The organism is Streptomyces sp. VRA16 Mangrove soil (assembly GCF_017377775.1).
Classification (GTDB): Bacteria; Actinomycetota; Actinomycetes; order Streptomycetales; family Streptomycetaceae; genus Streptomyces.
This window is the reverse complement of sequence record NZ_JAFVLN010000011.1, coordinates 224,368-282,038: the sequence shown is the minus strand read 5'-3', so window position 1 is coordinate 282,038 and position 57,671 is coordinate 224,368. Positions and strand designations below refer to the sequence as shown.

General features: G+C 72.4%; 44 protein-coding genes, 1 pseudogene and 1 riboswitch (2 of these 46 only partly in view). Of the genes and pseudogenes, 16 read left to right on the top strand and 29 right to left on the bottom strand.

The window, feature by feature from the left end; translation table 11 throughout:
* The 6 genes from sucC to J3486_RS28285 all read right to left on the bottom strand — a co-directional run.
* A protein-coding gene (sucC, locus tag J3486_RS28310) for an ADP-forming succinate--CoA ligase subunit beta (protein WP_207825189.1) crosses the window boundary here: on the bottom strand, nucleotides 1-21 show its beginning. The gene continues 1,158 nt to the left of window position 1, outside the view; 21 of the gene's 1,179 nt are visible here — the first part of the coding sequence; it begins with the start codon at nucleotides 19-21; the stop codon falls past the left edge of the window.
* 462 nt (nucleotides 22-483) lie between these two features.
* A complete protein-coding gene (locus J3486_RS28305) occupies nucleotides 484-1,671 on the bottom strand; it encodes a hypothetical protein (RefSeq protein ID WP_207825187.1) in 1,188 nt (395 codons plus the stop codon).
* Between the two features lie 107 nt (nucleotides 1,672-1,778).
* A complete protein-coding gene (locus J3486_RS28300; RefSeq protein ID WP_207825185.1) occupies nucleotides 1,779-3,008 on the bottom strand; it encodes a hypothetical protein in 1,230 nt (409 codons plus the stop codon).
* 72 nt (nucleotides 3,009-3,080) lie between these two features.
* Nucleotides 3,081-4,268, bottom strand: coding sequence for a VWA domain-containing protein (locus tag J3486_RS28295; protein ID WP_207825184.1), 1,188 nt, complete (start codon nucleotides 4,266-4,268; stop codon nucleotides 3,081-3,083).
* 179 nt (nucleotides 4,269-4,447) lie between these two features.
* Nucleotides 4,448-6,835: a DUF5682 family protein gene (locus tag J3486_RS44405; protein WP_229378691.1), complete on the bottom strand. Its 2,388-nt coding sequence runs from the start codon at nucleotides 6,833-6,835 to the stop codon at nucleotides 4,448-4,450.
* Nucleotides 6,832-7,953: an AAA family ATPase gene (locus J3486_RS28285; RefSeq protein ID WP_207825182.1), complete on the bottom strand. Its 1,122-nt coding sequence runs from the start codon at nucleotides 7,951-7,953 to the stop codon at nucleotides 6,832-6,834. Before J3486_RS28285 ends, J3486_RS44405 begins: the two co-directional genes overlap by 4 nt.
* A 230-nt stretch (nucleotides 7,954-8,183) precedes the next feature.
* On the opposite strand from J3486_RS28285, the gene J3486_RS28280 reads away from it, so the two are divergent.
* A complete protein-coding gene (locus J3486_RS28280; protein ID WP_207825179.1) occupies nucleotides 8,184-9,563 on the top strand; it encodes an SWIM zinc finger family protein in 1,380 nt (459 codons plus the stop codon).
* Between the two features lie 371 nt (nucleotides 9,564-9,934).
* Entirely contained in the window at nucleotides 9,935-11,509 is a 1,575-nt protein-coding gene (locus tag J3486_RS28275; protein ID WP_207825177.1) for a DUF5691 domain-containing protein, read from the top strand.
* A 277-nt stretch (nucleotides 11,510-11,786) separates the two neighbouring features.
* Here the strand turns inward: J3486_RS28275 and J3486_RS28270 are convergent, their stop codons facing one another.
* Nucleotides 11,787-12,203 carry a cobalamin B12-binding domain-containing protein gene (locus tag J3486_RS28270; RefSeq protein ID WP_207825175.1) on the bottom strand — a complete coding sequence of 139 codons (417 nt, stop codon included), beginning with the start codon at nucleotides 12,201-12,203 and terminating at the stop codon, nucleotides 11,787-11,789.
* A 440-nt stretch (nucleotides 12,204-12,643) separates the two neighbouring features.
* Between J3486_RS28270 and J3486_RS28265 the strand changes: the two genes are divergently transcribed.
* Nucleotides 12,644-13,552, top strand: a complete 909-nt coding sequence (locus tag J3486_RS28265; RefSeq protein WP_207825174.1) for a triacylglycerol lipase — start codon at nucleotides 12,644-12,646, stop codon at nucleotides 13,550-13,552.
* Nucleotides 13,553-13,763: 211 nt separating this feature from the next.
* Entirely contained in the window at nucleotides 13,764-15,308 is a 1,545-nt protein-coding gene (locus J3486_RS28260; protein ID WP_307804965.1) for a peptidoglycan DD-metalloendopeptidase family protein, read from the top strand.
* A 19-nt stretch (nucleotides 15,309-15,327) separates the two neighbouring features.
* On the opposite strand, the gene pcrA is transcribed toward J3486_RS28260, so the two are convergent.
* Nucleotides 15,328-17,826, bottom strand: coding sequence for a DNA helicase PcrA (pcrA, locus tag J3486_RS28255; RefSeq protein ID WP_207825170.1), 2,499 nt, complete (start codon nucleotides 17,824-17,826; stop codon nucleotides 15,328-15,330).
* A 428-nt stretch (nucleotides 17,827-18,254) separates the two neighbouring features.
* Nucleotides 18,255-18,423: riboswitch (cyclic di-AMP (ydaO/yuaA leader) on the top strand.
* Nucleotides 18,424-18,430: 7 nt separating this feature from the next.
* On the opposite strand from pcrA, the gene J3486_RS28250 reads away from it, so the two are divergent.
* Nucleotides 18,431-19,627, top strand: coding sequence for a C40 family peptidase (locus J3486_RS28250; RefSeq protein ID WP_207825168.1), 1,197 nt, complete (start codon nucleotides 18,431-18,433; stop codon nucleotides 19,625-19,627).
* A 153-nt stretch (nucleotides 19,628-19,780) separates the two neighbouring features.
* Nucleotides 19,781-20,068 carry a hypothetical protein gene (locus J3486_RS28245; RefSeq protein ID WP_207825166.1) on the top strand — a complete coding sequence of 96 codons (288 nt, stop codon included), beginning with the start codon at nucleotides 19,781-19,783 and terminating at the stop codon, nucleotides 20,066-20,068.
* On the opposite strand, the gene J3486_RS28240 is transcribed toward J3486_RS28245, so the two are convergent.
* Nucleotides 20,046-20,399: a hypothetical protein gene (locus J3486_RS28240; RefSeq protein ID WP_207825165.1), complete on the bottom strand. Its 354-nt coding sequence runs from the start codon at nucleotides 20,397-20,399 to the stop codon at nucleotides 20,046-20,048. The genes J3486_RS28245 and J3486_RS28240 overlap by 23 nt on opposite strands.
* Nucleotides 20,400-20,722: 323 nt before the next feature.
* On the opposite strand from J3486_RS28240, the gene J3486_RS28235 reads away from it, so the two are divergent.
* A complete protein-coding gene (locus tag J3486_RS28235; RefSeq protein WP_307804964.1) occupies nucleotides 20,723-21,817 on the top strand; it encodes an NlpC/P60 family protein in 1,095 nt (364 codons plus the stop codon).
* A 10-nt stretch (nucleotides 21,818-21,827) separates the two neighbouring features.
* Here the strand turns inward: J3486_RS28235 and J3486_RS28230 are convergent, their stop codons facing one another.
* From J3486_RS28230 to J3486_RS28205, 6 genes and pseudogenes are all read right to left on the bottom strand, one after another.
* A complete protein-coding gene (locus tag J3486_RS28230) occupies nucleotides 21,828-22,604 on the bottom strand; it encodes a class I SAM-dependent methyltransferase (RefSeq protein WP_229378690.1) in 777 nt (258 codons plus the stop codon).
* Between the two features lie 71 nt (nucleotides 22,605-22,675).
* Nucleotides 22,676-23,116, bottom strand: coding sequence for a hypothetical protein (locus J3486_RS28225; RefSeq protein ID WP_207825162.1), 441 nt, complete (start codon nucleotides 23,114-23,116; stop codon nucleotides 22,676-22,678).
* 136 nt (nucleotides 23,117-23,252) lie between these two features.
* A pseudogene (locus J3486_RS28220) lies at nucleotides 23,253-23,977 on the bottom strand (phosphotransferase).
* On the bottom strand, nucleotides 23,974-24,615 hold the full coding sequence (locus tag J3486_RS28215) for a LysE family translocator (protein WP_207825160.1): 642 nt from the start codon (nucleotides 24,613-24,615) through the stop codon (nucleotides 23,974-23,976). The pseudogene J3486_RS28220 and the gene J3486_RS28215 overlap by 4 nt, the downstream one beginning before the upstream one ends.
* A 108-nt stretch (nucleotides 24,616-24,723) precedes the next feature.
* Nucleotides 24,724-25,422, bottom strand: a complete 699-nt coding sequence (locus J3486_RS28210) for a response regulator transcription factor (RefSeq protein ID WP_207825158.1) — start codon at nucleotides 25,420-25,422, stop codon at nucleotides 24,724-24,726.
* Nucleotides 25,419-26,729 (bottom strand): ATP-binding protein, encoded by a 1,311-nt coding sequence (locus J3486_RS28205; protein WP_207825156.1) that lies wholly within the window; start codon nucleotides 26,727-26,729, stop codon nucleotides 25,419-25,421. Before J3486_RS28205 ends, J3486_RS28210 begins: the two co-directional genes overlap by 4 nt.
* Before the next feature lie 164 nt (nucleotides 26,730-26,893).
* Here J3486_RS28205 and J3486_RS28200 point away from each other — a divergent pair, with 164 nt between their 5' ends.
* Together J3486_RS28200 and J3486_RS28195 are read left to right on the top strand one after the other, a co-directional pair.
* Nucleotides 26,894-28,180 carry a PspC domain-containing protein gene (locus tag J3486_RS28200; protein WP_207825154.1) on the top strand — a complete coding sequence of 429 codons (1,287 nt, stop codon included), beginning with the start codon at nucleotides 26,894-26,896 and terminating at the stop codon, nucleotides 28,178-28,180.
* Nucleotides 28,134-28,382 carry a hypothetical protein gene (locus tag J3486_RS28195; protein ID WP_207825152.1) on the top strand — a complete coding sequence of 83 codons (249 nt, stop codon included), beginning with the start codon at nucleotides 28,134-28,136 and terminating at the stop codon, nucleotides 28,380-28,382. The genes J3486_RS28200 and J3486_RS28195 overlap by 47 nt, the downstream gene beginning before the upstream one ends.
* A 221-nt stretch (nucleotides 28,383-28,603) precedes the next feature.
* On the opposite strand, the gene J3486_RS28190 is transcribed toward J3486_RS28195, so the two are convergent.
* Together J3486_RS28190 and J3486_RS28185 are read right to left on the bottom strand one after the other, a co-directional pair.
* Nucleotides 28,604-29,140 (bottom strand): DoxX family protein, encoded by a 537-nt coding sequence (locus J3486_RS28190; RefSeq protein ID WP_207825150.1) that lies wholly within the window; start codon nucleotides 29,138-29,140, stop codon nucleotides 28,604-28,606.
* 84 nt (nucleotides 29,141-29,224) lie between these two features.
* Nucleotides 29,225-30,496, bottom strand: coding sequence for a hypothetical protein (locus J3486_RS28185; protein ID WP_207825148.1), 1,272 nt, complete (start codon nucleotides 30,494-30,496; stop codon nucleotides 29,225-29,227).
* A 174-nt stretch (nucleotides 30,497-30,670) separates the two neighbouring features.
* On the opposite strand from J3486_RS28185, the gene J3486_RS28180 reads away from it, so the two are divergent.
* Complete coding sequence (locus J3486_RS28180; protein ID WP_207825146.1) at nucleotides 30,671-31,549, top strand: DUF4429 domain-containing protein; 879 nt, start codon at nucleotides 30,671-30,673, stop codon at nucleotides 31,547-31,549.
* Nucleotides 31,550-31,564: 15 nt separating this feature from the next.
* Here the strand turns inward: J3486_RS28180 and J3486_RS28175 are convergent, their stop codons facing one another.
* A complete protein-coding gene (locus J3486_RS28175; RefSeq protein ID WP_207825144.1) occupies nucleotides 31,565-32,365 on the bottom strand; it encodes a class II aldolase/adducin family protein in 801 nt (266 codons plus the stop codon).
* Nucleotides 32,366-32,504: 139 nt separating this feature from the next.
* Between J3486_RS28175 and J3486_RS28170 the strand changes: the two genes are divergently transcribed.
* Nucleotides 32,505-32,984 carry a pyridoxamine 5'-phosphate oxidase family protein gene (locus J3486_RS28170; RefSeq protein WP_207825142.1) on the top strand — a complete coding sequence of 160 codons (480 nt, stop codon included), beginning with the start codon at nucleotides 32,505-32,507 and terminating at the stop codon, nucleotides 32,982-32,984.
* Between the two features lie 56 nt (nucleotides 32,985-33,040).
* Here J3486_RS28170 and guaA read toward each other — a convergent pair whose 3' ends face one another.
* A complete protein-coding gene (gene guaA / locus J3486_RS28165; protein ID WP_207825140.1) occupies nucleotides 33,041-34,621 on the bottom strand; it encodes a glutamine-hydrolyzing GMP synthase in 1,581 nt (526 codons plus the stop codon).
* A 447-nt stretch (nucleotides 34,622-35,068) separates the two neighbouring features.
* Here guaA and J3486_RS28160 point away from each other — a divergent pair, with 447 nt between their 5' ends.
* Complete coding sequence (locus J3486_RS28160) at nucleotides 35,069-35,368, top strand: chorismate mutase (protein WP_207825138.1); 300 nt, start codon at nucleotides 35,069-35,071, stop codon at nucleotides 35,366-35,368.
* Nucleotides 35,369-35,979: 611 nt separating this feature from the next.
* Here the strand turns inward: J3486_RS28160 and J3486_RS28155 are convergent.
* The gene (locus J3486_RS28155; RefSeq protein WP_207825135.1) at nucleotides 35,980-36,705 is read right to left on the bottom strand and encodes a hypothetical protein; all 726 of its coding nucleotides are present in this window, start codon (nucleotides 36,703-36,705) and stop codon (nucleotides 35,980-35,982) included.
* 287 nt (nucleotides 36,706-36,992) lie between these two features.
* On the opposite strand from J3486_RS28155, the gene J3486_RS28150 reads away from it, so the two are divergent.
* A complete protein-coding gene (locus J3486_RS28150) occupies nucleotides 36,993-38,000 on the top strand; it encodes a peptidase (RefSeq protein WP_207825133.1) in 1,008 nt (335 codons plus the stop codon).
* 69 nt (nucleotides 38,001-38,069) lie between these two features.
* Here the strand turns inward: J3486_RS28150 and J3486_RS28145 are convergent, their stop codons facing one another.
* The 8 genes from J3486_RS28145 to J3486_RS28110 form a co-directional block, all read right to left on the bottom strand.
* Entirely contained in the window at nucleotides 38,070-39,860 is a 1,791-nt protein-coding gene (locus J3486_RS28145; RefSeq protein ID WP_207825131.1) for a GMC family oxidoreductase N-terminal domain-containing protein, read from the bottom strand.
* A 49-nt stretch (nucleotides 39,861-39,909) separates the two neighbouring features.
* On the bottom strand, nucleotides 39,910-41,526 hold the full coding sequence (locus tag J3486_RS28140; RefSeq protein WP_207825129.1) for a succinic semialdehyde dehydrogenase: 1,617 nt from the start codon (nucleotides 41,524-41,526) through the stop codon (nucleotides 39,910-39,912).
* A 159-nt stretch (nucleotides 41,527-41,685) separates the two neighbouring features.
* A complete protein-coding gene (locus J3486_RS28135; RefSeq protein WP_207825127.1) occupies nucleotides 41,686-43,359 on the bottom strand; it encodes a serine/threonine-protein kinase in 1,674 nt (557 codons plus the stop codon).
* Between the two features lies 1 nt (nucleotide 43,360).
* Nucleotides 43,361-45,025, bottom strand: coding sequence for a serine/threonine-protein kinase (locus J3486_RS28130; protein WP_207825124.1), 1,665 nt, complete (start codon nucleotides 45,023-45,025; stop codon nucleotides 43,361-43,363).
* A 79-nt stretch (nucleotides 45,026-45,104) separates the two neighbouring features.
* Complete coding sequence (locus tag J3486_RS28125) at nucleotides 45,105-46,718, bottom strand: serine/threonine-protein kinase (protein ID WP_207825122.1); 1,614 nt, start codon at nucleotides 46,716-46,718, stop codon at nucleotides 45,105-45,107.
* A 58-nt stretch (nucleotides 46,719-46,776) separates the two neighbouring features.
* Nucleotides 46,777-48,372 (bottom strand): serine/threonine-protein kinase, encoded by a 1,596-nt coding sequence (locus J3486_RS28120; RefSeq protein WP_207825120.1) that lies wholly within the window; start codon nucleotides 48,370-48,372, stop codon nucleotides 46,777-46,779.
* Nucleotides 48,373-48,507: 135 nt separating this feature from the next.
* Entirely contained in the window at nucleotides 48,508-50,775 is a 2,268-nt protein-coding gene (locus J3486_RS28115; protein WP_207825118.1) for a protein kinase, read from the bottom strand.
* Between the two features lie 173 nt (nucleotides 50,776-50,948).
* A complete protein-coding gene (locus tag J3486_RS28110; RefSeq protein ID WP_207825116.1) occupies nucleotides 50,949-52,919 on the bottom strand; it encodes a serine/threonine-protein kinase in 1,971 nt (656 codons plus the stop codon).
* 136 nt (nucleotides 52,920-53,055) lie between these two features.
* Between J3486_RS28110 and J3486_RS28105 the strand changes: the two genes are divergently transcribed.
* Complete coding sequence (locus J3486_RS28105; RefSeq protein WP_207825114.1) at nucleotides 53,056-54,060, top strand: serine hydrolase; 1,005 nt, start codon at nucleotides 53,056-53,058, stop codon at nucleotides 54,058-54,060.
* Nucleotides 54,061-54,184: 124 nt separating this feature from the next.
* Nucleotides 54,185-54,658, top strand: a complete 474-nt coding sequence (locus tag J3486_RS28100; protein ID WP_207825112.1) for a hypothetical protein — start codon at nucleotides 54,185-54,187, stop codon at nucleotides 54,656-54,658.
* Nucleotides 54,659-54,670: 12 nt separating this feature from the next.
* On the opposite strand, the gene J3486_RS28095 is transcribed toward J3486_RS28100, so the two are convergent.
* Nucleotides 54,671-55,600 carry a DUF4231 domain-containing protein gene (locus J3486_RS28095; protein WP_307804963.1) on the bottom strand — a complete coding sequence of 310 codons (930 nt, stop codon included), beginning with the start codon at nucleotides 55,598-55,600 and terminating at the stop codon, nucleotides 54,671-54,673.
* 434 nt (nucleotides 55,601-56,034) lie between these two features.
* On the opposite strand from J3486_RS28095, the gene J3486_RS28090 reads away from it, so the two are divergent.
* Nucleotides 56,035-57,671, top strand: the 5' portion of a protein-coding gene (locus J3486_RS28090; RefSeq protein ID WP_207825110.1) for an FxsB family cyclophane-forming radical SAM/SPASM peptide maturase. It continues 436 nt past the right edge of the window; the window shows 1,637 of its 2,073 coding nt (coding positions 1-1,637); the start codon lies at nucleotides 56,035-56,037; its stop codon lies off the right edge, out of view.

Sequence of the window (57,671 nt, the reverse complement as noted above, 5' to 3'; positions counted from 1 at the left end):
CTGGTACTCGAACAGGTCCACGCGCGTCCGTCCCTACTCAGTGATCTCGCGGTTCTGCGGATTGCTGTAGCTGCTATCTGCGTGGGCGTGCCGCGAAGGGCAACGTGACTCCGCTGTCACAAGGGAGGCGTACGAGGCGTACACATGCGTGGCCGGTACGCGGCATGTCCGTCTCGCAGGTTATCGCCGCTCAGCGACGGCTTCTAAATCGCAGATCACACCTGAGCGGTGATACCGGTCACAGAGCGCTTTTCCGGGGTGCCGTTTTTCTCGGTGTTGTCGGGTTCCTCGCGGCCTCACCGTGCGGGGGTACGCACGGTGAGGCCACCCGAAGGGCCCGGTGGTGCCGTGGTGATGCAGGTCCGGGCCCGGGGCGGGCCGCCCGTCCCCACGGGCCGCCCACCCCTGCGCCGGAGTACCGCCCGGACGAGGCCGATGGCTTTCGGCCGTCCGGGTTCCCCGGCGTCGGTCTCATGGGGTGTCTCAGATACCGGCCACGTAGCTGGGGGTGACGGCATCCGCGACGCCCTGCGCGCCGGTCACGGCGTTGCCCGCGAGCGGCTGCGCGTCGGCGGCGACGGTGCCGGTCAGGTCCCGCGCGAACGGGGTGACCTGGCCGGTGACCCCGGCGGCCAGCGGCGCCACGCCGTCACCGACGACGGCCTGGGCGAACGGGGCGACGTTCTCGCCGACGACTCCGTACGCGAACGGCGTCACGTCGCCCGTCACGCCCTGCGTGAGGCCGTACGCGCTGGTGGCGACGCCGCCGACGACCGGCTGCACGTGGTCGACGACCGTCTGCACGAGCGGCTGCACGGCGTCGACGACGCCGCCCGCGAACGGCTGCACGTCGTCGCCGACCAGCGCCTGCGCGAACGGGGTGACCTGGCCGACGACCCCGCCGGCCAGCGGCTGGACCTGCCCGGTGACACCGGTGGCGAAGGGCGCCACGTCGCCGCCGACGAGCGTCGTGGCGAACGGGGCGACGTCGCCCGCGACCGCGCCGTCCGCGAGTACCGTCACGTCACCGACGGCCCGGCCCACGACCGGGACCACGCCGTGCACGGCGGTGGCGGCGACGGGCGGCAGCACGGCACCGGTCGTCTCGTCGACGACGGGGACCACGGTGTTCTGGACGACCCCGGCCACGTTCTCGGGGTGCTCCGCGTACACCTGCACGAACTGCTCGGTGGTGGTCACCTGGTCGCGCAGCTGCTCCTGGAGCTCGGGAGCGAAGTCGGAGAGCGGGCCGAAGAGGTAGTCGATGTCCTGCTTGGCGGCCTGGGTGGCGGTGGCGGTGGCCTTGGTGGTGGCGGCCTGGGTGGCGGCGGCTTCGGCGGTGGCTTCGGCGGTGGTCCTGGCCGTCCGGGTCGCGGACTTCGCTTGGGTGACGGTGGCGTGGGCGGTGTCGGCGGCCTCGGCGTGCCGGACGGTGTCGGCGGCCTTCTCCGTCACCTGGTCCGTCACGCGGCCCGTGACCTGGTCCGTCACGTTTTCCGTCGTCACGTGTTCCGTCGTCTGCTGCACGTCGGCGACGGTGTCGGCGGCCACGTCAGGTACGGAGACCGAGTGGGCGGGCAGCTCGTCGGCGCTGGCCACGGCGGAACCCAGTGCCCACGCACCGGAGACACCGGCGGCTATGACGATCGAGCGGCGAATGTTCTTGTTCATGCGTACGTGATTCCTTCGAATTCCGGCGATGCGCCGGTGGTTTCCGGGGTGTAGGGCAGACCTGTTCCGCCCCCGCGCGGCAGGTCACGAGCGGGGAACGGGCTGCCCTAGCCGGGGAATTCGGGAATCTCGCGCAGCCGGTCGGCCACCGGCGCCGCCGGCCCCGACGCCGTGGCGCCGGGCTGCAGCAGTACGGGCACGCGGCTGCCGAACGCCGCCGCGTGCAGATCGCCGTGCCGCGTCGAACCGCCGTCACTCATGGACGCGTTCGCCACGGGGGCACCGTCGGGGTGCCCCGGCACGGAGGGTGCGGCGGGCCGCGCCTCGGTGTGCGGCGCACCCTCCTGCGGGTGCGCGCTCATGCCGGACACGCCGCCGCACGCTGCGGGGGCGGTCACCTCGGCACGGTCGGCCGGCCGCGAGTGCCGGGACGTCTCGTGCGCGGGCTCCGTCGCAGGGACGGCGCCGACCCCGGCGGACGCGGCCGGGGGCTGGGATCCCGCGCCGGCCCCGGGCGGACCGGAAGGCGTGGGAAGACCCGGGAGGCCCGGGAGACCGGGCATCTCCGACGGCAACGGTCGCACCACCGCGGTGACGATCTCGTCACCGACCTCGCGCACCTCGCCGACCAACGCGCCCACCCGTTGGACGACTTGTTCGGCGACTTGTTCGGCGACTTGTTCGACGACTTGGTGCACCGCGATCTCGACCGTGGTCGTCACCGTCGTCACCACGGTCGTGCGCATCGTGGTGCCGACCGTGTCGGTGAGCGGCCGCACGACGCGCTCGTTCAGCGAGTCGACGACGGCCTCGCGCACCGCGGGGACGGCGAAGGAGGAAACGGCGGACCGGCTGTGCGCGGGTCCCGCGAGACCGTCCTTCGGCGCAACGGGCTCCTGCCGCGCGGCCTTTCCGGGAACGCCCGCCGCACGCGCGTCCGCCCCGTCCGCCGCGCCCACAGTCTCTTCATCCACAGCCTCTTCGCGCACGGCCGTTCCATGGACGGCGTGCGCATGCGCGGCCTTCGTGGGGACAACGTGCGCGTGCGCAGCGTTCGTGTGGACGGCCTTCGCCTGTACGGGCTTCTGGTGCGCGGTGCGGAAGTCGTGCTCGACGGATGCGTCCGGCAGTCCGGTGGCCGCGGCACGCAGTGAAGGCACGACCGGGACACCGCTGTCGGACGTGCCGGACGTGCCGGCCGCCTGGGCCCGGCCGCCGCACAGGAGGCCGAGGGCGATCAACCCGCCGAACAGCAGCACCAGTTGCAGCGCACGCCTGCCGCCCACGGCGCGCAGCAGGCGCGCGGTGGGGGCGAGAGGCACGGCGGGGGAAGTCACGGTCCGCCGATCCTCGCACGGGACTCGGGAGGCTGCGCAAGCCCCGTGGGAGCCCTTGTTACCGATGGGTACTCATATCCGGTTCGCCGCCGCTCCGCCGGTTTCCGCCGTGGCGTCCGGTATCGGCAGGGGCCTCTTCTCGATGGCCGCGGCCATGACGTCGGGGAACAGATCGGGGGTGCAGGCGAAGGCCGGGGCGCCGAGCGCGGCGAGGGCCGCGGCGTGCTCCCGGTCGTAGGCGGGCGCGCCTTCGTCGGAGAGCGCGAGCAGCGTCACGAACTGGACTCCGGACGCCTTCATCGCGGCGACCCGCTTCAGCATCTCGTCGCGGATGCCTCCTTCGTAGAGGTCGGAGATGAGGACGACGACCGTGTCGGCGGGGCGGGTGATCTGCGACTGGCAGTACGCGAGCGCCCGGTTGATATCGGTGCCGCCGCCGAGCTGGGTGCCGAAGAGGACGTCGACCGGGTCGTCGAGCTGGTCGGTCAGATCCACGACGTTCGTGTCGAAGACGACGAGGCGCGTCGAGATCGACCGCATGGAGGCGAGCACCGCGCCGAAGACGGACGCGTAGACGACGGACGCCGCCATCGAGCCCGACTGGTCGATGCAGAGGACGACCTCCTTCTTCACCGACTGCGCGGCCCGGCCGTAGCCGATGAGCCGCTCGGGGACGATCGTGCGGTACTCGGGCAGGTAGTGCTTGAGGTTGGCCGCGATCGTGCGGTTCCAGTCGATGTCGTGGTGGCGCGGGCGGCTGACGCGGGCGCTGCGGTCGAGGGCGCCGGTCAGGGTGGCCCGGGTGCGGGTGGCGAGCTTCTTCTCCAGGTCCTCGACGACCTTGCGGACGACGGCCCGCGCCGTCTCCTTCGTCGTCTCCGGCATCGCCTTGTTGAGGGAGAGCAGGGTGCCGACGAGATGCACGTCCGCGTCGACCGCCTCCAGCATCTCCGGTTCGAGCAGCAACGCGGACAGGCCGAGCCGGTCGATCGCGTCGCGCTGCATGATCTGGACGACGGACGACGGGAAGTACGTCCGGATGTCGCCGAGCCAGCGGGCGACGGACGGGGCGGACGCCCCGAGCCCGGCGCTGCGGCTGCCGCCCGCGGGTTTGTCACGGCCCGGCCCCGAGCCGTACAGCGCGGCCAGGGCGCCGTCCATCGCGGCGTCCTGCCCGCCGAGTTGGCATCCGGTGCCGTCCGCACTGTCGCCGCCCAGCACCAGCCGCCAGCGCCGCAGCCGTTCGTCGTTACCGGTCATCTCTCAGCCTCCGTGGTGTCGTACGTAACGCGGACTCGTCGGCGGGTGGGTGGGGGTGGGGGCGCCGGTCGCCCTGTTCCCCGCTCTCCGGGCGAGCGCAGCTCGCTTCAGGGGCGCGGGGACTGCGCGGGAAGGGACCACGGCCCGCACCCGGCACCGCACCCCGGCCACCCCACCCCTCATCCGCCGCCCCCCGCACCCGCACCGGCACCGGCACCGGCACCGAGCAGCAGCCGGACGACAGGCCTGACAGCGTCGGCCCGCTCGGCGTCCAGTTCCTCGGCGAACCCGGTGAGCCCCCCGGCCGCGACGGACGCCGCCGCCGTGCCCGGCCCGCGCCGGACCAGCTCGCCCAGCGATCTGCGCACGCCGGGCTCGTACGCCGAGAACGTGCGGCGGAGCAACGGCAGTACGTCGGTGAACGCGTCGCCCGACACCCCCGTGAGCCACCCGTCCACCAGGGCGAGCAGCCGCTCGTCGTGGACCAGGAGCAGGCCGCCGCCCGAGCTGCCGCCGACGAACCCCTCGATCCAGGCGGCGGCGTCGGCGGGCGGTGTGCCCGGCGACAGGGCGAGGCCCATGAGCCGGGCCGTGTCGTCGTCGGTCAGCTCGCCCTCGTCGAGCAGGATCCGCGCGCACCGGCCGCGGATCACCCCGGCCACGGTGTCGCGCCCGGCGAGGGTGCGCAGCACGGCCCGCCAGCGCCCGCGCAGTCCGTCGTCCTCCAGCAGGGCGACGGCCGCGTGCACGGCGTCGACATGGCCGCGCAGTTCGCCGGCCGCCTCCGCGTCGAGGCCCACGCACGCCGGGGGCAGCCCGACGAAGACCCGCTCGGCGAGTCCGGCGGCGACCCCGGCGAGCGCGGTGGTGTCGGTGCCGCGCACGTCCCCGTAGCGCAGGGCACGGACCAGGGCGGGCAGCGCCTGCGCGAGGTGGCCGACGTCCGTGTCCAGGGCAGCGCGGTCGGCGAGGACCGTCATGACCGTGGGCAGCGCGTCGGAAAGACCCGCCAGCAGACACTGCTCGGCGAGCGCGGTGACATCGGCGAGGGCGCGCGCGGCGACCGCGTCGGCCTCCGCCTTGGCCGTCGCCGCGGCGAGCACGGTCGTGCCCCAGATGCCCGCCTCGGCGACCCGCACCGACAGTTCCGGCTCCCAGCGCAGCCGCCAGGTCTCCCGGAAGGTGCCGGTGGAGCCGCGCGCGGACCTCGCCGGTTCACCCCAGCCGATGCCGAGCAGCCGCAGCCGGTGCAGCAGCCGGCTGCGCGCCGCGTCGGTGTCCCCGCGCAGGTCGAGGTCCAGCTCCTTCTCCAGCGCGGCCGGCTTGAGACGCAGGGAGCGCTGCTGCTTGGTCAGGTCGCGCTGCAACGGCACCGCGGGCGCCCCCTCCGGCACCTCCCCCAGGACGTCACCGACCACCAGCTTGTCGTGGATCAGCGCCAGCGGGACGTCGGAGCCCTCGCAGAGCACGGCCCGCACGGCGTCGGTGGTCTCGGTCAGGCCCGCCAGCGGCCTGCCCCGCATCACCGCCAGGGTCTCGGCGAGCCGCACCGCCTCGATGACGTGCGCGGACGACACGATGCGGTCCTCGTCGCGAAGCAGCCCCGCGACCCTGGTCAGCCAGCGCTCCACGGGCCGGTCGGGGGCGCTGAACAGATGCCCGTACCAGCCGGGCGACTCGATCCCCGCGCCGTAGCCGCTCGTACGCGCCAGGCGCCGGTGGGTCCACGGCACCCAGGTCATGTCGACCTTCGCCTTGGGCAGGCCCTTGAGGAGGGCGCGGTCGGCGGCCACGGTCTTCCTCTGCCGCAGCGCGGGCACGTGCCACGCCCCGCACACCACCGCGACCTCGCTCCCCGTCCCGAACTCCCGCTGCGCCGAGCGCACTTGAAGCCTCATGTACGCCTCGCGCACCAGGTCGCGGTCGTGCCCGCCGTCCCCGTACGACTCCCGCAGCGCGGTCATCGCCTCGCCGAGCGCGGCGAAGGCGTCGCCCTCGCGGTGCTCCACGACGTCCTCCCACCAGCGCTCCGCGTCGTCGTACCCGGCGGTCTCGGCAAGAACGCCCAGCGGGTCGATCCGCACGGCCTCCTCACGCGCGTCCCCTGGCTCCCCCGACTCCCCCGACTTCCCTGGCTCCCCCGGCTTCCCTGGCTCCCCTGGCTCCCCTGACTTCCCCGGCTTCCCTGACTTCCCCGGCTCCCCTGGGTCCTGCGTCGCGGTCTCCGCGTCGCGCAGGGCCAGGCTGTGCGCGGCCGGCAGGTCGATGAAGCGGACCTGCGCCCCGTGCTCCAGGGCCCAGCGGATCGCGACCCACTCGGGCGAGAACTCGGCGAACGGCCAGAACGCCGACTTCCCCGGCTCGTCCACGACATGGGCGAGCAGCGCGACCGGTGGCCGCATGCCCTGCTCGGCGGCGAGCGGCACCAGGCCGTCCGCCTCCGGCGGGCCCTCGATCAGCACGGCGGCCGGACGCGCCTCGTCCAGGGCCCGGCCCACGGCCCGCGCCGAACCCGGCCCGTGATGGCGCACCCCAAGGAGCAGCGGCCCGCTGTCCCGCCCCGTCATGCGCTGACCTCTCGGCAGGCCCGGTAGAAGTCCTTCCACCCGTCCCGCTCGCGGACCACGGCCTCCAGGTACTCCTGCCACACCACCCGGTCCGCCGCCGGATCGCGCACCACGGCACCGAGGATCCCGGCGGCGACGTCCGAGGGGCGCAGCACGCCGTCCCCGAAGTGGGCGGACAGCGCGAGGCCGTTGGTGACCACGGAGATCGCCTCCGCCGTCGACAGCGTCCCGCTCGGGGACTTCACCTTCGTACGCCCGTCCTCGGTCACCCCGTCGCGCAGCTCGCGGAAGACGGTCACGACCCGGCGGATCTCGTCGATCCCGTCGGGCGTGGTCGGCAACTCCAGCGAACGGCCGACCTGTTCGACCCGGCGCGCGACGATGTCGACCTCCGCCTCCACGCTCGCGGGCAGCGGCAGCACCACCGTGTTGAAGCGGCGGCGCAGCGCGCTCGACAGGTCGTTGACCCCGCGGTCGCGGTCGTTGGCCGTCGCGATGAGATTGAAGCCGCGCACCGCCTGCACCTCCTGCCCCAACTCCGGTATCGGCAGGGTCTTCTCGGACAAGATCGTGATCAGCGTGTCCTGCACATCGGCGGGGATCCGGGTCAGCTCCTCGACCCGCGCCGTCATCCCCTCCGCCATCGCCCGCATGACCGGGCTCGGCACCAGCGCGTCCCGGCTGGGGCCGTGCGCCAGCAGCTGCGCGTAGTTCCACCCGTACCGGATCGCCTCCTCCGGCGTACCGGCCGTGCCCTGCACCAGCAGCGTCGAGTCCCCGCTCACCGCGGCCGCGAGGTGCTCGGACACCCAGGTCTTCGCGGTGCCCGGAACGCCCAGCAACAGCAGCGCCCGGTCGGTCGCCAGCGTCGTCACGGCCACCTCGACGATGCGCCGCGGGCCCACGTACTTCGGTGTGATCACCGTGCCGTCCGGCAGCGTGCCGCCCAGCAGATACGTGGCCACGGCCCACGGCGACAGACGCCAGCGGGCCGGCCTCGGCCGGTCGTCCTGCGCGGCCAGCGCGGCGAGCTCGTGCGCGAACGCGTCCTCCGCGTGCGGCCGCAGCGCCTGATCCTCCGCGCCGGCCCCGGTCTGCTCCTCGACGGAAACGGTCATGGCAGTCCCCCTCCAACTCACCCTGCATCGCTGTGAATCGCCGTCAATCACTGGGTGTGGCTGTGTGTCGCCCAGCTCGAACCAGCACGACGGAAGGCTTCGACCGCCCTCGCCGCGCGTTGGATTCCACGGTGCACCACGCCACTGACAATCGATCTTCCGACCGCGATCGGTGCAGGTCAGAGCCGTTCCCGGAGGGATTGTCAGTGGCGGGATCTACCGTCGAAGACATGACTCAGCAGGGGGTGCGCTGGACGACGGACCAGGTGCTGGCACTGGCGCCTGACGCGTCGTCACGCAAGGCGGGAAGCAAGCTCGGGGCAGCGGGGCCCTGGTCGCAGACCGGGAGTTCGGACGAGGGGGCGGTGTGGGGACAGTGCAAGGGCAGCGGCAGCAAGCCGTACCAGACCATCGTGGACACGGGGGCGGGCGGTGGCGCGGGCCCCGCGTACAAGTGCACGTGCCCGAGCCGGAAGTTCCCGTGCAAGCACGCGCTGGGGCTGCTGCTCCTCTGGGCGGGCGGGGAGCAGCAGGTGCCGGCCGGGCAGGAGGCGCCGGAATGGGCGGAGCAGTGGCTGGCCGGGCGCAGAGAGCGGGCGGCGACGAAGCGGACCGCGCAGGCGGCGCCCGGTGCGGACGCCGGCGCGGCGGCGGCCGATCCGGAGGCCGCCCGGCGCAGAGCCGAGCGGCGCGCGCAGCGGATCACCGCGGGCGCCACCGAGCTCGAACAGCGTCTGACGGACCTGCTGCGCGGCGGGCTGGCCCAGGCGGAGCAGTCGGGGTACGGGCTGTGGGAGGAGACGGCGGCCCGCATGGTCGACGCGCAGGCACCCGGACTCGCCGCGCGGGTGCGGGAGTTGGGGGCGATACCGGGTTCGGGGCCCGGCTGGCCGGTGCGGCTCCTTGAGGAGTGCGCGCTGCTCCACCTGCTCGTTCAGGGCTGGCTGCACCGGGCCGAGCTGCCCGCGGATCTGGCGACCACGGTCCGCTCCCGCGTGGGGCTTCCGGCGTCGGCCTCGCAGGCCGCGGTGCGGGACGACTGGCTGGTGCTGGCCCAGTACGACGCGGCGGACGGGCATCTCACCACGCGCCGCATATGGCTGTACGGCACGGGGTCGCGCCGCACCGTGCTTCTCCTCTCTTACGGGGCCGCGGGGCGCGCTCCGTCCCTGGCCCTGCCGGCCGGGCTGACCGTGGACGCCGTGGTGTCGGGGTATCCCGGGGCGCGGACGTTGCGGGCGGAGCTGGGTGAGCAGTTCGGGGCGGCGCGGCCGATGGGCCCGCGGCCGACGGGAGTCGATGTCGCGGCGGGGCTCGCGGCGTACGGGGAGGCGCTCGCGGAGGATCCATGGCTGGAGTCGTGGCCGGTGACGCTCGCGGATGTCGTGCCGGCGCGGGATCCCGACGGTGGGGGGTGGCAGCTGGCGGACGCCGAGGGCAAGGCGGCGCTTCCGCTGACGTCGCAGGCGGTGGGGGCGGCCGGGTTGTGGCGGTTGGTGGCCGTGTCGGGGGGTGGGCCGGTGACGGTGTTCGGGGAGTGCGGGTTCCGGGGGTTCCGGCCGTTGGCCGTGTGGAGCGGGGAGGCGGGGGAGGTCGTTTCGCTGTGCTGAAGGGGGCTGCGCGGTGGGGAGTTGGGCGTGCCTGGGCGTGGGCCCGATCCGTGCTCGCCCGGGGCCGCGGTTCTGGTTTCGGGGCCGTGGTTCTGGTTTCGGGGCCGTGGGCTGGGGCCCACTGGAGCGCCTGCCCGGCGCCGGGGTGCCGCCTTGCCCACCCTGCCGCCCTTGGCGGCAGATTGCCCAAGGCGGGTGGGGGCGGGCGGCGGATTGCCCGAGGCGGGTGGAGCGGGCGGCAGATTGCCCGAGGCTTCGGGGATCGCGGCAGATTGTCCGAGGCGACAGGGCGGAGATGCGCATCACCCAAGGCCGGGGGACGGGGACAGGCGGGATGAAGTGGGACGGGTGTTGGATCGGAGGGGGATGTCATGGCTGTGAGTTGGGATGAGCTGGTCACCGCCGCGTTGCTCGGGACCGAGCGGCGGGGGGCCGTCACGCCGCGGGGGCTGCTCGACGAGGCCGCCGCGCAGACCGTGCGGCGGCGTGCGGGGCTGCGGCCCGCCCCGGCGCCGGCGCCGCCCGAGCCCGCCGGGGACGATCCGCGTACTCCGCTGCCCGCTGCAGCGCGGCGGCGCCTCGCGATGCTGCTCACCGACCGGCCCGGTACGGGCACCACCCGCCGCGGGTCGACCCCGGATCTGCTCGAACTGCTCCCGCAGTGGCTGGCCACGGCCAACGCGTACGGGTACGCGCCGCCGCCCGAACTGCTGCCCGCCCTCCTTGACGCCGCTCGAGGACGCACCGATCTGCGGCCGCAGGCGCTCACCTTCGCCGGGCCGCGCGCCCTGTGGCTCGGCCGGCTCAACCCGGACTGGAAGTTCGCGCTGCGGGCCACTCCCGGCGCGGGCACCGCGCTGCCCGCGCCCGAGGAGACGGAGCAGGTTCAACTGCTGTGGGCGGAAGGGCTGTTCGCGGAGCGGGTGGCACTGCTGGCCACGGTGCGGGCGCACGATCCCGAGGCGGCCGGCGCGCTGCTCGCCGGGACCTGGGGCACCGAGCGCGCCGAGGACCGGCTGATGTTCCTCGACTCGCTGCGCACCGGGCTCAGCGACGCGGACGAGCCGTTCCTGGAGCAGGCACTCACCGACCGCAGCAGGAACGTACGGGCGACGGCGGCCGAGCTGCTGTCCGCTCTGCCGCGTTCCGCGCTGGCCGCGCGCATGGCGGACCGGGCGCTGTCCTGCGTGGCGTTCGACCGTGCTGCGGGGACGATCGCCGTCGAGGCACCGCACGAGTGCGACGCGGCGATGGAGCGCGACGGGGTGGTGGCGAAACCTCCGGCGGGCCGGGGCGAGCGGTCGTGGTGGCTGGGCCAGTTGGTGGAGGCGTCGCCGCTCGACCGGTGGCCGGAGCGGTTCGGCGGGCGCTCGCCCGAGGAGATCGTGGCGCTGCCGGTGGCCGACGACTGGCGCAGCGAGCTGCACGCCGCCTGGTGCAGGGCCGCGGTGCGGCAGCGCGACATCGGATGGTCGCGGGCGTTGCTCGGACCCGCGACGGCCGCAGGTGCCGAGGGGCCGGGGGCGGTGTCGCTCGCGGAGCGGGCGAAGCTGCTCGCGGCGCTGCCCGCGCAGGAACGGGCCGAGTGGGTCGGGGAGTTCATCGCGTCGCACGGTCTGTCCGAGGCGTTCCAGCTGCTCGGGGTCTGTGCCACGCCGTGGGCGGTGCCGCTCGGGCGGGCCGTCGTCGACGCGCTGAACATCGCGCGGGACGCGGGGAGTTATCCGTGGAGTTTCAGCGGGGTGATGGGGCTGGCGGAGCGCTGCCTGGACCCCGGCGAGGCCGTGCGACTCGAAGGGCTCACGGCCGCCGTGGAGGAGCCGGAGGGGGCGGCGCCGGGGGCCGGGGGGTACTGGGCCGAGGCGTTCCAGCGGCTCGTCGGGACGTTGCGGCTGCGGCACGCCATGCGCGAGGAACTAGCCCCGGCCGGGCCCGGGGCGTCCTGAACCGCACCCGGGGTCGGGATCGGCCCCGCCAGGGGCGCGGGAAACTGCGCGACCGGCCACGACGAAAGCCGCACCCGACACCACACGGACAAGCCCACGGCGGCACGCCGACCCTGGCACCCGACACCGCACGGACAAGCCCCCGGCTGCGCACCGCCCCTGGCACCCGACACCGCACGGACAAGCCACCGGCGGCACGCCGACCCTGGCACCCGACACCGCACGGACAAGCCCCCGGCGGCACGCCGACCCTGGCACCCGGCGATCCCCGGAGGGGTTACGCCCCCGCGGGCTGGCGGACGTTGGCGTTGACCCAGTCGACGATCGACGCCGTGGTCGCGCCGGGCGTGAAGATCTCCGCGACGCCCTTCTCCTTCAGGGGCGCGATGTCGGCCTCGGGGATGATCCCGCCGCCGAAGACCTTGATGTCCGCGGCGTCCCGCTCGGCCAGCAGCTCGATCACACGGACGAAGAGGGTGTTGTGCGCCCCGGAGAGGATGGAGAGACCGATCGCGTCGGCGTCCTCCTGGATCGCGGTGTCCACGATCTGCTCGGGGGTCTGGTGCAGCCCCGTGTAGATGACCTCCATACCGGCGTCGCGCAGCGCACGCGCGATCACCTTGGCTCCGCGATCGTGGCCGTCGAGCCCCGGCTTCGCGACGACGACGCGGATCGGACCGGCTGCCACACCCATCACTGCCTCCCTGAAGTGACTGACCCCCGGGGCCCGGTGCCTCCCGGCACCTCCGGGTTCCGGATATCCCCTCGCGGATAACCGAAGTGAACGAACGTTATCGACAGCATCCCGCAACCGGCCGTTTCGCGGTGCGGAGGGAGGGGGAAATCACACGGTGGGACACGTTCGCTGCGCGCCGCACCCCCATGAGGTGGCTCATCCGCCGCATCCGGGACAGGCGCGAGGGGAGCCGCTACGAGATCGCCGCGCCACCGCGCCGACAGCCGCACGGCACGGTGGCACGGTGCTTTCGTCGTCGTGCGGACCGACTCGCACGGGGCGAAGGACACGAGTCGATGAATCGGCGCATCGGCCCGACCACCGCCAGACCGGCCGGCTCCCCATGAGTGCACACGGGGGACAGAGCAGCCCCCCGCGTGCCGACGGGAGGTCGGCCGATGAAGGTCACGAGGGCGCTGCCCTTTCGCCCGCTCTGCCCTCTACTGCCCACCAGACTGGCCGGTCTCTCGATCGCGCTGCTGAAGGCGACCGCACTCGAACTGGCCATCCTGGCCGGGCATCTCCTCCTCTATCCCTCGGGCATCCTCCCCGAACGACGCAGGCCGCCGGCGCTCCCCGCGGGACCGTCGCAGGACGCGGGGCCGCTGCCGGAGGACCTGGAGCCGCTGGCCGACGCCCCCAGGCTGCCGGCGCCGGCGAAGCCGCCGGTGCTGCTGCTGCACGGCTTCATCGACAACCGCTCCGTCTTCGTCCTGCTGCGCCGTTCCCTGACCCTGCACGGCAGGCAGCAGGTCGAGTCCCTCAACTACTCGCCCCTGACCTGTGACATCCGCGCCGCGGCCACACTGCTCGGCCGGCACGTGACGCAGCTGTGCGAGCGCACGGGCCAGGACCGGATCGACATCGTGGGGCACAGCCTCGGCGGGCTGATCGCCCGGTACTACGTGCAGCGCCTCGGCGGCGACCAGCACGTGCGCACCCTGGTCACGCTCGGCACCCCGCACGCGGGCACCCGGGTCGCGCCGCTCGCGGACGCGCACCCGATCGTGCGGCAGATGCGTCCGGGCTCCACGGTGCTGGAGGAGTTGAGGCAGCCGGCGCCCGGGTGCCGTACGCGCTTCGTCAGCTTCTGGAGCGACCTCGACCATCTGATGGTTCCGCTGGAGACGGCCTCCATCGACCACCCGGACCTGCTCGTGCAGAACGTGCGGGTGACGGGCATCGGTCATCTGGCGCTTCCGGTGCACCCGGCCGTCGCGACCGGCATCCGGCAGGCTCTCGACGCCGACCCCTCGGTGGAAGGAGCGCGCGCCGCCGACTCGGTCGGCGGTCTGACGGTGGCGTGATTCCACGTCCCGTCCGGCACACCACACGGCGCTGAGCTCGAACGCTTCTCGAACTCAGCGCCAAAGGTATGCCCACAGTCCACCGAAACACGGCCGATTGCCCGTTTCCGCTGGGCCTGAAACCTGCGGAAGATTGTCGTGCCCTCGTACTGCCGGGTACAGTCGCCGCACTGCTCTGGCAGCCCCTGTTGTCGAGGCGAAAGAGAAGTTGGTGAACGACCGTCATCCGTCGGGGACCGCGCACTACGCGGCGTACGACGGTTACTCCACGACCAGCTTCGCCGCCGACCCGCTCTTCGGTGACATGCCGGGAGACGACCCGTACGACACCGGTTCCTCTCCGACGTCCCACACGACGTCCGCTGCGACAGCGGCGACCACCGCGGCACCGGGCGGTTACGACACGGGTTCCTACGAGACCGGCCAGTGGTACACGGACCCCCAGTTCCAGCAGCCGTACGCGGATCCGTACGCGGCCTCGTACGACACCGGCGGCTACGACACGACCGCCATCTGGGGCACGGCCGGACACGAGCAGGTCATCGACATCCCGGCGCAGGCCGGAACGGCCGGACAGCACACCGGCCACACCGGCCACACGGGCCAGACCGGCCAGTGGGACACCACCGCGTACGCCACGCAGACCTTCGATTCGCCGGTCTTCGGCACGACGGTGTACGACACGAGCGCGTACGACGCGACGCAGTGGAACTCGACGGGCGTCGGCGCAGGCGACACCGGCGAGCTGACGACCGTCCACGACCACGCCGCGCACGAACATGCCGTGCACGACCACACCGTGCACGAACATGCCGTCCACGAACACGCCGTGCACGAGCAGATGATGCACGAGCAGACTCCGGACCCGTACTACCCGTCCGAACCCGATACCGGATCCGGATCCGGGGCCGGATCCGGGACCGAGGCCGAGGCCGACACCGGATCCGAGGCCGGGGAGCACCCGGAGCCCGAGCCCGAGCCTGCGCCCGCGCGCCCCTCGCGCGCCGCCGCACGCTCCTCCCGTTCCCGGCGCCGCACCCCCGCCAAGCGTTCCGCGCTGCTGACCGTGGCCGTGCCGTCGGTGTGCGTCGTCGGTATCGCCGGGGTCGCGGCGGCCTCGGTCGGAATCGGCGGGGACGACGACAAGGACATCCAGGCCGCGTCGGCGCCCGACGCGAGCGCCGTGAAGCCGTCCGCCGCCAACAACAAGCTGGACACCCAGCTCGCCGATCTCTCGCAGGACGCCGGGGACTTCGCCGACCGGGCGAGCCGCACGCAGGAACGTATCGACCTGAAGGCCAAGCAGGAGGCGGACCGCAAGAAGGCCGCCGAGGAGGCCAAGCGCAAGGAGGCGCTGCGCCCCAAGTTCGCGCTGCCGGTGAAGCAGCGCGGGCTGAGCGCCTACTACGGACAGGCCGGCATCAACTGGATGTCCGTACACACCGGCATCGACTTCCCCGTCTCGTACGGGACGCCGGTGATGGCCGCGACCGACGGCACCGTGCGGACGCAGTGGAACAGCGCGTACGGGAACATGGCGATAGTGACCGCCAAGGACGGCACCGAGACCTGGTACTGCCATCTCTCCGCGCACACCGTGATGAGCGGCCCGGTGAAGGCGGGCGACGTCATCGCGCGCTCCGGGAACTCCGGCAACTCGACCGGGCCGCACCTGCACTTCGAGGTACGGCCCGGGGGCGGATCCGCGATCGACCCGCTGCCGTGGCTGCGCAGCCACGGCCTGGACCCCACCTAGAGTCCAGGCCCTCCAAGGGCTACAGCTTCTCCACCGGCGCGTACCGCAGCAGCAGCCGCTTCGGCTTCGGGTCGCCGAAGTCGATCGTCGCCTCCGCGTTGGAACCCGAGCCGGTCACGCCGACCACCGTGCCGAGGCCGAACTGGTCGTGCGTGACGCGGTCGCCGACCGCCAGCGAGACCACCGGCTTCTCGCTCGCCCTGCGCGTGGCGAACGCCGGCGTCGACCCCGTGCGGGAGCGCGAGGAGGACAGCGAGGCCGCGATGCCGCCGCCGATGCTCTTCGTGGAGACGGCCGGCGTCGAGGGCCCGGTCCGCTTCCAGTCCAGGTGCGCCGCCGGGATCTCCTCCAGGAAGCGGGACGGCGGGTTGTACGAGGGCTGGCCCCAGGCGCTGCGCATCGAGGAGCGGGTCAGATAGAGCCGCTCGCGGGCGCGCGTGATGCCGACGTACGCGAGCCTGCGCTCCTCCTCCAGTTCCTTGGTCTGGCCGAGGGAGCGCATGTGCGGGAAGACGCCGTCCTCCAGGCCGGTCAGGAAGACCACGGGGAATTCCAGACCCTTCGCGGTGTGCAGGGTCATCAGAGTGATGACGCCGCTGCCGTCCTCGTCCTCGTCCGGGATCTGGTCGGAGTCGGCCACCAGGGCGACGCGCTCCAGGAAGTCGGAGAGAGTGCCGCCCGAGGTCTCGGCGGCGCCGTCGGCGCCCTCGGCGGTGGTCTCGGCGGCGTCCCCCGCGGCGTTCTCCTGCTCGAACTCCAGGGCCACGGCCGCGAGTTCCTGAAGGTTCTCGATGCGGGTCTCGTCCTGCGGGTCGGTGGACGCCTGCAGCTCGGCGAGGTACCCGGTGCGCTCCAGGACGGCCTCCAGGACCGTGGCCGGGCCCGCGCCCGACTCGACGATCGTGCGCAGGTCCTCCATGAGCGTGTTGAACCGCTTCACCGCGTTCGTGGAGCGGGCCGCCATGCCGTACGCCTCGTCGACGCGGCGCAGCGCCTGCGCGAAGCTGATCTTCTCGCGCAGCGACAGGGCGTCGATCATGGCTTCGGCGCGGTCGCCGATGCCGCGCTTGGGCACGTTCAGGATCCGGCGCAGCGGGACGGAGTCCTCGGGGTTGGCGAGCACCCGCAGGTACGCGAGGACGTCCCGGACCTCCTTGCGCTCGTAGAAGCGGACGCCGCCGACGACCTTGTACGCGAGCCCGACGCGGATGAAGATCTCTTCGAAGACACGGGACTGGGCGTTGGTCCGGTAGAAGACGGCGACGTCGCCCGGCTTCGCGTCGCCGGCGTCGGTGAGCCGGTCGATCTCGTCGGCGATGAACTGGGCCTCGTCGTGCTCGGTGTCCGCGACGTAGCCGGTGATCTGGGCGCCCGCTCCCGCGTTCGTCCACAGGTTCTTGGGGCGGCGCGACTCGTTGCGCTCGATCACCGCGTTGGCCGCCGAGAGGATCGTCTGCGTGGAGCGGTAGTTCTGCTCCAGCATGATCGTCGTCGCGTTCGCGTAGTCCTCCTCGAAGTCGAGGATGTTGCGGATCGTGGCGCCGCGGAAGGCGTAGATCGACTGGTCGGCGTCACCGACGACGCAGAGCTCGGCCGGGTCGCTGTCGGCGGGGCCGACCAGCTCCTTCACCAGCGCGTACTGCGCGTGGTTGGTGTCCTGGTACTCGTCGACCATGACGTGCCGGAAGCGGCGGCGGTAGTGCTCGGCGACGTCCGGGAACGCGCGCATCAGGTTGACCGTCGTCATGATCAGGTCGTCGAAGTCCAGCGCGTTCGCCTCGCGCAGCCGGGACTGGTACATCGCGTACGCCTGGGCGAGGGTCTTCTCGAAGCCGTCGGCAGCGGTCGACGCGAAGTCCTCCTCGTCGATCAGCTCGTTCTTCAGGTTGCTGATCTTGGCGCTGAAGGACTTCGGCGGAAACTTCTTCGGGTCCAGGTCCAGGTCGCGGCAGACCAGGGCCATCAGGCGCTTGCTGTCCGCGGCGTCGTAGATCGAGAAGGAGGACGTGAAGCCCAGCTTCTTGCTCTCCCGGCGCAGGATGCGCACGCACGCGCTGTGGAAGGTGGACACCCACATCGCGTTCGCCCGCGGGCCGACGAGGGACTCCACGCGCTCCTTCATCTCGCCCGCGGCCTTGTTCGTGAACGTGATCGCGAGGATCTGGCCGGGGTGCACGCCGCGCTGCGCCAGCAGGTACGCGATGCGGTGGGTGAGCACGCGGGTCTTGCCGGAACCGGCGCCCGCCACGATGAGCAAGGGCGAGCCGCCGTGCACGACGGCCGCTCTCTGGTTCTCGTTCAGCCCCTCCAGGAGGGCCGCCGGGTCCAGGGCCGGGCGCGGGGCCCCGTCCCGGTAGTGCGTGTCCCTGGCCGGAGGCACGTCGAACTTCCCGCCGAACAGGTCGTCCGGGATCGGCTCCGGTGCCGAGCTGTCGTGCTCGTCCTCCGGAGGCGGCGGGGGCTCCTGCGTACCGCTCTGGAAGCTGGCCAGGAAGTTGTCGTCAAAGAGGCTGCTCATCGCCGTACGAGTCTAGGCCGCCCCACTGACACCCCGCCGCCGCCTTCGCTACACCGCCCGCCCGCACGGCCCGGAATTCGACAAACCCGCAGGTCAGGAGGGAGGTATCCGGGGAAGTCGGGCAGCAGGCGCTTTCCGTCGCGCACCATGACCGGACCGTCACGTTCCGCTACCGATCCGCAGGGAGCGGGATCCGGCGCCACCCGAGGGGGACAAGTCGGCGGACTCCGCGCCCCCGGGGAGGCTCCGGTCAACCTCGGACAACTCCGCGCAGATCCTTACGGATGAACCGCGTTCCGTGAAGCCTGTCGCCAAGGTCACGAAAATGTATCGGGCATATCGAACATCAACCTTCACAGCAGTAACACGAGTTGGCTACGGTGCTGCGCGGGCAGCCCGTCCCCCCGCCCGCGAACGTCGCGGCGAGCGGGCCACCCCCGCCGAGTTCCGTACGTCGCGAGACAGGGAACCGGGGACCCACCGACCTTGGGGTGAATCGGCTCAACAGCCCGGCACCGATGGGCAGTTGACCGTAGGGCAACCTTCCGCAGGCCCGAACCCGACAGCTAACCCGGTAGGCGGATGACGGAAGGAGTCGCCTGCCTTGGCGTCGCACCGCAAGCCGCGCAGCCGCAGCCTCATATCCGGCGGGCTGCGCGCCACCCCCGCGATCGGCATCACCACCGCCGCACTCACCTCGGTCGCCCTGCTCGCCCAGACGGCGCAGGCCGCCCCCGAGCCGGCGAAGCCGAGCCTCGAAGAGGTGCAGAAGAAGGTCGACACCCTCTACCGCCAGGCCGAGGTCGCCACCCAGAAGTACAACGCGGCCAAGGAGCAGACCGAGGGCAAGAAGAAGCAGGTCGACAAGCTCCTCGACGACATCGCGCAGCGCACCGAGAAGATGAACAAGGCCCGCCAGGAGCTGGGCCGGTTCGCCGCCGAGCAGTACCGCACCGGCGGGGTGAGCAACACCGCGACGATGCTTCTCGCGGACGACCCCGAGGACTACTTCGCGCAGGACCAGCTGCTGAGCCGGATGACGTCCGTGCAGAAGAAGGCGGTCGACGACTACCAGGACCAGCAGCGCAAGACCGCCACGAAGCGCTCGGAGGCGCAGGAGAACCTGCAGCAGCTCAGCACCTCCCAGACCGAGTTGAAGACCTCCAAGCAGGAGGTCCAGACGAAGCTGGCCGACGCGCGGGACCTGCTGTCCAAGCTCACCGCCGAGGAGAAGGCGCGCCTCGCGCGGATCGAGAAGGAGAAGGAGGAGGCGGCCCGCAAGAAGGCCGCCGAGCTGGCCCAGAAGCAGAAGGAAGAGGAGGCGGCCCGGCAGAAGGCCGCCGAGGAGAAGGCCGCCCAGGAGCAGCAGGACTCGTCCTCCGGCTCTTCCGGCTCCTCCGGCTCCTCCGGTTCTTCTTCGTCGGGTTCGTCGTCCAGCTACGCCACCAAGGCCGCCGAGGCCCTCGCCTTCGCCAAGGCCCAGGAGGGCAAGCCGTACGTGTGGGGTGCCACGGGCCCCGACTCCTACGACTGCTCGGGCCTGACCCAGGCGGCCTGGAAGGCGGCCGGCATCTCGCTGCCGCGCACCACCTGGGACCAGGTGGAGGTCGGCACGACGGTCTCGCTCTCCGACATCCAGCCGGGGGACCTGGTCTTCTTCTACGACGACATCAGCCACGTCGGCCTCTATCTCGGCGACGGCATGATGATCCACGCGCCGAAGCCGGGCGCGTACGTCCGCGAGGAGTCCATCTACTACGACGGCACGTCCGCGATCCACAGCGTGGTGCGACCGGCCTGACGCCGCCCGCGGTCACGTCCGGGCGGTGCGGCACCGCCCGGACGTGCCCCGCCGCCCCCCGGGCCCCGGCTCCCGCCCGCCGCCGGGTCCGCCGTCACGGCGACCGGCATCCGCTCGGTCGGGCTCCACCTCACGTCGTACGACGTCCTGGCCGTGGCCCTCCCAGTCCTGGCCGTGGCCCTCCTGGTCCTGGCCGGCGCGCTCCGGGTGGTCCTCGCGGCCGACTTCTACGTCCGCCCGGTACGCGACCGGGCGCGCCGGGAACACGAGGCGGACACCCCGCCCGCCCTCACCGCCGTCGAGACGCCCTGGCCCACGGGGCCGGGACGGGTGCTGCCGTGGATCGCGGTCGCGGCGTGGGCGGTCGTGCTCGCGGGAGCCGTCCGCCACCGCGGGTCCGCCGGGGCGGCGCGGCCGCTCAGGTCCAGAGCACCGCGATGAAGATGTTGGCGACGGTGAGCGCGCCGACCGTCGCGAACAGGCCCTTCTCCGCCTTCTCCTCGTCGCGCTTCACGTACACGATGCCGAGGATCACGATCAGGATCGCGAGCTTCACGCCGATCTTGATGTTGTTGACGGTGTTGTCGTCGGCCTGGTTGAGGCCGACCAGGGCGACACCGGTCACCAGCATGGTCAGGGCGCCGTGCAGCATCGCCTTGTTGAAGCGGGCGGTGCCCTGGCCGATCGCCGTCATCTGCGTGAGGAAACCGCCGAGCAGGGCCGCGATGCCGATGATGTGCAGGCCGACGAAGAAATGGATGAGTACGTCCATGGTTCCGGAGCCTAACGGGGCGGGTGCGACGGCCCGCCACCGATCCCCCGCGCACCCGCATCGGACACCCACGGCCACTGGAATGTCACTCTCCGCCACCCTTCACAACAAAGGGAGCACTTGCGAACAATCCAACGCCAACCCGTTACGTCGAGGTTTAGCGTCCTTCCTCAGGTGACCGGCTCCCCACCGCCGTCCGGGCCAGGGACGGCAGTCGGACACCACCGCCGAGAAAGGTCCGGCGGCGGCCCGCTCCCCCTGTGCGGGCCGCCGCCGGACGCGTACCGAAGGCGGACGTACCACCCGGAAGGACGTGGCGCTTCGTGCCGGCAGCGCATCGCAAGCCCAGGCAGCGCTCGCTCAGCGGCCAGACGGCCCGCACCGCGGCCACCCTCGCCCTCGCCTCCGCGGCGACCGCCACCGCCTTCGACGGCACGGCGCACGCGGAGCCCGAACTCTCCCCGGCGCAGGTGAAGGCCAAGGTCGACAGGCTCTACCAGGAGGCGGAGGTCGCCACCGACCAGTACAACGGCGCGAAGGAGGACGCCGACAAGGCCCGCAAGAAGGTCAGGGCGCTGCAGGACGAGGCGGCCCGGCGCGAGGACGCGCTCAACTCCGAGCGGCAGCGCCTCGGTTCGACGGCCGCGGCCCAGTACCGCGACGGCGGCATCGATCCCTCCCTCCAGCTGCTGCTCTCCTCCTCCCCCGACCGCTATCTCGACGAGGCCTCGCTCGCCGACCGGGTCGGTACGCGGCAGGCGGCCACCATCGCCAAGGTCAGGAAGCAGTTGCGCGGTGTCGAGCAGCTGCGCAGCCAGGCCGACACCCAGGTGAGCGAACTGCGCACCAAGCAGCAGGAGTTGGCGCGGCAGAAGCGGACGGTCACGAAGAAGCTGGCCGAGGCCCGCGACCTGCTCGGCCGGCTCGACCCGGCGGACCGGGCCCTCGCGACCGGCGCGGCGGGCCCGGCGGGTGCGGCAGGAGCCGCGGGATCCGCGGACGCCGCCCGCGCCTCGCGCTCCGCGACCGCCGACCGCACCGCCCTGTCGGCGTCGACGAAGGCCCCCAACTCCCGTGCGGCGGCGGCCATCGCGTACGCGTACGGGAAGCTGGGCAGCCCCTATGTCTGGGGCGCGACCGGTCCGAACGCCTTCGACTGCTCGGGGCTGACCCAGGCGGCGTACCGCGCGGCGGGCGTCTCCCTCCCGCGCACCACGTACTCCCAGATCAACGCGGGGCAGCGGATCTCACGGTCCCAGCTCCAGCCGGGCGACCTGGTGTTCTTCTACTCGGGCATCAGCCACGTGGGCCTCTACATCGGCAACGGCGAGATGATCCACGCGCCGAACCCGACGGCGCCGGTACGGATCGCGCCGATCGACGAGATGCCGTTCGCGGGCGCGACCCGGGTGACGTGACGCGTGGGGGTCACGCGGACGCCTTCTCCCACACGGACACATGGCTCCGGCTGTCGGCCGTGAACGGCTCGCGCCCCCACCCCGCCCAGCGCTCGCGCGGCCGCAGCCCCGCGATCCGCGCCATGAGGTCGAGTTCGGACGGCCATACGTACCGGAAGGGGACGGACCACAGGGACCCCTGTCCCGTCTCCGGGTCGACGTCGAAGTAGTTCGAGCTCATCGCCTGTGTGACGACGTCGTACCGGTCGAAGGCCCAGCGGGTGTCGCTCACGTGGAACGGGACGGCCTGCTGTCCGTACGGCAGCAGGCGCAGCTCGGGCACGCCGACCTCGACGACGAAGGTGCCGCCGGGCGCCAGCTGGGCCGCCGCGTTGCGGAAGCACTCGACCTGGGCGTCCTGCGTGGTCAGGTTGTTGATGGTGTTGAAGACGAGGTAGGCGAGGGTGAAACCGCCCGCTCCTTCGGCCTCGGCGGTGGCGAAGTCGCCGATGGTCACGGGGATGCGGTCGCCACCCGGCTTCTCCTTCAGCCGGGCGACCATCGCCCGGGACAGGTCGATGCCGTGCACGTCGATCCCGCGCGCGGCGAGCGGCAGCGCGACGCGTCCCGTACCGATGCCGAACTCCAACGCGGGCCCCTCGCCCGTGAGTTCGGCCAGGAAGTCGACGGTGGGGTCGAGGGCCTCGGGGGTGAACATCCGGGCGGAGGAGCGGTCGTAGCCCACGGCGACGGACTCCGGGAAGTAGCCGTCGGGGTCTGCGGGCGGGCCCGCGGTGACGTCAGCCATGGGAAGGGACGGTAGCGGGGGCACCGTGAGCGGCGCACGGGGTTTTCCGTGCGCCGCCTCGGCAGGGTCGGCTACGCGTACGCGTCGCAGCTCGGCAGGGTCCAGGACGCGCCGTCCTTCGCCATCTCCACATAGAGGTAGTAGTGGTTGCCCTCCGGCAGGTCACCCGTGACGGGACCGGCCGTGTACGGCGAGCTGTGACCGCGCGTGCTGGCGGTGCGGCCCGTGCTCAGGTGGGCGACCACGCCCCAGCCGTCGGCGTACGAGTCCGTCGCGTACAGGGCGTCACCCGGGCTGCTGCCATAGGGGTCCTGGTCGAACAGGGCCAGACCGACGTAGTGGTCGTCCTGGTCGTAGGCGATGGCCTCCCACTCGCTGGGCGAACTGAGGTGCCTGCACACGGTGTAGAAGGACGTCGCCGCGCTCGCGGTGCCGCTGCCGAGCGCCGTCGCCGCCGTGGCGAGCAGGGTCGCCGCCGCGAGCAGGGCGCCGGTCCTCATCTTTCGAGCCATGATGGTTCTCTCCCCTGGTCGCGCGCGTCTGTCGGCGCGCACGCTTCCACCTGTCCATGACAATCACGGACGACCGGAGCGGAGCATATCCCTCCGGTCCCCCTCGGCGGGACACCCGGCGGCGAACGGATTCCGGTCAGCCCCGCAACGTCGCTTCGAATTCACCCCGCGCCCCCGCGAGCCACTCCTGCAGCCGGTCCCAGCGGGCCCAACCCCCGTTGTCCGTCCAGATCTTGACGAACGCCGGGTGCCCCTCCGCGAGGCGCCGGGCGACGAAGGCGCGGCACGACGCCGTGGCCTGCTCCACGACGCGGGGAAGGACGGCGCGGTCCCGGGGTCCAGCATCGGCACCCAGTAGTGGGCGGTCATCGCCACGTCCCACACCGGACGCCCCGGCGCCGCCATGTCGAAGTCGATGAGGGCGGCGGCCCGGCCGTCGCGGAAGACGACGTTCTCCGGGCAGACGTCGTTGTGGCACAGGACCGGGCTGTCCCCCGGCTCCGGGTCGGCGAACTCCGCGGACCAGGTGACGGTCCGGTCGACGTCGCGGGCCGCGTCGTGCATCCGGCGCAGCAGCGCCCCGACGGAGCGCAGCGCCGGCTCGGTCATCGCCCAGGCCGGGAACGGGGGAAGGGCCACGTCCCCGGGCACGTACGAGAGTTCCTCGCGGCGGCCGTCCTCCGTGATCCGCAGCGGGGCCGGGGCCCCGTCGAAGCCCCGTCGGCGCAGCGCCGCGAGGTGGGCGTGGACGGCGGGGGCGTGCGGCGGAGCCGGGCGCTCGACGACGGGGCCGCGCCGGAAGACCCGCGCCGCGTTCGAGAGCCCGCCCGGCAGTTCCTCGTACCGCTCGGCCGCGCTCACTCCTTCCTGCCCTGCACCGCCACCGTCACGCCGAGCCCCACCATCGCGAGCCCGCCCACGCCGCCGACCGCGGCGAGCCGGCGCGGGGAGCGGGCGAACCAGTTCCGGGCCGTGGACGCGGCGAGCCCCCACACGCTGTCCGACGCGACCGCGATGGCGTTGAAGACCAGGCCGAGCAGCAGCATCTGGAGCACGGTGTGCCCGGCGCCCCGGTCCACGAACTGCGGCAGCACGGCGGCGAAGAAGACGACGGTCTTGGGGTTGGAGACGCCGACCGCGAACCCCTCCCAGAAGGTGCGCAGCGTCCCCTTGGACACCGCGCCCGAGTCGGCGAACACCGTCTGGAGCGAGCGCCGTTGCCGGATCGCCTGCACGCCCAGGTAGACGAGATAGGCGCCACCCAGCAGCTTCAGCGCCGTGAAGACCGCGACGGAGCGTTCCACGACCGTGCCGACGCCGAGGGCCACGGCGACGACCAGCACGTACGACCCGGCCGTGTTGCCCACGACCGTGGTCAGCGCCGAGCGCCGCCCCTGCGCGAGCGCGCGGCCGACGACGAACAGAACGCTGGGCCCGGGGATCACGATGAGGAGGAAGGACATCGCCGCGAAGGCGAGGAGTCGGTCGGCAGACATCATGAAATCAAGCTAGCCACACGCGAGTTGGCCCCGGCAACAGCCGGCGGGGCGGCAGCGCGCACCCCACGCCGCACCGCCGACCAGGAGATCACCGGAGATCACCGTTGATCAGACGAGGCGCCGCGCGGTGGCCCACCGCGTCAGCTCGTGCCGGTTGGAGAGCTGGAGCTTCCTGAGCACCGCCGAGACGTGCGACTCGACCGTCTTGACGGAGATGAAGAGCTGCTTGGCGATCTCCTTGTACGCGTAGCCGCGGGCGATGAGGCGCAGCACCTCGCGCTCGCGCTGCGTGAGCCGGTCCAGGTCCTCGTCGACCGGCGGGGCGTCCGTCGAGGCGAACGCGTCGAGGACGAAGCCCGCGAGGCGCGGCGAGAACACCGCGTCGCCGTCCTGCACACGGAAGATCGAGTCGACGAGGTCCGTGCCGGTGATCGTCTTGGTGACGTAGCCGCGCGCGCCTCCCCGGATGACCCCGATCACGTCCTCCGCCGCGTCGGACACCGACAGGGCCAGGAAACGCACCGGGTTCTCCGCGTCGCCCATCAACGCCGCGCTGCGGCGCAGGACTTCGACCCCGCCGCCGCCCGGGAGGTGCACGTCCAGGAGGACCACCTCGGGGCGCGTCGCCGTGATCACCGTGACCGCCTGGTCGACGTCGGCCGCCTCGCCGACGACCTCGACGCCCGTCGTCTCGGTGCGGCCGATCTCGGCCTGCACTCCGGTGCGGAACATGCGGTGGTCGTCGACGAGGACCACGCGGACGTGGCGCCCGGGTCCCTGGGTCGTCTCAGCTGCCTCGTCCGTCATGACGTCGTCCTCTCCGCCCGCTTCATGGTCAGTTCGACCTCGGTGCCGCCGTCCGGCACGGCCCGAAGACGTGCCGTGCCGCCGTTGCGTTCCATCCGGCCGATGATCGATTCTCTTACGCCCATGCGGTCGGCGGGGATGGAGTCGACATCGAAACCCGGTCCCCGGTCGCGTACCGACACGAACACCTCGTTCCCCTCCGATGTCGTCTCGATCTCCGCGTAGACCTGGACGGCGCCGCCCTCGCCACCGTACTTGGCCGCGTTCACCATCGCTTCCCGCGCGGCCTGCATCTGCGCCGACAGGCCCTCGTCGAGGCGGCAGTCGCCGACGACCACGACCTCCAGGGGGACGCCGTGCTTGTCCTCGACCTCGGCCGCGTTGCGCTTCACGGCCTCGGCTACCGTCTCGGGATCCTGCGGGTTCTCGGCGGCGGCCGGCTTGTACAGCCAGGCCCGCAGGTCGCGTTCCTGGGCGCGGGCGAGCCGGCGCACCTCGTTCGTGTTGTCGGCGTTGCGCTGGATCAGGGTCAGGGTGTGCAGCACCGAGTCGTGGACGTGGGCGGCGACCTCGGCCCGCTCCTGCGCGCGGATGCGCATCAGGCGTTCCTCGGACAGGTCCTGGGTCATCCGGATCAGATAGGGCCCGGCGAGCAGCGCGATGCCGACCAGGACGGCGAGCGCCGCCTGGAGGATCGAGCCGAGGTGCTCGGTGGCGCCCTGCGTGACGAAGATGCCGGTCACACCGGCCCCGACGAGCAGCACCCCGGCGCCGGCCCGCGCCAGCTGCAGGGTGCGCCTGCGGCGGCCGACCTCGGCCCAGCGGGCCCTGCGCGCGTTGTCCGCCTGGCGCCACACGAGGGCGACGCCCGCGCCGACGAGGACGGCGGGGACCAGGTACGCCTTGGTGTTCCCGGTGAGGTTCACGTTCTGCACGAAGATCATCGCGACGATGACCATCAGGACCAGGGCGAGGATCTGCCCCTTGTCGGGGCGGCGCGCCACCAGCCTGCGGCGGCCGTCGGCGGAGACCTCCGTGGTCAGCATCGACGAGCCCACGGGCCGGTCGGTGCCGACGCCGCCCACGCCGAGCGGCACGAAGAACCAGAACGCCGCGTAGAGCAGCGCCCCGAGCCCGTCGGCCATGAACAGGCCCACGAACACGAGCCGTACCCAGATGACGGGCAGGCCGAGATGCCCGGCCAGGCCCCGCGCCACTCCGCCCAGCCAGCGTCCGTCGCTGCTTCGGTAGAGCTTGCGCGGTGGCCGCGGGTCTTCCACGAGGGGGGCGGTCGCTGCTTCCGGCATGCCCCCGATCGTCACACGGCGGGGCGGGCCCTGGCATCAGGGTCGGGCCCTCATACGTCCCTGATCTTCCTCCGGGTACGCGGCGGGGGCTCAGGGACGATCTCAGGGTTCGGCCAGGGTTGTCCCGACTCCCGCCGGCGGCCCGGGCCCGCCACCATGGACGTATGACGCAAGAGGACACCGTGACCGAGGTCCCCGGGACGCAGCCGGAGGCCCCGCCGCGCCGTTTCCGCAGGGACCGGCGCCACAAGACGCTGGGCGGGGTGTGCGCGGGGCTCGGCCGACACTGCGACATGGACCCGGTGATCTTCCGGATCGGTCTGACCGTGCTGGCCGTGACCGGCGGTGTCGGCCTGATCTTCTACGGTTTCGCGTGGCTCTTCGTCGCGTACGACGACGAGGACGAGAACGAGTTCAGGAAGCTGCTCACCGGGCGGGTCGACGGTCCGGGGCTCGCCGCGATCGTCACCGCGCTGGTCGGCTGCGGCGTCTTCCTCTCCATGCTGAACAACGGGGGCGCGCTCACCTTCGCCGTCGTCCTGGCCCTGCTGCTGGCGGGCGCCGGGTACTGGTCGCAGCAGCGCCGCGACGCCGACCCCGACCCGGTCGCCGCGCAGGCCGTCGCGGACGCCCCGCCGGAGGCGCAGGCACCGCCGGTCGCCGGGGCGCCGTCGTGGTGGCGGGACCCGATCGTCAAGGACGGTACGCACATCGGGGGCACCGGCTACTTCTGGGGACCGTCGGACATGGCCGAGGCTCCGGGGGCGCGTGCGGCCGGGCCGGGGGCGGGTCCCGCCGTCCGGCGGTCCGCGGCGCCGGCCCGGCCGCGCGGCATCGGCGGCCTCACGTTCCTGGGCGCGCTCGTCGCCGGGACCATCGGCACCGCGGCCACCTGGGACGACCGCACGCTCAGCCACAGCCTGCAGACCGGGCTCGCCTGCGCGCTCGTCGTCTTCGGGCTCGGCATCGCCGTCAGCGCCTTCCGGGGGCGCACCGGCGCGGGCTCCATCGTCCTCGCGGTCCTCACGGCGGGGCTGCTCACGGCGTCCGCCGCGCTGCCCTCCAACATCAGTACGCAGTGGATGCGCACGGACTGGACGCCGACGAGCGTCGCGGACGTGCACGAGAGGTACGAGGTCGGCTCCGGCGTCGGCACGCTCGACCTGTCCGGGGTGAAGCTGCCCGCGGGCAAGACCCTCCCCGTCCACGTGGAGGTGGGCGCGGGGAAGGCGACGATCGTGGTGCCGAAGGACGCACGGGTGGAACTGCACGCCGAGACCGGCGTCGGCGACATCCAGCTGCCCGGCGACACCTCGAACGACGTCGACGTCCGGCCCGGCATCGACGAGAAGACGACGCTCGAACCGCCCCCGGGGACGAAGGCCTCCGGCACGTTCGAGGTGCATGTCGAGGTCGGGATCGGACAGGTGGAGGTGTCCCGTGCGGCGTGAATTCCTTCCCGGGCGGTTGCTCGCGGGGCTGATCCTGATGGTGACCGGAGTCGTGTACTTCGGGGACGCGGGCGGGGCGTGGGACACGCCGTGGTTCGTGGCGATCCCGTTGGTGGTGGGCGGGCTGTGCCTGGCGGGCGCGGTGGGGGTGGTGACGCACTCGGTCAGGTCCCGGCGCCGCAAGGGGGCGGCGGGTGGGTGAGTGCGGGTTTCGTCGTGGCTGGTCGCGCCCCGTGGCGGAGCCGCTGATCGACACGGCCCTGCGCCCCTGAAGGCATGCGCTGCGCGCAGCCTTACCCCGTGGAGATCGCGCACGAAGTGCGCATCTCCAGGGGCGCGAGGCTGTATCGATGTGCGGCTCCGCCGCGGGGCGCGAGCAGCCCCCACCGGAGCCGCGGCCGCCACGGAACCGAACCGTCCGAGCTAACCGGCGAGCCCCCTGCGCCGGCGGAGCCACCACGCGTCGACCGACCACACCGACGCCCCGGCCAGCACCAGCGGCAGCCACGCCATCAGGTACGCCAGATCGTTCCCGAGGAAGTACGGCGTCACCTGCCAGCTCACCGTCAGCCACAGGCTCAGGGAGATCAGCGCCCCGCCGACCGCCGCGATCCGCGCCAGCACACCGAGCAGCGTGCCGATGCCGACCGCCAGCTCACCGAAGGCGATCGCGTAACCGAAACCGGCCGGGGACTTCAGCGCCAGATCGACGAGCTCCGGGAGCGCGGAGCTGTCCCGCACCCCGCGCATCTGCTCGCCGATCGAGCCGGCCCCCAACGCCTTGAAGAACGCGCTGTCACTGAGCTTGTCGTAGGACGCGTAGATGAAGGTGATGCCCAGGAAGATCCGCAGCGGGACCAGGGCGTACCGCTGGGCGGTGTCCCTCCAGTCGCCGCGGCCGCCCTGGGCTCCCCCGTCCACGTACCCGCTGTACGAGCCGGTCCGCATACTGTGCGTCATCGCGCTCCGCCGCCTCTCGCGCCTGGGTCTTTACCCGACCATACGTACGACAGCGCTGATCGGCTCAGCCCGGCGGGGCCCCGCTCAGTCCAGGACGTCGATGGCGCACCGGTTGGTCTCGGCCCCGGTCGCGGTGATCACCTGCACCTCGACCCGGCCGGGCTCCACGTCCACCGGCACCGGCACGGTCAGCAGCGTGTCGGCCGGGTTGGTGAAACCGCCGGGGACCGGGACGAGCGGTACGTGGACGTGGACCGGGCCGATGCGCACGGCGACCCGGGTCAGCTGGTCGGCGGTGCCCGCGCCGGGCGGCACGAACCCGGCGCCGCGGATCTCGATGTCGTCGCCGGTGCGGATGGGGGCGTCGAGGTCCCCTGCCTCCCGGGCGCGCACCACGGAGTGGATGACGGGCCGGCCGCCCTCCGCGTACTTTCCGGCCAGATAGGTCGCCGCCGAGACGACGACGAGGACCGCGAGGCCCCACGGCAGGTCGGGCAGCTGTTCGGGGCGGCGGGCGAGCCGGGCGGCGGCCCAGACGACGGCGGCCGCGCACACGGCGACGTACTGAGTGTCGGTGAAGCTGCCGCGCCCCGAGTCGTCGGTGAGCAGGTCGGCGGCGCGGGGCCGGGCCGCGCGCACCTTCTGGAGCCGCTGTCCGAGGACGCGCAGGCCGACGACCCTGCGGACCAGGACGGCGACCGCGCAGACCACCGCCAGGACGGTCAACAGGCCCGCGCCCGCCGCGAGTTCGAGCCCGTCGATGAGGGCGTCACGGCGGGCGGGACCCGAGGCGGCCGCGAGTTCACCGGCGAGCACCAGGACCGCGTACACCGAGAGCAGCACGACCCCGGCCGCCACCGCGCGCGACGTCGAGAGCCGGTTGTCCTCGCCGATCAGCGGGGCGAGGGCGCCGCCGCGCGCCCGGTGCAGATACGCGGCGCCGCTCAGCAGCGCGGCCACGAGCACCGCGGCGGCGAGTCCCGCGGTGCGCACGGCGGTCCAGCCCGCGCCGATCGCGGTCAGCAGCTGGACCAGGAGCAGCACGCCCACCGCGCCCCACACGACGTACAGGGTGCGCTGCCACAGTCCGGCGAGCCAGGCGGCGCCCTCCTCCCGGCCGCGGTCGGCGACCGCCTGCGCGGACTGGGTGAGTTCGTCGGAGATCCACTGCCGGGACGCCCCGGCCGAGTGGGCGACGGCGGGCGGGAGGCCGGTGCCCGACGCCAACTCGTCGCGCTTGGCGAGGAATGCGGCGACCGCCCTGCGGTGCCCCTGGCGCGCGCCGTGCGGACAGTCGCCGCAGGTGCAGCCGCCCCCGTGCGTGTCCTGCCCCTGCCGTGCTTCCTGCACCGCCACCGTTGTGCCCCCGCCTTCGGAATCAGCGATTCCGTGGTTGCCGTCAACTTCCGTGTGATGAGAGGGAATTGTGCCGTACGCGGCGCACGCTCCGGCGCGCAGGTCCACCCCTGGAGACTGAACGGCTTTCGCCCGCATTGACCGGAGTGTTGACGGGACTGCGAGAATTTCCGTATGGCCGAGATCATCCAGCGTGACGGGACCTGGGCCTTCGACGGAACCACGGTCCGTATCACCCCGGGACTGCACCGCAGCGTGGCCCTGCTGCGGCAGACGTACGGCGAGATCGACGTGCCGCTGACGGCGGTCGCGGGCGTCGCCTACGAGCCGGAGCGCCGCCGCGGCCGCCTCCGGCTCACCCTGCGCGAGGCCGCCGACCCGCTCCTGCAGGCCACCGGAGGGCGGCTGCCGGAGTCCGCCGACCCGTTCCGGCTCGCGGTCGACACGGACCGTTCGGGCGTCGCCGAGTACCTCGCCGAGGAGATCCGTCAGGCGCTGCTGCTCGAACAGCTGCCGGACGGGCCCGCCCGGTCGTATCTGGTCTCCGGGCCCGCCGTCCCCGTCTCGGTGCGCTCCAGCGACGGCACGGTCTCGTTCGACGGGAGCCGGGTGCGGATCGACTGGAGCGACACCTCGGACCGGGTGAAGCGGGCGACGGGCCCGCGGGTCATCGCGCTCGGCGATCTCGACGGAGTCGACTGGGTGCCCAACTCCGGCTACGAGGACGGTTTCTTACGGTTCGTCACCAAGACCGGCCCACGCACGCCCCCGCACGTCAAGCTGCCGCCGGAGAAGGACCCGTACGCCCTGGACCTGTGGGGCAACGCCCGCAAGGACCTGCTCACCGCGCTGGTCGCGGCGGCGGTGACGGCCCGCCTGCCGCACCCGTCGGCCCCGCGCGAGGCCCTGCCGGGCGGCACCGGCCCCGCGCGCGCCGACCACGACGTACTCCTGCGGAGGCTGCGCGAACTGGGCGAGCTGCACCGTCAAGGGGTGCTCACGGAGGCCGAGTTCGCCCTCACCAAAGGGGTCGTGCTGCGGGATTTCCGGTAGGCCGGGCGCGGGCCGCTACCCCAGCAGCTCCGGCTCGCTGCGCGTGATGTCCTGCCACATGCTCTGGTAGTTGATCCACGCGACGAGGTCGCCGCCGCTCTGGTCCCGGGTCGCCACGGCCTGCCGCCGGTCGATGAGCACCGGCCGCCCCGCCGCCCGCGCCGCGAGCTGCACCTCGCAGCACCGCTCCAGGGAGATGAACCACCAGGCCGCCGCGTCCACCGAGTCCCCGACGGTCAGCAGCCCGTGATTGCGCAGCACCAGCGCCTTGTACCCGCCGAGCGCGGCCGCGATCCGCTTGCCCTCGCCCGCGTCGACGGAGACACCCGTGTACTCGTCGAGCAGCGCGTGGTCCTCGTAGAACGCGCACGCCTCCTGGGTGATCGGCTCGATCAGCTCGCCGAGCGCGGACAGGGCGCGCCCGTACGTGGAGTGGCAGTGTGCGACGGCGACCAGTTCCGGCCGGGCGCGGTGCACCTCGGCGTGCACGGTGAAGGCGGCCTGGTTGACGTGGTGGCGCCCCTCGACGACCTGCCCGTCCCCGTTGGCGAGGACCAGGTCGCCGACGGTGATGTGGCGCAGCGGCACCCCGAACGGATTGACCCAGTAGCAGTCCGCGAACTCCGGGTCCCGGACCGTGATGTGTCCCGACACCCCGTCCTCGTACCCGAGCCGCCCGAAGATCCGCAGTGCGCCCGCGAGCCGCTCCTTGCGGTACCGCCGCTCGTCGGCGGCGCTCTGGTGCACCGGCGGCATGGCGAAGTGCAGCCGGTCCGTGGGTATCGGGGCGGGGGCGGGGCTCTGCGGCGTCGACATGGAGCGGAAGGTACCTCCGTGGCCGTGAAGGCTCCAGATCCGCGCGGTGAAGAGAGTGCGCACAGTCCACCGGACCGTTCCCGGCCATCGTCGGGAAACCGGACAGGAGATGTCGGGTACAGCGGGCACAATCGGCCGCATGACGTCGAACTGGGCCGCTTTCACCACCGCCGAGCCGGACCTCGCCAAGCTGGTCGAGGAGCGCTTCGGCCACCACGTCCACCACGTCCTCGCGACCCTGCGCAGGGACGGTTCGCCCCGTACCAGCGGGCTCGAAGTCCGTTTTCTGAACGGCGAGTTGTGGCTCGGCATGATGCCTGACTCGCTCAAGGCCCGCGACCTGATGCGCGACCCGCGTTTCGCGGTCCAGGCGAACCCGGGGGACGGCACGAGCATGGCCGGCGGTGACGTACGGATCTCGGGGCGCGCCCTGCTCGTCGAGGACCCGGCGGCCATCGCCCGCTACACCGACCGGGTGCAGGTCCCCGACCCGAACTCCTTCCACCTGTTCCGCACCGAGCTGACCGAGGTGACCAGGACGTACGTCGAGGACGAGAAGTACCTGGTCGTACAGGTGTGGAACCCGGGCGGGCCGGTGCGCACGATGAAGCGGACCTGAAACGCGAGAGCGCCGCCCGCCTCACGGCGGACGGCGCTCTCACACGCTGGTGGGGACTACTCCCACTCGATGGTGCCCGGCGGCTTCGAGGTCACGTCGAGGACGACGCGGTTGACGTCCGCCACCTCGTTCGTGATCCGGGTCGAGATCTTCGCGAGCACGTCGTACGGCATCCGCGTCCAGTCCGCCGTCATGGCGTCCTCGGACGAGACGGGGCGCAGCACGATCGGGTGGCCGTAGGTGCGGCCGTCGCCCTGGACGCCGACGGAGCGGACGTCGGCGAGCAGCACGACCGGGCACTGCCAGATCTCGCGGTCGAGGCCGGCGGCGGTCAGCTCCTCGCGGGCGATGGCGTCGGCCTCGCGGAGCAGGTCGAGGCGGTCCTTGGTGACCTCACCGACGATGCGGATGCCGAGCCCCGGGCCGGGGAACGGCTGGCGCTGGACGATCTCGTCCGGCAGGCCCAGCTCGGCGCCGACCATGCGGACCTCGTCCTTGAACAGCTGGCGCAGCGGCTCGACGAGCTCGAACTCGATGTCGTCGGGCAGACCGCCCACGTTGTGGTGCGACTTGATGTTCGCGGTGCCGGTGCCGCCGCCGGACTCGACGATGTCCGGGTAGAGCGTGCCCTGGACGAGGAACGCGACCTCGGGGCCCTCCTCCTGGAGGATCTCCAGCTGGGCCTGCTCGAAGACGCGGATGAACTCACGGCCGATGATCTTGCGCTTGGTCTCCGGGTCGGAGACACCGGCCAGCGCGTTCAGGAAACGCTCGGACGCGTCGACGACCTTCAGGTTCGCGCCGGTGGCCGCGACGAAGTCCTTCTCGACCTGCTCGGTCTCGCCCTTGCGCATCAGGCCGTGGTCGACGTACACGCAGGTCAGCTGGGAGCCGATGGCCTTCTGGACCAGCGCGGCGGCCACCGCGGAGTCGACGCCGCCGGACAGGCCGCAGATCGCGCGCTTGTCGCCGACCTGCTCGCGGATCGCGGCGACCTGCTCCTCGATGACGTTGCCGGTCGTCCAGCTCGGCTCGATGCCGGCGCCGCGGTACAGGAAGTGCTCCAGGACCTGCTGGCCGTGCGTGGAGTGCATGACCTCGGGGTGGTACTGGACCCCGTAGAGCTTCTTCTCGTCGTTCTCGAAGGCGGCGACGGGGACGACGTCCGTGGAGGCCGTCACCGTGAAGCCCTCGGGCGCCGCCGAGCAGGCGTCGCCGTGCGACATCCACACCGGCTGCTCGGCCGGGGTGCCTTCGAAGAGGGTGGAGCCGGGGCGGGAGACGGTCAGCGCGGTGCGGCCGTACTCGCGGGCGCCGGTGTTGTCGACGGTGCCGCCGAGGGCCGTCGCCATCAGCTGGAAGCCGTAGCACATGCCGAAGACCGGGACGCCGGCCTCGAAGAGCTCGCGGTCCAGGCGCGGGGCGCCCTCCGCGTAGACCGACGACGGGCCGCCGGAGAGGATGATCGCCGCCGGGTTCTTGGCGAGCATCTCCGCGACCGGCATGGTGCTCGGCACGATCTCGCTGTAGACCCGGGCCTCACGGACTCGGCGGGCGATGAGCTGGGCGTACTGCGCACCGAAGTCGACGACCAGGACGGTGTCGGGGGCGGCGGCAGCGGAAGTCGCTGATGACACGGGTTGCCTTCCGGCGGCTGAGCGATGGGGTCGTTTGGCCGATTCTACCGGGTGGCTCGTACGTTCCTCCGGCCACGCCTGTTCGCCGTGGCCGGAGGGGGCGCGTGGGCGGGTGCGGCTTCGGTGGGGGCTGGTCGCGCAGTTCCCCGCGCCCCTGAAGGCATGCGCTGCGCGCGGCCTTCCCCGATGGAGATCGCACGGAGGGCGCGACCAGCCCATCGCAGACACCCGGCGCCGCCCAGGCGTACACTCGCTCTCATGTTCTCGCAGACGACCTTCGTCTTTACCTATGGCAGCCGGCCCGCCGGATGCCGAGGTCGTGCTGCTTGAGCCACTGACAAGCGACTTCCCAGGCGCCCCGGGCCGACAAGGCCCGGGGCGTCTGTGGTGTCCGGGCCGTGTCGGGCCGAGGCGCACATACCCCGACTGGAGCCCACAATGACGCTCATGACCAGCGATTCCGCCGCCACCGCCACCGAGCGGACCGGCGCGCGCACCAGCGAGGCCGCCGACCTGATCTCCGGCGCCCGCGACCGCATCGACGCCCTGGACGACCGGATCATCGGTCTCGTCCAGGAACGGATGGCCGTCTCCGCGGTGATCCAGGAGGCGCGCATCACCTCCGGCGGCCGGCGCGTGAACCTCTCGCGCGAGATGGAGATCCTGTCCCACTACAGGGGCGCCCTCGGCAAGCCCGGCACCGCGCTCGCGATGACGCTCCTGGAGCTGTGCCGGGGCCGGGTCTGACGCCCGCTCCGCCCACCCGTATCCCAGTGCGCCCACCAGTTCGAATCCGCACTCACCCGTACGGCGCGTGACCCCGGGCCCGCGGGCTTCGTTGGTCCCGATGTCCGTGCCAGCCAGGGGCGGGCCCAACCGAACCACGCGTGGCTCCGCTGGAGCGATGAGACGTCACGGTCACGCCGTACGTCGTGGGACCTCGCTCCAGTGAAGTGACCGGACGGCAGGGGACAGCAGCCCGGTCACCGAAGAGAACGGCCGGTCCCGGGGACGCCCGGGACCGGTCGGACTCCCTCCCGTACCTCCTCGTACTCCCCCGTACTCCCCGTACTCCTCGCAGACCCCCTCAGCACACCACAGCACCCCGCACCATCGAGCCCGACGCGCAGGAAACCCCCACGCCCGCGCATCGAGTCCCCGGCTCCCCCGTGCGGCCACACCCCAGACCCACGGCGCTACCCCCCCCGGCGCCGTCTCGCGGCACCGACGCTGCCCTGACGTCGGAGCCGACAGCGAAGGGCCCCGCAGGCTTTCCTGCGGGGCCCTTCGCTCATGTCGGCGCCGGCCGGCCACGGGCCCGCGCAGCCGCCCGACCGTCGTCAACTGGGCTGTTCTTCCTACGACTTGGCGTACTTCTCCAGCTTCGCCGCCTGCGCCTCGATCATCCCCTGCGGCACCTGTGCCTGCTCGGCGCTCAGCAGGTTCGCGCCGTAGAAGACCGCCAGCGTCGAGCCGCTGCGCACGATCGTGTACGTGACCGGGACCTTCTCGCCCTCGATCTCGGCGGTCATCGAGTACGAGACGGCCTCGTCGCCGACCGCGGGGGCCTTGTGGGCCTCGACCTTCTTGTACTGGTAGTCGGTGTGCTCGAAGGAGGCGCACTTCTCGCTCTGCGTGCGCAGATCGGCGACGACCTTCTTCGCGTCGGCCTCGCCCTGGGCGAGCAGCCCGACCCGGATGACCGTGGCGTCCGTCGCCTTGAGGCTGGAGAGCGAGCGGGAGACGCGGGCCTTCGCGTCCGGCTCGGTGCCGAGCAGCATCATGTCGGCGATCGCCTGGCAGGACGAGGGCTCGGCGGGCACGCTGACGTCCGGGATCTCATCGTCGGGCGTGGTGCCGACGCGGTAGCCCTTCACGTCCTCCTTGCTGATGACGGCCTGCTTCAGCTGCGCCTCCGTGAGCGGCTTCAGCTCGGCCTCCTTCGCCGCGGCCGACGCGCCGGCCGCGGGCTTCTTCGCGCCGCCCTCGGAGTCGTCGTCCGTGCCCGAACCGCACGCCGCCGTCGTGGCGAGCGCCGCCACCGCACAGACACCGGCCAGCACACGCCCCAGCTGTGACTTCACGTTCTTCCCCACCTCAAGTGTTCATGGGCGCCTGCACGACAACGCCTGCGCCGAACCGCAATCAAAGCTGTGACCTGGGGTATTTGCCAACCCTTTAGTGGCCCTTTGGGTAACGATCAGACATCGCAGAAATGGTTGTAGGCGGCCGGACATGATCCACGTCTCATAAAGATTCTGTGAAGCCGGGACAACCATTCACAGGGATCACCGGTCACACATGCCGTAACAACGGCCACACCCGCGACCGCCACCGCGGCGGCCTCCACTCCGTACCCATCGAGGTCTTGATGAAGCTTCGCCGCGCACTGGTGACGGCGGCCGCGACGGCCGCCATCGCCCCGATAGCGCTCCTTTCCGCCCCGGCCGCCTTCGCGGACGAGACGCCGGGCACCAGCACCGAGACCACCGCGACGACCCCGGCCGCGGAGAGCACCGAGTCGACGCCGGCCGAGGAGACCCCGGCCGGCGAGACGCCGCCCACGCAGACCCCGGGCACCGAGACGACCACGCCCGCCGAGACCACGCCGACCTCGCCGCCGGCGACGACGACGCCGTCCCCGACGGGCAGCACGTCGCCGAGCGAGACCGCGAAGCCGACCGACGAGCCCGGCGACGACGAGTGCACGGACTTCGAGGACAGCCCCGGCACCCTCGCCGAGCTGCGCGGCCTGCCCTCGAAGATCGTCGCCGGCTCCGGCTGGCACTCCTTCTCGTACCGCGTGTCGAACTACACGGACACCGCTTTCGAGTCGGTCTACGCGGAGATGTACGCCTTCTCGTTCGCCTACGACAAGGACACCACGGACACCACCCGCTACCTGCACGTCCAGTGGTCGGACGGGTCCGGCTGGCACGACCTGGACATCGACTTCGCCACGTCCGAGCAGCCGTTCGCCGAGCTCGGCGCCCTGGCGCCCGGCAAGCACGCGGACGTCGCGCTGCGCATCAAGGTCGACGCCAAGGCCCCGGCCGGCATCGGCGGCTCGCTGGCCTTCGCGACGAGCGTGACCGCGGACGGCGTCTGCGGTTACAGCGTCCCAGAGGACCAGGAGTACAGCTTCGAGGTGCTGGCCGCGGGCACCACGCCGGGCAAGGTCCCGGACGCCACGGCCAAGCCCAAGCCGTCCAACACCCCGGCCCCGCAGTCCAGCAGCACCCCGGTCAGCGGGTCGCTCGCCTCCACCGGTTCCAGCTCCATGCTGCCGACGTTCGGCCTGGTCGCCGGTGTCGCCGTGGTGGCCGGTGCCGGTGTCGTGTACTCGGTGCGCCGTCGCAAGGCGGCCGGCGAGGCGTAGGCGCGCAGCGCCCGTACCCGCGCGAAGGACCCGCACTCGGAGGGGGGTGCGGGTCCTTCGCGCGTCACGTCAACTGCCTTGTGGCTCCTGCTTCTTGGGCGGGACCGCCGGCATCCCGAGGAACGGCAGCCGCAGCGCGCCGAACGCGTCCTTCGCAACCGCCGGGTGCCGCGGCTCGACCGGGGACATCCGCACGTACGCCGCCCCGCTCTGCGGGCGCCCGTCCTCCTCGCCCTTGTTGGGCCAGTACGACATCGCGCGCTCGGCCTGCGCCGTGATGGTCAGCGACGGGTTCACACCCAGGTTCGCCGAGACCGCGGCGCCGTCGACCACCGAGATGCCGGGGTGGCCGTAGACCCGGTGGTACGGGTCGATGACGCCGGTCTCCGCGGAGTCCCCGATGGGGCAGCCGCCCAGGAAGTGAGCGGTGAGCGGGGTGCCCATCAGCTCGCCGACGTTCGACCCGGCGAAGCCGTTGATCTCGGCGGCTATCGCGGCGGCGCCCTGCGAGGCCGCGCGTATCTGCTTGGGGTTGGGCGCGCCGTGCCCCTGCCTGGCGGTGAGCAGGCCCTTGCCGACGCCGTCCGGCTTCAGATACGTCGTCAGCGAGTTGTCCAGGGACTGCATGACGAGCCCGATGATGGTCTTCTCCGACCAGCGGCGGTTGGAGAGCGAGCGCACGGCCAGGCTCGGGTGCTTGACCACGTTGGCCAGCCAGCCCGCGACCCTGGACGAGCCCTCCACGTACGGGACCTGGAGGATCGACATGCCGCCCATCGCGTTCGAGCCCTTGCCGTAGCGGACCGGCTCGATGTGGGTGTTCGCGTCCGGGTGGATCGAGGACGTGATGGCGACGCCCTTGGTGAAGTCGGCCTTCGCGCCGTGCTTCTTGCGGTAGCGGCGGTCGGTGGTCTGCGCGCCGACGAGCGCCTCGGAGTTGGTGCGGGTCAGTTCGCCCAACCTGGCCGACAGGTGCGGGAGTTGGCCGCCCGCCTTCATCCGGTGCAGCAGCGTCTGGGTGCCGTACGTGCCGGCCGCGATCACGACCTTGCGGGCCGTGAAGGTGCGGCCCGCGGACTTCTTCTTGTCGTCCGTGGGCAGCGTCGCGACGGCGTAGCCGCCCTGCGAGTCGTCCGTCACCGAGACGACCGTCGTCATGGGGTGGACGACCGCGCCCGCCTTCTCGGCGAGGTACAGGTAGTTCTCGTTCAGGGTGTTCTTCGCGCCGTGGCGGCAGCCCGTCATGCACTCGCCGCACTCGGTGCACGCCTTGCGGGCCGGGCCCGCGCCGCCGAAGTACGGGTCCTCGACCTGCTGTCCCGGCCGCGCCTTCACCCCCTCGGCGTCGTCGCCGTCGCCGAAGAAGACGCCGACCGGCGCCATGTGGAAGGTGTCGCCGACGCCCATCGCCTGGGCGGCCGCCTTCAGGTGCACGTCGGCCGGGGTCATGGTCTTGTTGAGCCGCACCCCGAGCATCCGCTCGGCCTGGTCGTAGTACGGCTTCAGCTCCTCCTCCCAGTCGGTGATGTCCTTCCACTGGGGGTCCTCGAAGAACTGCTTCGGGGGGACGTAGAGGGTGTTGGCGTAGTTCAGCGAACCGCCGCCGACGCCGGCGCCCGCGAGCACCATGACGTTGCCCAGCAGGTGGATGCGCTGGATGCCGTACATGCCGAGCCTGGGGGCCCAGAGATAGTTCTTGATGTCCCAGGAGTTCTTGGGGAGGGTCCCGGGGGTGAAGCGGCGGCCCGCCTCCAGGACTCCGACACGGTAGCCCTTCTCGGTCAGCCGCAAGGCCGACACCGACCCGCCGAAGCCCGAGCCGATGACCACCACGTCGTAGTCGTAGCCGTCCTGTTCCACGTGCGCGTTCTCCTTTGAACGACCGGTTCGACCAGTGCGACCAGTGCGACTACTTCAGGCGGAACTTCTTCATCAGGCTCAGGCTGCGCGTCATGAAGTCCGCGTACTTCTCGTCGCTCATCCCGAACGACGGCGCCATCGGCATCACGCGCTGGTGGGCGACGGTCTGCGCCTCGGTGTACTTGAGGATGCCCTCGGAGCCGTGCCGGCGGCCCAGACCGGAGTCCTTCATGCCGCCCATCGGGGACTGGACCGAGCCGTAGGCCGGCGCATAGCCCTCGTTGATGTTCACGGTGCCGGTGCGCAGCCGCGCCGCGACCTCGTGACCGCGCTTCGCGTCCTTCGTCCACACCGAGGAGTTGAGGCCGTACGCGGTCGCGTTGGCCTGCGCGACGACCTCGTCCTCGTCCGAGAAGCGGTAGATCGAGACGACCGGGCCGAAGGTCTCCTCGTTGCAGACCGCCATCGGCGCCTCGACGCCGTCGAGGATGGTCGGCTCGAAGAAGTACGGGCCGATGTCGGGCCGCGCGACCCCGCCCGCGACGAGGGTCGCGCCCTTGGCGACGGCCTCCTCGACGTGCCGGGTCACGGTCTCCAGCTGGCGCTCGCCGACGAGGGAGCCCATGTCGGCGCCGTAGGCGAGGGACTTGCCGAGCCGCATCGCCTTCGTGCGGGCGGCGAACCGGGCCACGAACGCGTCGGCGACCGACTCGTGGACGTACAACCGCTCGATGGAGATGCACAGTTGGCCCGCGGACGAGAAGCAGGCACGCACCGCGCCGGCCGCGGCCTTCTCGATATCGGCGTCCTTGAGGACCAGCATCGCGTTCTTGCCGCCGAGTTCGAGCGAGACGCCGACCAGCCGGGCGGCGGCGCCCTGCGCGACCTCGCGGCCGGTGCGGGTGGAGCCGGTGAAGGAGACGTAGTCGGCGTGCTTGACCAGCTCGGGGCCGACGACCGGGCCCTCGCCGAGCACGACCTGGAAGACCTCGGCGGGCAGCCCTGCCTCGATGAGCAGATCGCGGGCCCACAGGGCGGTCAGGCAGGTCTCCGTGTCGGGCTTCATCACGACCGCGTTGCCCGCGACGAACGCCGGGAGCGCGTCGCCGACCGACAGCTCCAGCGGGTAGTTCCAGGGGGCGATCTGGCCGATGACACCGCGCGGCTGGCGCAGCTCGGTCACCTTGGTGAGGGTGGGGACGGCGCCGGTGTGCCGCTTCGGGCGCAGGTAGGCGGGGGCCTTCCTGCCGTAGTGGCGGGCGGCCACCGCGACGGCCTGGACCTCCTCGTGCGCGTGCAGCCGGGCCTTGCCGGTCTCCAGCTGGATCAGGTCGAGCACTTCGGCCTGGCGGGCGAGCACCAGGTCGTGGAAGCGCAGCAGGACGGCGGCGCGCTGCCGTACCGGGGTCTTCGCCCACACGGCCTGCGCCTCACGGGCCCGCTCGAAGGCGGTCGCCACGTCCTCGGGCGTCGACTCCGGCAGATCGGCGAGCTTCTCGCCGGTGAACGGCGTGTGGTTCGCGGTGCGCCCCGATCCGACCACGCCACGGGTGAGCTGGGCGACCAGCTCGGGCGTGACCACGTCGGTGACCGTGCGCGCACCCTCCGGGGCGGCGGCGATCGGATTGGTTCCGGCTGCTTCGGGGGTGACCTGCGACTCCGTCATGAAGGGGAGCGTAAGCCTCTGCGGAGACTTTGGGTACCCATCAGTAACGGGCCTTCACGGCGTTCACACACCGCGCCAGCGATCACTGGCAGCAAAGCCGCTGATCAGGGACTTTACCGCCGCCTGCGACAGAACTTCCGAGAGAATCCGCGACAGACCTCACAGCCCTTCGAGCCTGAGCCGGTCGCGGCCTCCCTTGAAGGCGTCGGTGCCCTGTTTCTCGTAGTCGCTGACGCCCTTGGGCATGACGACGGCGAAGTCGTAACGGTTCTTCCCGTCGACGACGTACAGCCGCATCTCGCGCATGGTCGCGCTCTCGTCGGCGTTCAGGTAGGTGATGTCGAGCTGGGCGGCCTCCTTGCCGTGGAAGGTGGTCCTCGTGACCGTCCTGCGGATGTCGCTGTAGCCGTTGTCCCCGTAGGAGTTGCCCACGCTGGTGGCCCAGTCGACCGCGGACGAGCTGCCCTGCTTCCACACCTTCAGGCTCAGCGTGACGTCGCTGTGCGGGTCGCTGTACTGGACGCCGTCCCGGGACGGGTCGTGGTAGGCGTCGGTGAAGGCGTCGGGGACGGAGATCACCGCTTTGAGGTCGGGCTCCTTGTGGGCGGTCCAGCCCTTGTCGGACGGCGTACGGGACGGGGTGGCGGGCTGCGTCGCCGGGTCGTTCGGCGCCTCCGGCAGCAGGGACCCGACCTCGCCCTCCCCCACCTCCTCGCCGGTGGTGTAGGAATCGCCCTTGCCGTCCGGGCCCGAGCCGAGCGAGGTGCCGAGCCAGACCCCGCCGCCGACGAGCAGCGCACCGGCCAGCGCGGCGGCCAACAGGGCGGGTGTACGACGGGACTTGGGCCTCCGTGCGGGCTCGGTCGCGGCGGACTCGGGGACCGTGGGACCGGGCGCAGCAGGCTCGGGCGCCGTGGACTCGGCCTCGGGCTCCAGTTTCAGCGCCTCCGCGCGGGTCAGCCGGACCGTGCCCGGGTCCGCCGGCCGCGCCGGGGACGCCGCCGGATCGAGCGCCGCCTCCAGGTCCGCGGCCACTTCCGCCGCCTCGGGCCGCATCGCCGGGTCCTTGGCGAGCAGCCGGGTGATCAACGGGCCGAGCGCACCGGCCCGTTCGGCCTCGGGCGGGTCGAAGGAGAGGATCGCAGCGAGCGTGGACTCCAGCGTCGTGCGGCGGAACGGCGACCAGCCCTCCACGGCCGCGTACAGCAGAACCCCCAGCGACCACAGGTCGCTTGCGGGTCCCGCGCCGTCGCCCGACATGCGCTCCGGCGCGATGCACTCCAGGGAGCCGACGAACTCACCGCTGACCGTGAGCGACTCCTCGCCCTGGATGTGGGCGATGCCGAAGTCGGTGAGGACGACGCGGCCGTGCGCGCCCAGCAGCACGTTCGCCGGCTTCACATCGCGGTGCACGATGCCCTTGGTGTGCGCGGCGCGCAGGGCGCCGAGCACGGCGAGGCCGATCCTGGCCGCCTCGTGCGGGGCGAGCGGCCCGCGCGCCAGCAGCTCGTGCAGGGACTCGCCGCGCACCAACTCCATGACGATCCACGGCAGTTCGTCCTCGACGACGACGTCGTGGACGGTGACCGCCGACGGATGGTCGACGCCGGCCGCGGCCCGCGCCTCGCGCCGCAGCCGGGCGTAGGCGCGCTGCTGCGCGGGCCCGTGCGGGTCGCCGGGCAGCCGGGGCTGCTTCACGGCGACGTCGCGGCCGACGAGTTCGTCGACCGCGTGCCACACGGTGCCCATGCCGCCGGATCCGATGCGTTCGACCAGGCGGTAGCGGCCCCCGATCAGCCGGCCCGCGTCACTTCTTTCCCCGTTGTTGTCCATCTCAGAGATTCTTGACGTCCAGGTTGTCGATGGCGGCCTTGGCGACGTCACGGCCGCGCGCGGTGAAGTCCCCCTTGCCGGGATAGGTCACCCACAGCTCGTACAAGTCGCCCTTGCCGGAACGGTAGTAGAGGATCTGGCTCTCGCGCGGGTCGGGGTCGTCCGTGGAGTCGCTCGTGTCGTCGTACGCGATGGTGGTCACGGCCGCCTTCTTGCCGTGGAAGGTCCGCGCCACCGGCTGGTCGGCCTTCGGGTTCTCCATGGACGTGAAGTCGGAGTCCTCCGTGTTCTTCATCTTGTCCAGGTCGCCGAACGCCTGTGCCTCGGAGCTGGAGGCGATGCCGGCGCCGCTGTCGTCGGCCGCCCGGTACCGGTAGGCGGTGATGCTGACGGCTCCGCTGGGATCGGTGTAGCTCACCCAGTTCTTGTCGGTGTCGGTGTCGGCGGGCACCGACTTCTCGTAGCCCGCAGGGGCGGCGACAGTCATCCCGAGGTTGTTCACCGGATTCTTCTTCCAGCCGTCCGGCAGCGGGCCCGCGAACGGGTTGGCGATCACCAGGTACGCGATCACCGCCGCGACGACGACGCCCGCGCCGGTGCCGAGCAGCGCCTTGCGGCCGAGCCGCAGCCCGCCCTGCGCGGGCCCGATCCGCACGACCTGCGTGGGCGGCTGCACCGGCGGCTCGGCGGCGCGCTCCAGGAGGGCGCGCACCTGCGCGGCGGTCGGCCGGCGGGCCGGGTCCTTCTGCAGCAGTCCGCTGATGGCGTCGGCGAGCGGGCCGTGGACGGAGGCCGGCGCGGCCGGCGTCGCGTTCAGCACGGACTGCAGGGTGGCCGGGGTGTTGCTGCGGCGGAACGGCGAGACGCCCTCGGTGGCCGCGTACAGCACGACGCCCAGCGACCACAGGTCGGACGCGGGTCCGGGCCGCTGGCCCAACACCCGCTCGGGCGCGATGAATTCGGGCGAGCCGATGAAGCCGCCGGTGTCCGTCAGCTTGGTCTCGCCCTCGATCTGGGCGATCCCGAAGTCGGTGAGGACCACCCGGTCGTGGCGGCCCAGCATCACGTTGTCCGGCTTCACGTCGCGGTGCAGGATCCCGGCGGCGTGCGCGGCCTCCAGCGCGCCGAGCACCTGGAGGCCGACGCGGGCGGCGTCGCGGGCGCCCAGGGTGCCCTCCTCCAGGGCGTCGCCGAGGGAGCGGCCCTGCACGAACTCCATGACGATCCACGGCTGTCCGTCCTCGACGGCGACGTCGTGGACGTTGACGACGGCCGGATGGTCGAGGCGGGCGGCGGCCCGTGCCTCGCGCCGCATCCGCTCGAAGACGGTGGCCCGCTCGCGCTCGGGCAGATGGTCGGGCACCCGCGGCTCCTTGACCGCGACCTCCCGGTCCACCGTCTCGTCCTTGGCCCGCCACACCGTGCCCATGCCGCCGTGGCCCAGCTTGCTCAGCAGCCGGTACCGGCCCGCGACCAGGCGGCCCGCGCCGGGGTCGGGCGCCGCGGGCTGCTGCGGGGGTACCGCCTGCGTCGGCTCGGTGGCAGGTCGCACGTAAGGGTTGCCCTCGTGCGGGACGTGCACGGGCTGCGGCGGCCGCAGCTCGAAACTGGTGGGCCGGCGTGCGCCCTGCTCAGGGCCGTGAGGTGCTCCCCCGTTGTCACTCATGTCTCCATCCCTACCGTGCCGGGTCGGCCCGTTCCACTCGCTCGGCAGAGTTGTGACAGCGCTGATGCCTGCGACCGCGTCAGTCCCGCGCGGACGGCGCGAACGTGTCGACGGCGGCATCGAAGTGGGCGCGCCCCTGCCCGGCCTGTCCGACCGGCGCCGACACCCACACGTCGTACATCCGTCCGCCCTGCTCCCAGCAGAGGTCGACGGTGTGCCGGGCGCCCTCGGCGGTGCTGAACCCGTTCCAGCTGAACTCCCACAGGGCGGCGGTGTGTCCGTCGTGGGTGGTGTCGGTGACCTTGCCGTCCCGGTACCCGGGGTTGTTCTTCGGCCCGGCGGCGTCCGAGCGGCGCTGCACCGCGCCGGGGCCGCCGCTCTCGGTGTCCTCGACCTTGATGCCGATGCGGAACGTCCTGCCCGGCGACATGTAGAAGATCCGGGGCCCGTCGAGCTCGCGCGTGTAGCCCTCCGGCACGGCGATCCTGAACCCCTTCGGGTCGTCGACGACGCGGTACCCCGCCGGGGCGGAGGCGCGCGGCGTCTCGGTGCGGGTCTCCTGGCGGGTGACGGTGACCGTCGGCGTGGGGGTGGCGCTCGACCGGGTCGGGCTCGGGCTCACCGTGCCGGGCGGCGCGTTGTCCCCGCCGCCGTCCTGCTGGGAGAGGACCACGGCGACGGCGATCCCGGCACCGGCCACGGCGGCGACGAGCGCCGCCGCGATGAGCAGCACCCGGGTGGACAGGCCCCGCCCCCGGCCGGGCTCCGGCGCGTCCCGCCGGGTCGGTGTGTACGGCGTCGAGGAGGGCCGCGGGGTGCGCGGGGCGGCCGCCCCGTACGGCGTGGAGGGCTGCGGGGTGGCACCGGTGGCGACGTACGCGCGCAGCAGCCGCTCGGCCTCGTCGAGCCCCATGCGCCGGTCGGGCTCGCGCTGCAGCAGCCCCTGGATGACGGGCAGCAGCGGCTCGGCCGCGGCGGGCGGGCGGATCTCCTCGTACACGACGGCGTGCAGGATCCCGCCCAGCGAGTCGCGCCGGAACGGGGATTCACCGGTGAGCGTGGCGATGAGCAGCGCCCCGAGCGACCACAGGTCGGCGCCGGCCCCGGCCCGCTCCCCCGCCATCCGCTCGGGCGCGGTGTACTCGGGCGAGCCGACGAACCCGCCGGTCTCGGTGAGCGTGGTGGCCCCGGCGACCTGCGCGATCCCGAAGTCGGTGAGCACGACGCGCCCGGTGCCCGCCTCCATCAGGACGTTCGCGGGCTTGAGGTCCCGGTGCAGCACCCCGGCGGCGTGCGCGACCCGCAGCGCGCCGAGCAGCGCGAGCCCGATCCGCGCGGCCTCGGTGGCGTCCACGGGACCCTCGCGCGCGATCCGGGCGGCCAGCGAGCCGCCGGTCACCAACTCCATGACGATGTACGGGTGTTCGTCGTGCAGGACGACGTCGTGCACGACGATGATGTTCGGGTGCCGCAGCTGGGCGACGGCCCGCGCCTCGCGCAGCATCCGCTCCCGCTGCTGGCGCGCGTCGTCCTCGGAGAGGCTCTCGTCGATCGCGATTTCCTTGACGGCGACCTGCCGCCCGAGCAGTGTGTCGGCGGCCCGCCACACGACGCCCATGCCGCCGCGGCCGATCCTGGCCTCCAGCCGATAGCGCCCGCCGATCACCCGGACGCTGCCCCCCTCGGTCCCCATGCGCCCCATCATGCCGCACGGGTGTCCGGAATGAGGGAGAGCTTCCGGTCGGTTCCGGTCAGGGGCGCCAGCCCTTGAGGATCGTCGTGAACTGCCGCTGCGCGCCGGGCCATTGGTCGGCGGGGGCGGACATGTAGAGGGCGTACTCCGTGCCGTCGTCGGCCACGTACGTCTCCTCGACGGCGCGGCGCGGGCCCGCCGTCGTGTCCTTGTCGCCGGCCGTCCAGGTGAACTCCCAGCGGGATCCCGGCCGGTCCCGGTAGGTGTTGGCCTGGAGGGAGACCCGCCGGTAGTCGGGGAGCTGCTTCTGGACGGCCTTCTCCAGGTCGAGCTGGTGCTGGTGGGAGTCCGCCCACTGCGAGTTCCGGTCGACGGCGATGCGCAGGAAGCGGCGGCCGCCGTCGGGCGTGTAGTCGATCTGGGCGCCGCTCGTCCTGCGCTGCCAGCCGGGCGGCAGCATCAGGCTGAAGCCCTCGGGGTCGGTCACGGACACCCAGTTCGCGGGGATGCCGGTGCCGGTGGCCCCGGGTTTCGACGCCGAGGGACCCGGGCTGCTGGGCGAGGCACTGCCGCCCTTGCCGCCGCCGGTGTCCCCCGCGGTGTCCTGCCGGGTCGGCGAGCCGCTGTCCCGGTGGTCCATGTAGTACATCGAGCCGAACGCGCCACCGCCGCCGATGAGCAGCGCCCCAACCACGGCCGCGAGCACCTTCGGCCACCGCCGGGCGCCGCCCCGTACCGTGGCCGTCGTCGAGGCCGTGGCGGGCGGCGGCGCGGAGTGCACCGTCGTCGGCGAGGCCGTGTGCACCTGTGTCGGCACGAACGCCTGCGCCGCGCGGGGCCGGCGTCCCTCGGCGACCTCGGCGAGCATCGTCTCGGCCTCGTCGGCGCGGGGCCGCGTCGCGGGGTCCTTGCGCAGCAGCGCCGCGATGACGGGCCCCAGCTCACCCGCGTACTCGGGCGGCTCGGGCTCCTCCTGGATGACGGCCTGCATGGTGCTGATCGGGGACGTGCGGCGGAACGGCGAGCGGCCCTCCACGGCCGTGTACAGCGTCGCGCCCAGCGCCCACAGGTCCGATGCGGGGCCCGGTTCGGCGCCGCTGACCCGCTCGGGGGCCAGATAGTCCACGGAGCCGACGATCTCGCCGGTCCGCGTGATGGTCGTGTCCCCCTCGACCTGCGCGATCCCGAAGTCGGTGAGCTTGACCCGGCCGTCGTGCGCCAGGAGTACGTTGCCGGGCTTGATGTCGCGGTGCAGCACCCCGGCGGCGTGCGCGGCGCGCAGCGCCCGCAGCGTCCACAGTCCGATCCGGGCGGCCTCCGCGGGCACGATCCGCCCGTGCTCCTTGACGGCGTCCGCGAGCGAGGGGCCTTCCACCAGCTCCATGACGATCCACGGCCGGTCGTCGTGTTCCAGCACGTCGTGGACGGTGACGACGGCCGGGTGGTTGATGCGTGCGGCGGCCCGCGCCTCGGTCTGCGTACGGGCGAGCAGCACGGCACGGTCGGCCTCGGCCACCCATTGAGCGGCCGTCAGTTCCTTCACGGCGACGACCCGGTGGAGGACCTCGTCGTGCGCACGCCAGACGCGGCCCATGCCACCGCGCCCTATCGATTCTCCGAGCCGGTAGCGGCCCGCGAGGAGCTGGCCCTGCATCTGATTCACGTTCCCCCGCAAAGGTCTTGACAGGGTCACACTAGGGAGCAGGGGTCACCGTAGGAACAGGCGGGGCCCCACGGATACCGCACTGTGACGCTCGTCGCGTTCGTCTCCGCGCCGCCGGGCGGTCGCTCAACTCCCGTACTGATACGTCGACGACGCCTGGTCGTACAGCCGCGACACCTCGTCGCGCTCCGCCTCCGGGCCCAGGACCTGCACGATGTGGTACTTGCCGCCGACGACCATGGCGAGATTGCGCACGAAGACCTCGCGGCCGTCCGCGCCCTGCCAGGTGAACTGGCCCTCGGCCATGGTGCGGCCGCCCACGTCGATGGACTTCATGCCGCTGGAGGTGGCCCAGGTCGAGTCGCGGAACGGCTGGAGCTCGCGCTCGTCCTCGCGCTGGTACTTCATCGGGTCACTGCCGTACGTGGCCGTGGAGTCGCGCCCGGGGACGACGAGGAGTTCGAAGTCGCCGTGGGTGTAGAGGACCTGGCCCCGGCCGTTCCTGCCCTCGCGCTGCCAGCCCTTGGCGACGGCCACCTCGAAGCCCTCCGGGTCCTTGCGCAGCGTGAATCCCGCGGCGACGTCGGACTGCGGCTGGGTGGAGGACGAGCCCGAAGTGTTCTTGCCGTCGGGAGACTTGGACTTCGCCTTCGACTGGGAGGGAGCGGGCGAGGACGGCCTGCGGCTCGTCGCGGGGGCCTTGGGCTCACCGCCCACCGCGTTCGCGTTCTCCTGCGGGCCGCCCGTGCTGGGCGCGGCCTTCGGCATGAAGACCATCGCGTACGCCACCGCTCCGACGAGGCCCACCAGGACCAGGGCGAGCAGAAGGCGGCCGAGCGACCTGGGGCGCACGCTGGTGCGGGGTTCCCGCGGGGCGCGCGGCGCGCGCGGGGCCCGCTCGGCCCGGGGCGCTCTGGGCTCCCTGGGCTCCCTGGGCTCCCTGGGCTCCCTGGGGATCCGGTCGGCGGGCCCGCGCTTGTGCCGGGCCCCGTGCCGTCCGGCCGGCATCCGGCCGCGCCGCCGCCGCACCAGTTCGCCCCTGCGGCGCTTGATGGGCAGCCGGGTCGCGTCGTAGGACACCGTCGGGACGACCTGCTGCCCGGCCTCCGGCTCCGGCGCCGAGCGCACCAGCGAGCGCAGCCAGCCCCGCAGGTCCTCGAAGTCGAGCCGCTCCGTCGGGTCCTGGCGCAGCAACGATTCGACGACGGGCCGCAGCGGCCCGCACTCCTCGGCGAACGCCGGCGGCTCGGCGCACACCATCTGCACCAGCTCGGCCGTGGACTCCTCGGGGTAGGGGGCGTGCCCCTGCACGGCGCGGAAAAGCAGCGCGCCCAGGGCCCACAGATCGGTGGCGGGACCGACGGGCGCGGCGAGCTGCCAGCTCTCCTGCACCGGGTACGCCTGCTCGGGCGCCCAGCGCTCGGTGACGGGTCCGACGACGGTCATCCGGACCTGACGCGCGCGTTCGGCGTCGAGCCCGGTGAGCGCGCCGGCGCGCGGGCCCGGCCCGGTGCCGCCGGCGGCTCCGGTGGCCGCGTCGTCGGGGGAGCCGGTGTCCTCGGTCGCTGCGCCGGATATCAGCTCGTTCCAGCGGGCCGGCCGGGGCGAGGCCCCGTGCCACGACTCCCCCACTCCATAGGGGTCCTCGATCCGCCCCGCGGCGGCGCGGGTCCCGGCCCGGTACGCGGCGATGGCCCCGGCGCGCGCGGCCCGGAAGTCGTCCTCGGGGGGCGCGGGGGCCGGCTCCGGAAGGGCCGGGGCCGGCGGCGCCTCGGGTTCCGGCTCCGGCTCCGCCGCCTCGGGCCGCGGGTCGTAGCCGCACAGGGCCTCCTCCGCGGCCCCGGCGGCAAGCCCGGTCAGCACGATCCGCCCGTCGTCGCAGACGAGCACGGTCCGCGCCGTGATGTTCCGGTGCACCCAGCCGTGCGCGTGCAGGGCACGCAGCGCGGTCAGCACGTCGGCGGCGACCTCGGCGGCGCGGTAGGGGCTGAGCGGTCCCTCGGCGAGCAGTGCGGCGAGCGGCCTGGCCGCCACGACCTCGCTCACGATCCACAGCGAACCGCCCTCGGCGAACACGTCGAAGACCTGGTCGAGCCGGGGGTGGTCGGGTATCTGGGCCGCGGCCTGCGCGGCCTCGATGGCGCGGGTCACGGACGGCTCGGCCGTCGCGCGGGCGGGCGGCGCCCCGGGCCTGAACCCCTCGGGCAGCCCGTCCGCGTCCAGCACCTCGGCCTCGACGACGTCGGGCAGCGGCACCTGACGGACGAGGACCTCCTGCCCGCTGTACGTGTCGAAGGCGCGGGACGCCCAGGAACGGGTGACGTCGTACGCGTCGGCGGCCGGCAGCGGCAGACGGTAACGGTCGGCGAGCACCCGCCCCGCGTACTCGTCCACGACGCCTCCCCCAGCTCCGCCCGGTGGTCAAATCCGTTCGTTCTGCGACCGGTTACGCGTCCTGATGCGCGCGCATACGGCTGCGTACGGTTCGCAAGCACTCACGATACGTGCCGAAGGGCGTCAAGGGAGAGGGTTCAAGAGGGTTGTGAAGACCGGGTGCGCCCGGTCGGTCACGACTTGGGGGTGAACGTCTGTGTCAGCGTCTTCCAGGTGGACTTGCGCAGCGAGCTGTCCCAGTCGCCCGCCTTCGCGGTGTACATCAGCCCGTACCCCAGCGAGCCGTTCACCACGAAGCCCCGGTCCACGGAGCGGTACTTGGTGCCCCCGTCGACGTAGGTGAACTCCCAGTCGGCCGTGTTCCAGCCGCGGTAGTCCACCGAGGCTATGCGTATGCGGTGGTACTGGGAGCGCTGCATGTAGTGCTCCTGGTTCTTCCAGTCCGCCACCGGGTCCGACTTGGGCGTCGTGGTCCAGCCGACCAGCAGCTTCTGCCCGTCCGGGCCGGTGAACCGGACTCCGGCGGAGCTGGTGGAGGCGTACTTCCAGCCCTTCGGCAGCCCGATCCTGAAGCCCTGGCCCGCCTTGTACGTGCGCACGGCGGTGGAGCCGGACGCCTTACCGTCGCCGGACGACGAGCTCGCGCTCGCGGAGGACGACGGGTTCGCGCTCTGCGCGGGCGAACTCTGCCCCGTACTGGGCTCACCGGAGCTCTTGGTGCTGTCGCCGCTCTTGTCGTTCTTGCCGTTCTTGTCGCTGTCGCCGCCCGCGGTGGCCCCGGCGGACGCGGCCTTGTCACCGCCGCCCTTCGAGCCCTTGGCGTCCTCGTCGCCGCCGCTCAGCGCGAAGGCGAGCACGGTGCCGACCACGACGAGCGCGGCCACGACCGCGGCGATCACCAGGGTGCGGCGCGGCACGACGTCCGTGATCGGGGCCCTGGCAGCCGGACGGTTCCCGGCCGGGCGCGCGGGGGCGCCGCCGGACGACTTCTCCGCGACGGCCGCGGCCGCCGCGTTGCGCACCGACTTGAGCGCGCCGCGCAGCTTCTCCGCGGCCTCCTCGCCCTTGGCGGCCGCGGCCCCGGCGACCCCGGCGGCGGCCGAACTCGCCTTGGGGGCGCGCTTCTTGGGCTCGGGCGGCGCGGGCGGCAGCGGGACCACCTTGGTCGCGTCGACCGGCTCTGGCTCGGCCTTCGGCTCCGGCGCGTGGAGGACGTCGAGGAGCAGCGCCCGCGCGCCGGCGTCGTCGAGACGCTGCGCCGGGTCCTTGGCGAGCAGCCCGTAGATGACGGGGGCCAGCGGTCCCGCGTTCTTCGGCGGGTCGACCGGCTCGGTCATCACGGCGGTCAGCGTGGCGATCGCCGACCCCTTGTCGTACGGGGGCACGCCCTCCACGGACGCGTACAGCAGACCGCCGAGCGACCACAGGTCGGCGGCGGGGCCCGGCTTGTGCCCGCGGGCGCGCTCGGGCGAGATGTAGGAGGGGGCGCCGACGAGCATGCCGGTCGACGTGATGGAGGGGTCGCCCTCGACCTGGGCGATGCCGAAGTCGGTCAGCACGACCCGGCCGTCCTCGGCGATCAGCACGTTGGACGGTTTCACGTCGCGGTGCAGGATGCCCTCGCGGTGCGCGGAGCGCAGCACGTCGAGGATGGCGAGCCCGACCTCCGCCGCCCGCTTCGGTTCGAGCAGTCCGTCCTCGCGCACGGCCTCGGCGAGGGACTTGCCCTCGACGAGCTCCATGACGATCCAGGGCCGGTCGTCCTCGTCGACGACGTCGAAGACGGTGACGGCGCCGTTGTTGCGGATGCGGGCGATCGCCTTCGCCTCACGCAGCGTGCGCGTGACGAGGCGGCGCTTCTCCTCCTCGTCGATGCTGTTCGGGAAGCGCAGTTCCTTCACCGCGACCGTGCGGCCCAGGGTCTCGTCCTTGGCCCGCCACACGGTGCCCATGCCGCCGCGGCCGAGCACGCCGCCCAGGCGGTAGCGCCCGGCCAGCAGCCGTCCCTCGGTGCCGCTCGACGCACGCTCGGCCCCGGCGCCCGCTGCGGACTCGACACCGGCCTCGACGACGTCCTCGACGGACGAGTCCTTGCGACCGTTCTTGTCCTGACGGGACTCGCCCGCCCGCTCCGCCTCCGACATGCGTCCCCTCTGCAACCCGCCCTGACAGAACCTTCATTGTCCCTCACACCAGGACCACTTGATGCCCAGGGTCACCCCTCGGACGCCGGGCCCGGGACCGTCCCGCATGATGGACCGCACTGTTGAAGGGACCGCCATGCCCGCACTCCGGACACTCCTGGCCATACCGCTGGCCGCGGCCCTTCTCTGGCTGAATCCGGCCGGCTCACCGCGGTCCGCCCCGACGACGGAAGCCACTCTTCCGTTGCTGGTCGGCGAGGGCAAGGCCCCGGCTGCCGCCCTGCTCGCCACGGAGGGCGCGGGCAGCCGGTTCGCCACCACGAGCCCCGCGCTCACCCGCGCCGATCACGTCCGAGTGGGCAGTATCACCAAGACGTTCGTCGCCACCATCGTCCTCCAGCTCGTCTCTGAGAAACGTCTGAGTCTTTCGGCGCCCGTCACGCGCTATCTCGATCTGCCGGCCCCCGCGGACCTCACGGTGCGCTCCCTGCTCACCCAGACCAGCGGCCTCTACGACTTCACGGACACGACGCACGGCCGCTACCCGCTCACCCCGGAGGCGACCGCCGCGCTGGCCCTGTCCCGCCCGCGCACCACGCGTACCCCGCACGCCTACGCGTACTCGAACACCAATTACGTGCTCCTCGGCATGATCGTCCGTCAGGTCACGGGCCGGCCCTACGCGGCCGAGATCCGGCGCCGCGTCATCGCCCCGCTGCACCTCACGGGCACCACGCTGCCCGGCACCAGGACCGGCGTCCCGCGCCCGCACGGCCCGGACGCGGTGCGGCTCGACCCGCGCACGGCGGGCGCGGCCGGCGAGGTGATCTCCACGCTCCCCGACCTCAACCGCTTCTACCGCGCCCTGCTCGGCGGCCGCCTGCTCCCGCCCCGGGCGCTCGCCACGATGCTCAACACCCGTACGGCGCAGGGACGTTACGGAATGGGCATGTTTCCCGAGAAGCTCTCCTGCGGCATCACGGTCTGGGGACACAACGGCCGCATCGCGGATACTTATGTGAGGACCGCCGCGACGCGGTCCGGCGCGTCGGTGCTGACGTACCGGGCCACCACGGCCACCCTGAGTGACACGACGGCCGTCGAACGCCGTCTGCTGAACGCCGAGTTCTGCCCGCGGTGAGCAGGATGGCTGGCCGCGGGGCCCGTCGCCCTGCCGCAACCGTCCGCCCCGCACCAGCGTCATTCCTGTAGCCGGCATCGATGGTGAGCGGCCCGTCTGCCCGCCCCCTCTCGAGGAGACCCGCATGGCACGCATCGGCATCACCGGACACCGGCACATTCCCGGCATCGCGCTGCCCGAGATCCGCCACCGCCTTGAGGTCGAGCTGAAGGACCGGGCCGATGTCGCCCTCAGCTCCCTGGCGGCCGGCGCCGACCAGCTCTTCGCCGACCGTGCCCTTGCCGTAGGCATCCCCCTCACGGCCGTCGTCCCGGCCCAGGACTATGTAGACCATCTGGATGATTCTCACGCCGTCACGGAGTACCGGCGTCTGCTCGGGCTCTGCCGCAGTGTCGTCCAGATGCCGTACGACGTCTGCTCGCCGGAGGCGTACGAGGCGGCGGGCCGCTGGATCGTCGAGCACTGCGACCGGCTCCTGGCGGTCTGGGACGGTGAGCCGGCCCGCGGCCGCGGCGGCACCGCGGAGATCGTGGCCTACGCGCACCAGCTCGACGTGCCCGTACAGGTCCTCTGGCTCGACGGCGCGCTGCGCGCCTGACGCGCGCGTGCGCTACTTCCCGCCGAACCGGGCCAGCCAGTCCGTGTGCTGAGGCAGCACCAGACGCTCGGAGGCGGCGACCATCTGCGCCCACTGCTTCTCGGTGCGCTCCCCCTCGCCCGGGATGATCCGCAGCATCGCCTCGCGCAGTTCGCCGAGGTCCTGCTCGATCAGATGGTGGGCGTAGGTGAGCGGGCGGTGCCTGCGGGTCTCGTTCCAGGCCACGGCGGCCGCGGCGGCCGCGGAGAACAGGCCGGTCAGATCGGTGTCGTGCAGCCGCCAGGCGCGCAGCACCGTCATCCCGAGGGCCCCGGCGGTGAGCAGCGTGATGACGATGTTCCACAGCGCCGCGGAGTGCCGTGCGGTCTCGGACTTGCCGCCGTACCAGGCGAGTTGTTCCTCCAGGCGGTCGCGCAGATAGAAGTCGCGGCGGACCGGGAAGGGCTTGCAGCGGACCTCGCGCATGGTCGGTGTGATCTGCCCGGCGCCCGCGGGCTGCTCCCCGCAGCGCTCCGCGTCCCAGCCGACCTTGACGAGTTCGCGCAGCCGCTCGTCGAGCCGTACCGCGAAGAGCACGTCCGGGTTGGTGTCCCCGCCGACCTGGAAGTCTCCTCCGCCCGCCATGTACATCCAGCTGAGGCTCTTGACGGACTCGGCGACCTCCCGGTGGGCCTGGTAGTGGACCCGGGCCCGGCGCCTGCTGATCCGGACGGAGAACAACAGCGCCAGCGCGTAGACCCCCGCCGCGATCCAGGCCCCGTCGTCCCAGCCCGCGAGGCCGGAGACGGCGGAGACCGCGGTGGCCGCGAGCAGCAGGGTGAGCTGGGTGCGTACGGCGCGTACGGCTTCGGTCTGCCGGCTGACGGCCAGCCGGTCATTGACTCCGAACAGAGGGGCTATATGACGGGCCCCTATGGCTATGGGCGACGGTGTCGTCTTCACGCGCTCCCCCGAATGAGTGACAGCCCGCACCCCGACCGCGCTTCCGCCGGTTGGATCCGATTGGCGCGCACTACCGGGGAGTCACCCCTAGGATGCGCGTAAGTCTGTCTTTGCTCAAGAACAAAGACCGGTAACCCAAGGAGAAACAAGTGAACGCATCCGTGGCTGCGGCCGACACTTCGTCTATGGCGCGGCGGCCGGTGGCCCTCGCCGCGACCACCCCCCGATCCGCGGCATCGCGCCGCTCCATGGACCGCGTTCTCCGTCTCTCCGGGGCCGCGCCGGTCAAGGGTATGACCTTCAACTCGGCTCTCTGATCGCTGTGTTGGGGCTTGCTGCTCCATGGGGCAGCAAGCCGGCGAAATTCAAGATCAATTCGCCCGTTCGACCCCGCCGGATTCCGATCAGGTTTCACTCTGCCCTAAAGTGGGAAAGTGACGACACCGCTCCGGCAGCTCGTATTGAAGATCCACAGTCGGTGTGATCTTGCATGTGATCACTGCTACGTATACGAGCACGAAGACACCACCTGGGCATCACTTCCCAAGGTCATTTCCGAGGACACGGCGGAGCTGGTGGCGCGCCGATTCGCCGAATACGCGCAATCGGAGCAACTCGACGAAGTCGCCGTGATTCTGCACGGCGGTGAACCCCTTCTGGCGGGCCCCGCGCGATTGCGCGCCGTGTGCGAACGCCTCGTCGCCCACCTCACCCCCGTCACCCGTCTGGACCTGCGCATCCACACCAATGGCGTGCAGCTCAGCCGCACCCATCTGGATCTCTTCGACGAGTTCGACGTCAAGGTCGGCATCTCGCTCGACGGCGACAAGGCCGCCAACGACCGGCACCGCCTCGACCGGCGCGGACGCAGCAGCTACGACCGGGTGCTGCGGGCCGTGGACCTGCTGCGCGAGGAGCGCTACCGGCATCTGTACCTGGGCCTCCTGTGCACCGTGGACATCGCCAATGACCCGGTCGCGGTGCACGACGCGCTGACGGCGCTCGAACCGCCGCGCATCGACTACCTCCTGCCGCACGCCACCTGGGACCACCCGCCGGACCGCACCGGGTCCGAAACCCCTTACGCCGACTGGCTGCTGGCCGCGTTCGACCGGTGGGAGGAGCAGGGGCGGCAGGTGTCCGTGCGGCTCTTCGAGTCGGTCCTGTCGACGCTCGGCGGGGGCCCCAGCCTGACCGAGTCGCTCGGCCTGGCCCCGTCGGACCTCGCCGTCATCGAGACGGACGGCAGCTTCGAGCAGGCCGACTCGCTCAAGACCGCGTACGACGGCGCGGCGTCGACCGGGTTCGACGTGCGGCGGCACACCTTCACGACGCTCACCGAGCATCCGGGCGTACAGGCCCGGCAGGCGGGGGTCGGGGCACTGGCCGACGAGTGCCGCTCCTGCCCGGTCCTGGACTCGTGCGGGGGCGGTCTGTACGCGCACCGCTACCGCACCGGCTCCGGCTTCGCCAACCCGTCCGTGTACTGCCGTGATCTGCTGGCCCTCATCCAGGGCGTGGCCCGGCGCATCACCGACTGGGAGACCTCGCCCGCCGTCCTGGACCCGACGGAACTCGACTTCGGGCAGCGGGAGTTGAACCGCACGCTGCTGTCGTCGGCGGCGATCGACCGGCCGGTGTGGAAGGCGTTCGTCGCCATGGACAGCGGGGCCGGCGCCCAGGTCCTCGACACGCTGCTCGCCCAGCCGTACGTGCGGACCTCGCTGCTGACCCCCGATCCGGCCCGGCTCGCGGAGATCGCGCTGGCGGCGGGGGTGCGGGCGGGCGCGGACGTACGGATCGGCTGGCCGGGCGGCACCCGGCTGCACCTGCCGACGCTCGGCACCCTGACCCTGGACGTGCCGCTCGGCCCGGTCGACGTGGAGTGCGCCCCGGACGGCGCCGCGCTCCGGGTGCGCGACGGCGAGCGGGAGTTCGGTGTCGCGCTGGCCGGTCCCGGCTGGCGGCCGGTGCCGGTGCTCGACGACGCCGGGAGTCTGCTGGACGACGCCGACCCGTACCGGGACCGCTTCGCCGCGCCGCTCGCCGGGCGGCCGACGGACGACGCCGG

Excerpts from the sequence above, each read along its gene's own strand:
- J3486_RS28305 (WP_207825187.1), bottom strand. The coding sequence starts at position 1,671 with ATGAACAAGAACATTCGCCGCTCGATCGTCATAGCCGCCGGTGTCTCC.
- J3486_RS28295 (WP_207825184.1), bottom strand. The coding sequence starts at position 4,268 with ATGACCGGTAACGACGAACGGCTGCGGCGCTGGCGGCTGGTGCTGGGC.
- J3486_RS44405 (WP_229378691.1), bottom strand. The coding sequence starts at position 6,835 with ATGACGGGGCGGGACAGCGGGCCGCTGCTCCTTGGGGTGCGCCATCAC.
- J3486_RS28285 (WP_207825182.1), bottom strand. The coding sequence starts at position 7,953 with ATGACCGTTTCCGTCGAGGAGCAGACCGGGGCCGGCGCGGAGGATCAG.
- J3486_RS28280 (WP_207825179.1), top strand. The coding sequence starts at position 8,184 with ATGACTCAGCAGGGGGTGCGCTGGACGACGGACCAGGTGCTGGCACTG.
- J3486_RS28275 (WP_207825177.1), top strand. The coding sequence starts at position 9,935 with ATGGCTGTGAGTTGGGATGAGCTGGTCACCGCCGCGTTGCTCGGGACC.
- J3486_RS28270 (WP_207825175.1), bottom strand. The coding sequence starts at position 12,203 with ATGGGTGTGGCAGCCGGTCCGATCCGCGTCGTCGTCGCGAAGCCGGGG.
- J3486_RS28265 (WP_207825174.1), top strand. The coding sequence starts at position 12,644 with ATGAAGGTCACGAGGGCGCTGCCCTTTCGCCCGCTCTGCCCTCTACTG.
- pcrA (WP_207825170.1), bottom strand. The coding sequence starts at position 17,826 with ATGAGCAGCCTCTTTGACGACAACTTCCTGGCCAGCTTCCAGAGCGGT.
- J3486_RS28240 (WP_207825165.1), bottom strand. The coding sequence starts at position 20,399 with ATGGACGTACTCATCCATTTCTTCGTCGGCCTGCACATCATCGGCATC.
- J3486_RS28230 (WP_229378690.1), bottom strand. The coding sequence starts at position 22,604 with ATGGCTGACGTCACCGCGGGCCCGCCCGCAGACCCCGACGGCTACTTC.
- J3486_RS28225 (WP_207825162.1), bottom strand. The coding sequence starts at position 23,116 with ATGGCTCGAAAGATGAGGACCGGCGCCCTGCTCGCGGCGGCGACCCTG.
- J3486_RS28215 (WP_207825160.1), bottom strand. The coding sequence starts at position 24,615 with ATGATGTCTGCCGACCGACTCCTCGCCTTCGCGGCGATGTCCTTCCTC.
- J3486_RS28210 (WP_207825158.1), bottom strand. The coding sequence starts at position 25,422 with ATGACGGACGAGGCAGCTGAGACGACCCAGGGACCCGGGCGCCACGTC.
- J3486_RS28205 (WP_207825156.1), bottom strand. The coding sequence starts at position 26,729 with ATGCCGGAAGCAGCGACCGCCCCCCTCGTGGAAGACCCGCGGCCACCG.
- J3486_RS28200 (WP_207825154.1), top strand. The coding sequence starts at position 26,894 with ATGACGCAAGAGGACACCGTGACCGAGGTCCCCGGGACGCAGCCGGAG.
- J3486_RS28195 (WP_207825152.1), top strand. The coding sequence starts at position 28,134 with ATGTCGAGGTCGGGATCGGACAGGTGGAGGTGTCCCGTGCGGCGTGAA.
- J3486_RS28190 (WP_207825150.1), bottom strand. The coding sequence starts at position 29,140 with ATGACGCACAGTATGCGGACCGGCTCGTACAGCGGGTACGTGGACGGG.
- J3486_RS28180 (WP_207825146.1), top strand. The coding sequence starts at position 30,671 with ATGGCCGAGATCATCCAGCGTGACGGGACCTGGGCCTTCGACGGAACC.
- J3486_RS28175 (WP_207825144.1), bottom strand. The coding sequence starts at position 32,365 with ATGTCGACGCCGCAGAGCCCCGCCCCCGCCCCGATACCCACGGACCGG.
- J3486_RS28170 (WP_207825142.1), top strand. The coding sequence starts at position 32,505 with ATGACGTCGAACTGGGCCGCTTTCACCACCGCCGAGCCGGACCTCGCC.
- J3486_RS28160 (WP_207825138.1), top strand. The coding sequence starts at position 35,069 with ATGACCAGCGATTCCGCCGCCACCGCCACCGAGCGGACCGGCGCGCGC.
- J3486_RS28150 (WP_207825133.1), top strand. The coding sequence starts at position 36,993 with ATGAAGCTTCGCCGCGCACTGGTGACGGCGGCCGCGACGGCCGCCATC.
- J3486_RS28140 (WP_207825129.1), bottom strand. The coding sequence starts at position 41,526 with ATGACGGAGTCGCAGGTCACCCCCGAAGCAGCCGGAACCAATCCGATC.
- J3486_RS28135 (WP_207825127.1), bottom strand. The coding sequence starts at position 43,359 with ATGGACAACAACGGGGAAAGAAGTGACGCGGGCCGGCTGATCGGGGGC.
- J3486_RS28130 (WP_207825124.1), bottom strand. The coding sequence starts at position 45,025 with ATGAGTGACAACGGGGGAGCACCTCACGGCCCTGAGCAGGGCGCACGC.
- J3486_RS28125 (WP_207825122.1), bottom strand. The coding sequence starts at position 46,718 with ATGGGGACCGAGGGGGGCAGCGTCCGGGTGATCGGCGGGCGCTATCGG.
- J3486_RS28120 (WP_207825120.1), bottom strand. The coding sequence starts at position 48,372 with ATGCAGGGCCAGCTCCTCGCGGGCCGCTACCGGCTCGGAGAATCGATA.
- J3486_RS28110 (WP_207825116.1), bottom strand. The coding sequence starts at position 52,919 with ATGTCGGAGGCGGAGCGGGCGGGCGAGTCCCGTCAGGACAAGAACGGT.
- J3486_RS28105 (WP_207825114.1), top strand. The coding sequence starts at position 53,056 with ATGCCCGCACTCCGGACACTCCTGGCCATACCGCTGGCCGCGGCCCTT.
- J3486_RS28100 (WP_207825112.1), top strand. The coding sequence starts at position 54,185 with ATGGCACGCATCGGCATCACCGGACACCGGCACATTCCCGGCATCGCG.